The following is a 57,671-nucleotide window of genomic DNA, read 5'->3' as shown; positions in this document are numbered from 1 at the left end:
CAAGACCGTCGCCCCCCGTGACCTGGCATCTGCGGCACGGCGCCTGGCCTACGAAGCGCCAGCCCTGCGCGCCCTGTTGACCGGCGCCAAGCGTGAAGCCGCCAGCCTTGAAGGCACTCGCGAGCAGATGCAACTGCTGGACCCGCGCTGGCTGGACAACGCCACCTGGCAAACCTTCAAGCGCGCCTCGGGCCCGGCTGGCACTTATCACCTGCTGTCTGCCGTGGACATGAAACACGACTACCAGCAAGGCCTGGTCAACAAGGATGAAGCCGGCCTGTACCGCTCCATCCTCGGGCGCACGTTCAGCATCGCTGCGATCACCACACTGGTGTGCGTGCTGTTGGCGTTTCCACTGTGCACCTACCTTGACCGCCGCACACCGCGTACACGCAACGCGTTGCTGCTGCTGATCCTGCTGCCGTTCTGGACCTCGATCCTGGTGCGCACCACCGCCTGGATGGTGCTGCTGCAGGACAGCGGCATCGTCAACGCCACGCTGATGCAACTGGGGCTGATCAACAGTCCTTTGCACCTGCTGTACAACCGCTTCGGCGTGATCCTGGCGTTGGTGCATGTGATGCTGCCGTTCATGGTGTTCCCACTGCTGGCGGCGATGTCCAGCTGCAATTGCTTGCTGGTACAGGCCGCCTATTCCATGGGCGCGCGACCACTGCGGGTGTTCTTCCAGGTGTACCTGCCGCAAGTGCTGCCGGGTGTGGCTGCGGGTGCGTTGATGGTGTTTATCGTCACCTTGGGTTTCTACATCACCCCGGCATTGCTGGGCGGGCCGGCAGACCAGATGATCAGCTACTACATCGCCCAGTTCACCACCGGCACCCTCAACTGGGGGTTGGCCTCGGCACTGGGCCTGGTCCTGCTGGTGGCGACTACCCTGCTCTACCTCATCCAGGCCCATCTGGCCCGGCGCACCACAGGAGCGAAATAATGGTTCGTAACCCCAACAGCGGGCCGATGGCCTGGGTCGGTAACCTGGGCTTGTCGCTGAGCGGCTGGCTGGTCCTGGCATTCCTGTTGCTGCCGATCTTGATCGTGCTGCCCCTGTCGTTCAGCGACAACCGCTATATGTCGTTGCCGCTGGGGCAGTTCACCCTGCACTGGTATGAACAGTTCTTCGCCTCCAGCCAATGGCTGGGCGCGCTGTTCAACAGTTTTGCCATTGCCCTCACCAGCACCGTGCTGGCGGTGGTGCTCGGCGGGTTGGCGGCACTCGGGCTGCGCCACCCGGCAATGCCGGGCAAGCGGGTGATCGAGGTGCTGCTGATCGCACCGATGATCGTGCCGGCGGTGATCGTTGGCGTGGGCATGTACTTCGTGTTCTCCAATGCCGGGCTGACCCGCACGTACCTGGGCCTGGTCCTGGCGCACACCACCCTGGCGGTTCCTTTTGTGGTGGTCAATGTCGGCTCGGCCCTGGGCGGGCTCAACCAGCGCCTGTTGTGGGCCGCCGCGAGCATGGGGGCCACGCCCTGGATGACCCTGCGCAAGGTGACCCTGCCGTTGATATCCCCAGGGCTGATCTCTGGCGGGCTGTTTGCATTCGCCACCTCGCTGGATGAAGTGGTGGTGACCCTGTTCCTCGCCGGTCCCGACCAACGCACCCTGCCCCGGGAAATGTTCACCACCGCCCGCGAAGCCTTGAGCCCAGTGCTGCTGTCGGCTGCGACCATCATGGTGTTGTTCGCCACGTTGCTGTTGCTGTTGTCACGCTCGATGACGCGCCGCACCTAACCCTCGGCCTGCCTCGGCAGGCCCTGTTCTCCTGCCACTCGCGGGCTCTGCCTGCGGGCTCGCGCACGCCCCGTAAAACCTCGTTTCAACCCCTCGATTCGGTGCTTGACATGCCGGACAAGGCCTTACTAACATCGAAACACACAGAGAAATAATGTTTCCTTTAGAGAAACACAAAGCCTCAACTTTCTGCTCACTGCCAACAACAACCAAAAGCACAGAGAGCCTCCATGCACCTCATCTCACGCCGTACTTTCGACAATGACCAGGACTGCGCGCTGTACAACCGCATTGCCTGGCGCATTCTTCCGTTCCTGTTTGTGTTGTACGTGGTCGCTTTCCTGGACCGCGTCAACGTAGGTTTTGCCAAGCTGCAACTGGCCACCGACATCGGCTTGAGCGACATGGCCTTCGGCTTTGGCGCCGGGGTGTTTTTCCTTGGTTATTGCCTGTTCGAGATCCCCAGCAACCTGATGTTGAAACGCGTCGGCGCACGCCTGTGGATCACGCGCATCATGGTGGTGTGGGGGCTGATTTCCACCTCGATGATGTTTGTGAACAGCCCCACTTCGTTCTATATCCTGCGCTTTCTACTGGGGGTGGCCGAAGCCGGTTTCTATCCCGGCGTGGTGCTTTACCTGACCTTCTGGCTGCCCTCCTATGCCCAATCCCAGGGCCTGGCGTGCTTGAGCCTGGGCGTGGGGATTGCCGGGGTGTTGGGCGGGCCGCTGTCCGGCTGGATCATGCAGACCTTTGCCGGTTATGGCGGCATGGCCGGCTGGCAGTGGCTGTTCCTGCTTGAGGGCCTGCCTGCGGTGCTGCTGGGTATCGTGGTGTATTTCTACCTGGACGACCGCCCGGGCAAGGTGCACTGGCTAACCCCGGCGCAGAACGCCCGGGTGGTCGCCGACCTTGAGCAACAACGCCTGGCCCATGAACAGGCCGGTGCCACCCACTCGGTGCGCGGCGCCTTCATGCACCGTGGCCTGTGGTGCCTGGTGTTCGTGAATTTTGCGCTGCTGTGCGCCACCTACGGGGTGTCGTTCTGGATGCCGCAGATCATTCGCAGCCTGGGCGAACAATCGTTGTTCCAGACCGGGCTGATCTCGGCGATCCCGTTTGCCGTGGCCTCGGTGTGCATGTTGATTGTCGGCAAGCATTCGGACCGCACCCGCGAACGGCGCTGGCATGCGTCGCTGTCGATCCTGGCGGCCGCCATCGGCCTGGCCCTCAGCGCTGCGCTGCACACCTCCCCCTACCTGTGCCTGTTCAGCCTGTGCATCGCCATGGCCGGCAGCCTGTCTGCGTTCAACGTGTTGTGGGCGATCCCCGGCACCTTGCTCACCGGTACGGCTGCCGCGGCGGGCATTGCGCTGATGACCACCGTCGGCAATCTCGGCGGCTATGCCAGCCCCTTCATGATGGGCTGGATCAAGCAGGCCACCGGGCACCTGGAGTTTGGCTTGTACGCGCTGGCGACGCTGACCCTGGTGGCGGCCCTGGTGATGTCCAGCGTGCGCCCCCGCGACCGCGACCAGCAGACCCAAGCGGTCGCCGTGCCGGGCTGAATCTTTGGTTTCCCACCACACTTAAGGAATGACGATGCCGAGCACCGGTTTTTTCTTCGATGAACATTGTTTCTGGCACAGCGGCGGCCTGTTCGCCCTGACCTTGCCAGTGGGCCAATGGGTGGAGCCGCCCTCGGGCTCGGCCCACGCCGAATCCCCTGAATCCAAGCGCCGCCTCAAAAACCTCATGGACGTCAGTGGCCTGAGCCAGCACTTACACCTACAGGGCGGTCCGGCCGTGTCCCTGGAGCAGATGCTCAAGGTGCACACGCCGAACTACCTGGAACAGTTCCGGCAGATGAGCGAGCGTGGCGGCGGCATGCTCGCCCCCAGCGCGCCCGTAGGGCCCAGCACCTATGAAATCGCGCGGCTCTCCGCCGGGCTGGCAAGTGCGGCGGTCAACAAGGTGCTGCAAGGCGAACTGGACAACGCCTACGTACTGAGTCGGCCACCTGGCCATCACGCCCTGCCCGACCAGGCCATGGGGTTTTGCTACCTGAACAACATCGCCATTGCCATCGAGATCGCCCGCGAGCGTTTTGGCGTGCAGCGTATCGCCGTGCTGGACTGGGATGTTCACCATGGCAACGGCACCCAGGCGATTTTCTACGAACGCAGTGATGTGCTGACCCTGTCGATCCACCAGCAGCGCGCCTACCCACGCGGGTACACCGGCGAGGCCGATATCGGCAGCGGTGCCGGAGCCGGTTGCAACCTCAACATCGCGCTGCCCCCCGGCAGTGGGCATGACGCCTACCTGCACGCCATGCAGCGCCTTGTACTGCCGGCGCTGGAAAGCTATCGCCCCGAGCTGATCATCGTTGCTTGTGGTTTCGATGCCAATGGCGTCGACCCCCTGGGCCGCATGTTGCTGCACAGCGACAGTTACCGGGCATTGACCCAACTGGTCAAGGACGCCGCTGCGCGCCTGTGCGATGGGCGCCTGGTGCTGGTGCATGAGGGCGGCTACGCCGAAGCCTACGTGCCGTTCTGTGGCCTGGCCACCCTGGAGGCCTTGAGCGGCCGGCGCACTGCGGTCATCGACCCGATGCTGGACATGCTCCAGGCACAACAGCCCGACTCAGACGCCCTGGCCTTTCAGAAAAGTGTGATCGAGCGCACCGCCACCCTAATGCGCGAAACCACCAAGTGGGGCGCCACCTGCTTATAAACCACCCCAGCGAGGACACCCCGACACTGACGAAACGACAGCTGTTTCTTGCGTCACACGTTTAGGCCCTTCGCCGGGCATACCCGGCGATCCACAACAAGAAAAACTCCATAAGCCTTTAAACTGCCCCTGACAGGAAGACTGATGTCCACTACCGAAAACCATACAACCACGCCGCACGTCCCTCCCACGACCGATACCGGCCGCCGCCAGATTCTCAAAGGCATTGTCGGCGGCGTTATCGCCGGCTCCCTACCCGGCGCCGCCTGGTCGGCAACCGCGCATCCGGCACTGGCTAGCCGTAAAAAACCCCTAGGCGCCAAGGGCGAGATCGTCGACTGGAGCGCGGCGCAGCTGAGCCTGGCCATTCACGCACGGCAGGTGTCGTGCCGTGAGGTGATGCAGGCCTACCTGGCGCGGATCGAACAACTGAACCCGACCTACAACGCCCTGGTTGCCCTGCGTGATCCCGACAACTTGCTCAAGGACGCCTCGGCCCTGGATGCCAGGCTCAAGGCCGGCGCCTCGTTGGGCTGGCTGCATGGTATTCCGCAGGCGCCCAAAGACCTGGCGATGACCAAGGATATCGTCACCACCTTTGGCTCACCCTTGCTGCAAACGAACCAGCCCAAGGTGGACTCGATCCACGTGGCCCGGGCACGGGCCGCCGGCGCGCTGATGATCGGCAAAACCAATACCCCGGAGTTCGGCCTCGGCTCCCAGACGTACAACCCGGTCTACGGCGCCACCCGCAACCCCTACAACCGGCAAAAAACCGCCGGTGGCAGCAGTGGCGGCGCGGCCACGGCGCTGGCGTTGCGCATGCTGCCGGTGGCCGATGGCAGTGACTTCGGCGGTTCCCTGCGCAACCCGGCGGCCTTTTGCAATGTGTACGGTATGCGCCCAAGCCAGGGCCGGGTGCCTCGTAGTCCGGCCGATGAAGTGTTTATCTCGCAGTTGGGCTACAGCGGCCCGATGGCGCGCACGGTGCCAGACATGGCGTTGTTGCTCGCCACCCAGTCGGGCCTGGACCTGTCCGATGCGTTGTCCCTGGAAACCTCGGCGGAACTGGCGGCGCTCACCCCCCATAACGTCGAGCACGCCCTGCAATCGCACCAGCGCGGCAAGAAAATCGGCTGGCTGGGAGACTGGGACGGCTACCTGGCCATGGAGCCCGGCATCCTGGCACTCTGCGAAAAAGCCCTGGGCAACCTGGCCGGCCAAGGCATGCTCGTCGAACCCATCAAGCCGCCGTTTTCACCCCAAAGCCTTTGGGACATATGGTCGGTGCATCGCCATTTCGGCATTGGCAATGGCTTGCTCAAGTATTACGAAGACCCGGCCAAGCGCGCGTTACTCAAGCCCGAGGCGATCTGGGAAGTCGAAGGTTCGTTGAAGCTGTCCGCCGCAGACTTTTTCAACGCCAGCAAAGCTCGCAGTGCCTGGTACAAAACCCTGGTCACGCTGTTTGAAACCTACGACTACCTCGCGGTGCCCACCGCTCAAGTATTCCCGTTCGACGTTGATGAACATTGGCCTAAGCAGATCAACGGCCGCGCCATGGATACCTACCATCGGTGGATGGAAACCTGTTTCCCGTGGACCTTGTCTGGCAGCCCGATCATCAGCGTGCCGGTGGGTTTCAACGACCAGGGACTGCCCATGGGCATGCAACTGATCGGGCGCCCACGGGACGACTTGGGCTTGCTCAAGCTGGCCTATGCCTACGAGCAACATAACGACTGGGTCAACACTCGGCGCCCGACGCTGGCATAAAACCGACGACGCCAACACACCACTAAAAACGCTGCGCCGCCGAGCCCCTTGGCCGGCGCGCGCGCCCCTGCACCCGGGATATGAAGAATGAACAACAAACACATACTCCATGTGACGCTGGCCTGCGCCCTCCCCCTCAGCGCACTGGCCGATAACGGTGGCTTTGTGGAAGACGCGCACTTCTCCATCAAGGCGCGCAACTTCTACATGAACCGCAACTTCCTCGATGACCGCACCCAGCAGAACTATTCCGAGGAATGGGCCCAGGGCTTTATCGGGATCTTCGAGTCCGGGTTCACCACCGGCACCCTCGGGTTCGGCGTGGACGCCATCGGTCTGTTGGGAATCAAGCTGGACACCGGCAACGGTCGCAAAGGCGGCGGCACCCTGCTGCTGGAAGAGGACAGTGACGGCGCCAAGTCCCAGTACGCCAAAGGCGGCGTGGCGGTGAAGGCGCGGCTATCCAACACCGTGCTCAAGTACGGCGAACAGTTGATGAACCTGCCGGTGCTGGCCACCAGCGACAACCGCCTGCTGCCGGAAACCACCCAGGGCTGGCTCGTCACCAGCAAGGAAATCCCCGACCTGACCCTGCACGCCGGCCACTTCACCGCCCTGCGCAGCCGTGACCAGAGTGAGCATGACAGCGGCCACCTCAGCGCCCTGGACCTGATCGGCGGCAGCTACCAGATCAACCGCAACTTCAATGCCCGGGCCTACCATTCGGATGTCGAGGACTACTGGCGCAAATACTACGTGGGCGCCACCGCCAGCCTGCCCCTGGGCGAGGGCTACAGCACCAAGTTCGACTTCAACGGCTATGACACCAAAAGCCAGGGCCAACAGCGCGGCGGCGTGCTGGACAACCGTATCTGGAGCCTATCGGCATCCCTGGCAGCCGGGCCGCATACGTTTCTGGTCGCCCACCAGCGTGTCACCGGCCACGGCAATTACACCTACGGCGTGGATGGCAACAGCACGATATTCCTGGCCAACTCCGTGCAGTACTCGGACTTCAACTACGAGAATGAACGTTCCTGGCAGGCCCGCTACGACTTCGACTTTGCCGCCCTCGGCGTGCCGGGGCTGAGCTTTATGACCCGCTACCTAAAGGGCACGGGCTTCCACACCGCCCAGACCGATGATGGGCATGCGTGGGAGCGGGACATCGAAGCTAAATACGTGGTGCAGTCCGGATCGGCCAAAGACCTGTCGTTCCGGGTACGCCAGGCCAGCTTCCGCAGCCCCGACCGTGGCTTGAACTTCAATGAAGTGCGGTTGATCACCGAGTACCCGATCAACTTTTTCTAACCTGCCGTGGGAGGGGCAAACCCTCCCACACTGTGCGCGTTACAGGCGTCGGTAGGTACCGGCATGCAGTCGCTCGCTGATCTCCGCAGCGGCCGACTGCAACTCGCGCAACATCGCAGCCGGTGGTGGCGACGGGATCGCCGCACTTGGCCCGACAATACCGATGGTCCCCACAATCAAGTCATTCTCGCGAAAGATCGGGCAGCACAGTGCGTTGATGCCCAGGGTCACTTCACCGTCGGCGTCGTCGTACAGGCGCTGACGAATCAACTCCAAGCGCTGCACCAATGCATCCGGCTCATGCAGGGTGCGCTCGGTCAGGCGTGGCATCTTGCGGCGCAACACCCGTTGCTGGCTGGCAGCATCGGCAAACGCCAACACCGTGCGGCCCTGGGCGGAGCAGTACGGCAGCACGCGGTTACCCGGCTTGACCGAGATGCACACATTGGCCTTGGATTCGACGCACGACACCACCAGCGCGGTGTCATGGGTGGCGACCGCCAGCAAGGCCGTCTGCCCGGTGGCATCGCGGATGCGGGTCAGGTAGGGATCGGCAATAGCGCGCAGGTCGAACTGCTCGCCGGCAGCCTCGCCATAGGCTACCAGGCGTGCGCCCAGCAGGTATTTTTCGCTGACCGGATCTTGTTCGAGAATGCCCAGCTGGCGCATCGAGGCCAGGTGCCGATAGGTCCTGGGCTTGGCGGTTTGCAGTTGATGGGCCAGCTCGGTCACGCCCAGGGGGCGGCGCGCGGCGGTCAGTTCGTCGAGCAAGCGGAAGACCATTTCCACCGATTCCAGCAGCACGGGGCCGGTGCTGGGCTTTTCGTCATCCTGTACCAAGGGTCACCTCAAGCGATCACTGGGAAAGCCCCGATTGTATCGCTTGAAGAAACACTTGTGTTGGTCTGCGATATTAAATAACCGGGGCTTCGCGCATGGCAAGCCCTGCCCGAACGGCCGGTGGCTTGACCGAAAACATCACGAAGGCGCCCAGCAGTGTCATCACCGCCAACACATACAGGCCATATTCCAAGTGCCCGCTGCTCTGCTTGACCCAGCCCAGCATAAACGGGCTGGCATAGCCGCCCAGGTTGCCCACGGTGGCGATCAGCGCGATCCCCGCTGCGGCCGCCGTGCCGGTCAGCAACACCCCCGGCAGCGCCCACAGCACACAGAAACCGGCCAGCCCGCCGGACATCGCCAGGCTCAAACCGGCCAGCGACAACACCGGCTGGTCGTGGAAATACGCAGCGAACGCCAAGCCCAAGGCCGATGCCAGGTTGCACAAGGTGCCGTGCCAGCGCCGCTCACGGGTTTTATCCGAATGCCGGCTGACCAGCACCATCACCACCGATGCCACCGCAAAGGGAATCGCTGCGACCAACCCGGTGTGGAACAGGCTCTTGACCCCCAGCCCCTGCACAATCTGCGGCAACCAGAACGACACGCCATAGGTGCCGCACAACAAGGCAAAGTTCACGTAGATCAGGCACCACAGCCCCTTGTTCACAAAGGCCGCCCGGAAGTTATGACTGGCCCCCGCCGCCTCATGCTGCTGGCGCTGCGCCGCCAACTGTTGCACCACCCGGGCATTCTGTTCCGGGGTCAGCCAGTGCACCTTGCCCGGGCGGTCGTCCAGGTAGAAATACACGGCGATGCCCAGCAACACCGCAGGCAGGCCTTCAAGCAGAAACAGCCACTGCCAGCCGGCCATGCCGCCGTAGCCGGCAAAGGTTTGCATGATCCACCCAGACAACGGGCTGCCCAGAACCCCGGCCATGGCAATGCCCAGGTTGAACCACGCCATACCTTGGGAGCGCGCATAGGATGGGAACCAATAGGTCATGTACAGCACCACCCCCGGGTAGAAACCGGCTTCGGCCATACCGAGCAAAAAGCGCAGCACGTAAAAGGCGTTCGGGGTCTTGACGAACAACATGGCAATCGACAGCAGGCCCCACGTGATCATGATGCGGGTGATCCAGAACCGCGCACCCACGCGTTGCAGCACCATGTTGCTGGGGATTTCGCACAGGCAGTAACCGATAAAGAACACACCGGCGCCAAAGCCGAAGGCCATGTCGCTCAGGCCGATGTCGGCGGCCATTTGCAGCTTGGCAAAGCCGACATTGACCCGGTCTAGAAAGGCGACCACGTACAACACAAACAGGAATGGAAGAATGCGCCAGGCAATGCGGTTATAGAGCGCGCAGTCCTGCGCACTGTCGAAGGTGTTCCGGGAGATAAGGTTCATCGCTGTACTCTTGTAATTGTTGTAGTGGCGAAGAAAGTGTGGGGTCAGCAGCTCAGGCGGCACTCCCCAGGATGAAGTCGGCACAGCGCTCACCGATCATGATGCTCGGCGCATTGGTGTTGCCACTGACGATGGTGGGCATGATCGACGCATCGGCCACCCGCAGCCCCTGCACCCCATACACGCGCAAGTCCGGCCCCACCACGGCGGCGGCATCCGTGCCCATGCGACAGGTGCCCGCCGGGTGGAACACCGTCTTGGCCACACTGCGTACGTAGTCCTCCAGCACCGTGTCGGGCACCTCATCGTGGTCCGGCAGCAACAGCATGTTTTGCACCACGCCCGCCAGGGCCGGTGCCCGCAGGATGCGCCGCGCCAGCTTCACCCCGGCAACCAGGGTGTGCAGGTCGTGCGCATCGCTGAGGTAGTTGGCCTTGAGCGACACCTCCTGCATCGGGTCGGCGCTCTTGAGCCGCAGTTGGCCCCGGGAGCGCGGGCGTAATGCGCACGGGTTGATGGAAATGCCATGGCCACTGGGGGGCAGACGGTCCACATCGCCCACCAGCGCCGGCACCACATGGAACTGCACGTCGGGCCGACCGCAACCGGTGGCATCGACGAAGGCACCACTTTCCACCACGTTGGAACTGAGCAGGCCACTGCGATTGGCCAGGTACTTGAGGCCATGCCCCAGCGCGTGCAGGCCGCGGTCATGACCGAGCAGGCTCACCGGCTTGCGGGTCTGGGCGTAGACCGATGCACTGAGATGGTCCTGGAAGTTTTCACCCACACCCGGCGCATCGACACGGGTGGCAATACCCATCTCGTCCAGGTGTTGGCGGGGACCGATGCCCGACAGCATCAGCAACTTCGGCGAGGCAATCGCCCCAGCGCTGACGATCACCTCGGCTCGGGCACGGAATGTGTGCGCTACGCCATCACGCCCGGCGGCCCGCACACCGATCACGCGCACGCCATCGAACAGCAGTTGGCTCACGTGGGTCTCGGTGCGCACTTCCAGGTTGGGGTCATTACGCAACGGCCGCAGGTAGGCCACCGCCGAACTGGCACGCCGCCCGTGTGACGTGGTGGTCTGATAGAAACCCGCGCCCTCCTGGCGCACGCCGTTGAAATCCTCGGTGGCCGGCACGCCCGCCTCTACCGCTGCCTGCACGAAGGCACGACTCAACACATGGCGGTGGCTGGGGTCGCTGACGTGGAGCGGGCCATGCTGGCCGTGCAACTCCCCGCCCAGGCGTGTGTTGGACTCACAGCGGCGAAACACCGGCAGCACATCCTGCCAGCCCCAGCCAGGGCAACCGCTGGCTTGCCAATGGTCGTAGTCTTCGGCCTGGCCGCGAATGTAGATCATCGCGTTGACCGAACTGCCACCGCCCAGGGTACGGCCCTGGGGGATGTAGACCTGCCGCTGGTTGACGAAGGGCTCGGGCTCGGTGCGGTACATCCAGGTACGCCGCGAACCATGTACGCGGATGAATGTGCCGGGAATATGAATATAGGGATGATTGTCGGCAGGCCCAGCTTCCAGCAACAGCACCTGCTTGCCCGCGCTCGCCAGCCGTGCGCTTAGCGCACAGCCGGCAGAACCGGCACCGACGACAATATAGTCAACGGTCTTCATTGTTATTGTTCTCGATGGCTTGGGTGTTCGTCAGCCGACCTGGCTGACGAATTTGGTGGTGAAGTAAGCGTCCAGCCCTTCACTGCCGCCTTCACTGCCGTAGCCACTGTCCTTCACGCCGCCGAACGGTGTCTCGGGCGCGGCCAGGCCAAAGTGGTTGATGGAAACCATCCCCGACTCCAGCTCATCGGCCAGCAACGTGGCACGCTGGATCGAGCGGGTGAAGGCAAATGCCGCCAGCCCGAACGGCAGGCTATTGGCCTTCTCGATCACCTCTTCAACCGTGTCGAAACGCACGATTGAGGCAATTGGGCCGAAGGGTTCTTCATGCATGACCCGTGCGCTTTCAGGCACATCGGTCAGTACCGTGGCGGGGTAGAAGAAACCCGGTCCCTGCGTGCCCTTGCCGCCCAACGCCAACTGGGCGCCCAGGGCCAGGGCGTCATCGACGTATTCCTGCACCGCGCTCACGCGACGTGGGTTGGCCAATGGGCCCAATTGCGTGGAGGCATCGTGACCGTCGCCCAACTTGATGGCGGCACCGGCCTGGCAGAACGCTTCGACAAACTGCTCGTACACCGCGGCCTGCACATAGAAGCGGGTTGGCGATGCGCAAATCTGCCCGCCGTTACGGAACTTGAGGCCCGCGCCCAGAGCCGCCACGGCCTTTACGTCGACGTCATCGCACACGATGAAAGGAGCGTGCCCGCCCAGCTCCAGGGTGCAGCGCTTGAGGTGCTGCCCGGCCAGCGCGCCCAGTGCGCGCCCCACCGGCACCGAGCCGGTAAACGAGACCTTGCGGATCACCGGTGAGCGGATCAGGTAGTCCGACACGTCGGCCGGCACACCGAACACCAGGTTCAACACCCCGGCCGGTACGCCAGCATCCTGGAATGCACGGCACAACTCGATGCAGGACGACGGGGTTTCTTCCGGCCCCTTGGCAATGATCGAACACCCCGCCGCCAGGGCGCCGGCGATCTTGCGCACCAATTGGCTGACCGGGAAGTTCCACGGGCTGAAGGCCGCCACCGGACCAACGGGCTCACGCAGCACGGTCTGGCGAACACCACGGGCCCGTGGCGGGATCACCCGCCCGTAGGCGCGGCGACCTTCTTCGGCGTACCAGTCGATATGGTCACCGGCACCGAAGGCCTCCATCTTGGCTTCGGCCAGTGGCTTGCCCTGCTCCAGGGTGATCAAGGCGGCAATTTCATCGGAGCGCTGGCGCACCAGGTCGGCAGCCTTGCGCAAGATTTTCGAGCGGTCGTAGGCGCTGGTCTTGCGCCACACCTGGAAGCCACGCTGCGCAGCGGCCAGGGCGCGGTCCAGGTCAGCGGTAGAGGCCAGGCCGAGCTTGGCGATCAGTTCGCCACTGGCGGGATTGAACACATCGGCGTGTTGCGGGTGGGTGCCCGTGGACCATTGGCCGTCAATCAGCAGGGATTCGATAACTCGCATGTACCAGACCTTCCAAGTGTGAATATAAAGTTTCACTGAGAGAAACTGTATTTCTCTGAACGACTCAATCCTAGGTTTGCACAGGGCGCACTGTCAAGGCCGAAAAAGGCACTTGACCAGTGCTTTAATGGCGCGCTAGCTTTATCCCACAGAGAAACACTATTCCTACAAAAGAAACAAAAGGAACAACCGATGAGCCTAGTCAATGCACTGCTTCATAACTGGAACGACCTGCCCCGCGAAACCGTGCGCAAAGGCGTCGAGCGCGTGGCATTCCGTGGCGACGACACCCTCTGCGTGATGAACTGGCTGACCCCGGGCATGGACGTGTTTCCCCACAGCCATACCTTTGAACAACTGGTGATCATTGTTCAGGGCCGGGTGCGCTTTCACCTGGGCGACGAAGTGGTCGAAGGCGGCCCGGGCAGCATGATCCGCATCCCGCCCCATGTGGTGCACTACGCCGAACCTGTGGGCGATGAGGTGGTGATGAACCTCGACGTGTTTTCGCCGATCCGTGACGACTACCGCCACCTGATCCAATACCAGGCCGCCGAGTTCGCCGAAGCCGAGCGAGCACCGGCATGAGCCGCCTGGGGTTCGCAGCGCGGTTGCGCGCCGGGGAGTCGCTGATCAGCAGCTTTATCAAGACCCCCAGCCACGCCGTGGTCGAGATTGCTGGTGACTGCGGGCTGGATGCCGTGGTGCTGGACGCCGAGCACGCGCCCTTCGAGCCGGGCAGCCTGGACCGTGGGCTGCTGGCCTGCCGCGCCGCCAATATCGCCGGCCTGGTACGTGTTGCCGACGACCGCCCCGCCACCCTATTGCAGGCGCTGGACCTCGGTGCCGACGGGCTGGTATTGCCGCACATCGTCAATGCCGCCCAGGCGCGCCAGTTGCTGCAGGCCACGCGGTATCGCAACGGCAGCCGGGGCTTTTCCAATTCGCCCAGGGCCGGCGGATACGGTCGCGCCAACCTGGCCGAACACACGGCTGCCGAAGACGGCCGCCACGCCATCATCGCCCAGATCGAAGACCGCGAAGCCCTGGACAACCTGGCCGCCATCGCTGCCGTCGAACAGGTCGACTGCCTGTTGGTGGGGCGCGCCGACTTGGCGGTGTCGTTGGGCGCCAGCTCACTGGACGACCCGCGCGTGGAGTCCGCCGTGAACCGCGTGCTGGAAGCCGCACAACAAGCCGGCAAGGCCGCCGGGATTTTCGTCGCCAACAGCGAAGACCTGGCGCGGTTCAGCGCCAAGGGCATGCGCTTTTTTATTCTGGGCTCGGACCAGGCGGTGCTGCGCGCCGGCTGGCAGCAACAGGCCCGTCACTTTCATGGCTTGACCCACTGAGCCAGCCACAACAACAAGAGGTCACCCTTATGAACGCTATCGTCAATTCCCCCATCAGCGAAGAGCGCAAGGCGCACATCGACGACCTGATGCGCGGTGCCATCGACCTGCATTGCCACAGCGGCCCGTCGGTGATGCCGCGCTATTGCGACCACGTCGAGGCCATGCGCGAAGCCAGCGAAGCCGGGCTCAAGGCCGTGCTGCTCAAGGACCACTACTACAGCTGCACCCCGGTCACCAAGCTGCTCAACAAGCACTTCAGCGAACTCGACGTGCACATGCTCTCCGGCGTGCCGCTGAACAACGCCGTGGGCGGCCTCAACGTGCACGCCGTGGAGCATGGCTTGAAGCTGGGCGCCAACCTGGTGTGGATGCCCACCTTTTCTTCGGCCAACCACATCGCCCATCACCATCAGGACGCCAAGTTCACCGAAAAATTCCCCCAGACAACTCAACGCATGCTGCAACCGATTCCCTTGACCGTGCTGGACGATAACGGCCTGCTCAAGGACGAGGTCAAGGCCATCCTCGACCTGATCGCCGCCGAAGACGTGGTGCTGTCGGCCGGGCACTTGAACATCCGCGAAATCTGGCCGCTGTTTGAAGAGGCACGCACGCGCGGAGTCAAGCGCCTGCTGGTCAACCACCCCACCTATGTGGTGGACGCCAGCCTGGACGACATGCGCCAACTGGCCCGCGACGGCGTGTACATGGAACATTCAATGTGCATGTGGGTGCCCGGCTCCAAGTTCAAGTTCTACGATGACCAGTTCCTGCGCCAAGTGATCGAAGCCGGTACGGTGGACCTGACCATTTTGGGCTCCGACCTCGGCCAACAAGGCAATCCCAGCATTGCCGAGGGCTTTCGCAATGTGATCGGCCAGCTGCTCGACCTGCAATACAGCGACCAGGACATCCGCAAGATGACCTCCGGTAACGCTGCACGCCTGATGAACCTGTGAGTGCCTCCGACATGACGCGACTGACCACCCAGGTAGGCTCCGTAGTGCTGAAGAACCCGGTCATCTGTGGGGCCGGCGAACAAACCATGACCCGCGAGGCCATCCGCGCTGCCCTGGCCACCGGGGCCGGGGCGGTGGTGGCCAAATCCACCAACGAATCCCAGGCCGCCAAGCAGCAGTTGGACAAGACCGACTATGTGCTGCTGGACGCCAATTGGAACCGTCTGCCGTGGGACTTCTCGCCACCGCCCGACGCCAGCCTGTTCGGCCGCTCGGGCCTGGTACAGCGCGGCTTCGACGAATGGCTGGACGAACTGGCAGGCCTGGATCTCGAGGCACGGGCACAAGACGCCTACGTGGTGCCCAGCCTGATCCTCAGCGACCTGGAACAGTGCGCCGACTACGCGCGGCAGATCGAGCAGGCAGGCTTGCGAGTGCTGGAGCTGAATATCGGTGCGCCCCACGGCGAGGAGGCCGCCAAGGGCGCGATTGTGCTTGAGCGTGGCGCGCAGCGGATCGAAGCCATCGTGTCGCGCATGCGCCAGGCTACCCGGCTGCCGCTGTGGATCAAGCTCACCGGGCAAAGCGAAGATGTGGTGGGCCTGGCACAAGCCGCCCGCCGTGGCGGTGCCGACAGCGTGGTGATGATGGGACGCTTCATGGGCTTCCTGCCCGACCTGGAAACCGGCCTTCCCTTGTTGGGCACCAGTGCCGCCATCGGTGGCGCCTGGGCCCTGCCCTTGACCGCCCGCTGGTTGATGATGACCCGCAGGGCCATGGGCGACGATTACCCGCTGATCGCCACCAACGGCGCGCGTAACGGCCTGGATGTGGCCCGCTTCCTGTTGGCCGGTGCCTGCGCCACGGAAATGACCTCGGCCGTGTTCACTGGCGGCTACGACGTATTGTCCCGGGCGATACACGAGTTGGATGACTATGTGGCCAAACGCGGCATGCGTGTTGACCAACTGCTGGGCAGTGCGGCCGACCAAGTGCAGACCTACCAGCAACAACCTGACCGCCCCGACTGGTGGAAAGGCTTCGCCCCGAAGTGCCCAGGGTCTCCCGCCTGAAACGACTGGGCCGGGAGATCACTGACAGTTGGCGGTTACTGCTGCCTTAGCAACAGGGCCTGCTGGGCCCTCATTGCGCTGGATCGGTTGGAGATGTCTGTGACGGCAGGAAGTCTCCCTCACGCCAAACGGGGGGCAGGCCTCCAGAAAAAATCATTCTAACGACCTGTCCCAATGATTTTTCAACGTTCCAACTAAAAGCTCATGAAACCACGAAATTCACTGCCATCGCTTGCATAAAACACCCAGAAACCAGGCACCCAGAGGCAATAACAGAACAGGATACTTTTAGGGATAGAAACGGCAGAAACTATGAGGAAATCCTTGAAATTTCAGAATCATACGATCTTGTTCGATTCCGGGTTCGGCACCATATATATCAAGGGCTTGCGTGATTAACTTCATGCATGCCCTTAGTGTTTCTGCTCCGAAATTTTAGATATTGGACCGCGATTTACATCCCCTTGCGTCCTGACGACGAATACCCAACCCAAATCCGTTACAGCTCGTCGCCTCAAATCGCACTACGCTCCAACCTCGATTACTGCATGTACCTCTCGGTGGTTCAAGTGAAGTCGTCAGCCGCCTGGTCGTGCGTCTGGCCAACGCGCGGGCTCCACTGAAAACCTGACCGCGCCACAACGCCAGGTTTCAAGCGTTGATCGTCGCCGTAGTCTTCACGGGGATGAAAGAACAACGGTGCCACCTTATCGATACCCTTCAACACCGCAGCGTAGTCCTCAAGATAGCTTTTACGCTCATCCTCGCACACATTACCCGGCATCCAGGCCAGGTACGGCGGCAATACGTCAAACCCCAAGTAACGGAATATCCCGTTATGAATCGGCCATAGAATGTGGTGGATGCTCCCGTCGATGCCATCCGGCTGATACAGGCTCTCGGCAGTCCCGGTCGTGACGCAGACCATGGCCCTGCGCCCCTTGAATTTACCGTTGTCGTATTTCTCGCCAGAAGCGTAGGCAAAGCCACGGGTCATGGTGCGATCGACCCAACCCTTGAGAATGGCCGGCATCGAAAACCACCAGATCGGGAACTGGAAGATCAGCACATCGCACCACAGGACTTTCGCCTGCTCCTGCTCCACATCAAGCGTGGAGCGGCCATGGACGAACATGTTTTCTTGCTCGGCCGCGAGGTTCAGGAAGCCGGCGTCTACACGTGGGGTGGTGATGTCATCAGCGTCCAGGCTCGGCTTCCAGTCGAGCGCATACAAATCACTGACTCGAACCTCGTGCCCTTGCGCGGTCAACACCTCGACCGCACGGTCTTTGAGCGCGCCATTGAAGGATCGAGGCTCGGGGTGTGCGTAAACAATCAGGACATTCATCGGTGGCTCCTCACGATCACTTTCCCGGCTCGAACAGCTCCCCGGCCACCGCCCAGTTACGCGCCGGCACGTCCTCAAACACAACGTGGACCCACTTGGGGTCTACACCGGTGTGCTTGATCAATGTTTGGGTAATCTCCGCAGCCACCTGCACTTTGGCCACTTGAGGTTTGTCGTCGAACCAGGTTACGCGTACAACAGGCGTGTTCAGTCCTCTCATCAGGGTTAATAGCCATTGATTTTCCGGGCACGCCCCACCCGTGACAAACCATCGTTTTTCGTTGTTTGGAAGAGAAAAACTGCGTCATGAAACCTGATATCCCCCTTAAAGCCATCGCCTGTTTCGACGCGGTCATGCGCACCGGCAGTGCGCTGCTGGCTGCCGAGCAGATGTGCGTAACGCCTGGTGCCGTGGGGCAACAGGTGCGCAAGCTGGAAGCGTGGCTGGGTGTGGCGTTGTTCACGCGCAGTGTGCGCAAGTTGCACCCCACCCAGGCCGCACTGACTTATTGGGACCAGGTACAACCCGCGCTGATACAGCTGGAGAACGCCAGCCTCGCCCTGCGCAATCGTCAGGACCAAAGCGTGCGGCTGAGCCTGCCGCCCGCCTTCGCCAACTCATGGTTCGCCAGACGCATACCGACCCTCATCGGCCAGGACACGCAACTCAAGTTGCACCTGAGCGCCAGCACCGAGCTGGTCGACGTCACGCACGATGGCTTTGACCTTACGGTGCGCCATTGCGATGGGCAGGTTCTGGGGCTGGTCGCCGAGTTGCTGCTGCACGATGAAGTGCGGGTGTATGGCAGCCCGAGCTATCGCGAACGCTTGCAGCTACACACGTTGGTCGACCTTAAACGCGTGACGCTGCTCTACACCACATCGCACGCGCATTGGCCCAACTGGCTGACCCAGGTTGGCCTGGGCAATACCGAAGTGGGCAACGGCATTCGCTTCGACCAGCCGGAACTGGCCATCGATGCCGCCCGCCGGGGACAAGGCTTGGTGCTGACCAGCCCGTGGCTGGTGGAAGACGCGCTCGAACAAGGCCATTTAGTGCAAGTGTTCGAAGCCGCTCTGAAGGTCGGTAAAGGTTACTACCTGGTGCACAGCGACCAATCGCCGTTACGCGCCCCGGTCGAGCGACTCAGGCAGTGGTTGTTGGCGTCGGCGCTTGAGTGCTCGTCTCACGTGCAGCCCTGACCCATCATGCCAAGCACTCTGCTCTATTTCAGATCGAAGTCCCGTATAGCTACCGCGATCTTTTCAACATCACTGTCCGAAAGGTGCGGGTGACATGGAAGCGTCAATATTTCTTTCGCCAGGCGTTCCGTCACAGGAAGGGATACAGCCGACCTGGAAGCTAGCCAGGCTCGCTGGCAATGAATGGGCGTCGGATAGTGAACTGCGGTCTGGATACCCTTATGTGCGAGGTACTGCTGCAGTTCGTTACGCCGGTGTGATCTGACTACATAGTGGTAATAAGCACTACCCGCCTTGCCTCGGCCAAGGTCTGATCCTGTGGTTGTGTCGGCCAGTACAGCATCATAGTAGGTGGCGATCGCCCGACGCCGCTGCAACCACAGATCCAAGTAGTGGGTCTTGATGTTGAGCGCGGCCGCCTGCAAAGCGTCCAGCCGTGTGTTGAGCCCAAAGCCGAAGGCTTCGTCACGGGATCTCAACCCGTGATTGCGCAGACCCCGCACGTATTCAGCAATCTTCGTGCTGGTGGTAACAAGCGCCCCCCCGTCCCCCAAGCCGCCAAGGGTCTTCAAGGGATGAAACGAGAAGGCCGCAGCGTCCCCAAACGTACCCACCTGACGACCCTCTATCAGAGTGCCAATCGCTTGGGCGCAGTCTTCAATCACCGCGATGTCGCGTGCACGGCACGCAGCGGTGATCGGGACCATATCCACTGGCCTTCCCCGCAGGTGCACCGTCACAACCGCTTTAGTTCGGTCACTCAGTACCGGTTCTATCGTCTGGAGACTGATGAGTTCATCCTCTTCCACATCCGCCAGCACCGGATACGCCCCCACGGCCACTATCGCACCCACCGTTGCGATGAAGGTGTTAGCGCACGTGATGACCTCATCTCCCGCCCTTACCCCTACCGCACGCATTGCCAGAATCAGTGCATCGGTGCCAGAGTTCATCGATACAATCTGAGCCCCGTTACAGCGTCCTGATAGCCATGTTTCGAACCGCGTTACTTCTTCGCCCAAGATGAAATCTCCGGTCGAGAGTACGTTACGCCACTGTTCAAAGAAGGCCTCAGTCAGATCCTGAGCCTGTTCCTGGACGTCGTTGCACCTGATCATTTCACCCTCCCACTACGTGATACCTGGAGAACTGAAGCTAAAGCCACGCCAGCCGTGCCCATTGCGCAGATAATAGCCACGATGATCAGTGTCTCCGGGTAGCCGACCACCCCAGCAACCAGCCCACTACCAAGATAGATAAATGGGTAAGCACCATTGGTGATAAAGGTGTCCATAGCAACCACCTTGCCCAAATCATTCTCCGGGGAAAGTATCTGCATTGATGTGGCCCACCCCGTTAGCCATGACGCCTCGACGAAACCCACCAATACAGCGCCTAAAACAATAATCCAGGCTGCCCCCCCTATACCTAGCAGCACCATTGCAGCGCTCAATATCAGACCACTGATCACCGCCAACCCTTTTAAACGCTGATGACCTGCGGCCAGTACCGTGACCATCGACCCAATGCAGGCGCCAGCCCCCGATGCAGCCAAACAAATGGCCCACATGGCATCGCCAAAGCGACTACTCACGGCATAGGGAGCCACTACCAGAAACACCGGAAAGCACAACACGTTAACCACCAAGGTCGCCGCAAAACCAAGCGTTAACGTCGGGTGGCGACAGATGACTGCCATGCCGTTGAAAGCCGCACGCAGAGTCAACGTCTCATCGGTGTCGTGGGCCTCCATATCGGGTAGCGACGCAGTAAAAATGGCCGCACAAAAGAAGGTGATGCCGTCGATCAATATCCCCCAAACGGGATCCCAGAGAATGATCAGCACGCCGACAGTCGCTGGCAGGATCACCGCTGCCAGATTGTCGATAAAACTCATTGCACCGTTGCCGGCCACCAGGGCTTCTTTGGGCAGTAAATTGACCAGCAAGACCTGCGCGCAGGGACGGGATGCACCGATCCCGACGCCAAACATCAGGTAGACCAGAACCAGCCACCACCAGGCCGCTCCAGCAACAATGATCAAAGTAGCCCCGACTTGCATCGCCCCCCGGAGGAGGTCCGTACCCATCAAGATGCGCTTCGGTGAACGTCTGTCAGCCAGCACCCCACCTAAACATGCACCGAAAACGGTACCGACGCCTACCGACGCCATGACAAAACCGAACACTTCTACGCCAAAACCTGTTCGGATCAGTGCTACAGGAAGAGCTGCCAAACATACCGCATCACCCGCCATGGACAGGCTCTGCCCAATCAGCAACTTGCGAAATGGCGATACGCGCAATGCATCACGGTAGGGCTGCGTACGCTCTATCAGCGATGTCATTTCCCCCCTCCGATGTGGAGTCGCCCATTCGCGTCTAAAGTAGTGGCCTGTTCTTTTCCATCAACGGTGATGAGGGCTGTGCCTTGCGCCCTGACATCGATGCAAAAGCGCTTCCCACGAAAACAGAGCACGAACCGATAACCTTGCCAACCAGAAGGCAGCTTCGGGTTTAGAGAGAGCCATCCATCATCGACACGAAGCCCAGCCACCCCCTGTACAAGCCCCTGCCAGGCACCTGCATAGGCAGATAGATGCAGGCCGTTGGCATAGTCATCCGTGGGGGTGAAGTCTAAGTTGTATCGGCTTGCCTTAGTGATGAAGTCAGCGCACTTGTCCACGGCGTCGATATCGGCGGCAACGCGTGCGTGAGGCCCGTAACTGAGTGAGGACTCGTGAACGGTCCGAGGCTCGTAGAAGTTGAAGGCTGCACGCTTCACCTCAACAGAGAAATCGTCCGCGAACATGGACATCAAAAGAATGACATCCGCCTGCTTCACCACGTTGGAATCAAAGTTCATTAGCTGTTGCGCCGCGACTCGTTCGAGCTCATCGGCGAACCGCGGGCCCCGCCCCTTGCAGGTTCGTGGCTCAGCCTCGGGAAGATCGGCGTACCCCTCAAACTCTTCAGGAATCGAGATCCCATCCACTGTCATCCATGGCAAATACACCTGCTCACTGACGTTACGCCACTGGCTTAGTTCATCGTCATGAACGGTGGGAAGAAAACCCCGATCAGCCCAAGAGAGTGCATAGGTAATGCACCACCGAAGCAGGTAATTGGTGAAAAAGCTGTTATTGACATGGTAGTGATACTCGTCAGGCCCCATCACAGGCCCGATGACATAGGCACTCTTCTGATCGGACCATTTGAACGCTGACACGGCAAATCGTGCGCAGTCCGAGATAAGTGCGTACCCTGCCGCTTCCATATACGCCTGATCACCAGTCGCTGCCCAATATCGCGCCACGGCATAGGCCACGTCTGCGGAGATGTGCAGCACCTCATCGACACTCCATTCCCGTGCGACCTCGCCACCCGGGTATGACAGGACATAACGAGGCCCATTCTCCAGCCCAAGATCGTTGGACGCCTCCGGAAACCGTGCACCCGCAAAGCCCGTGGCTCGGGCAAAATCCCACGCCCCCTGCAGCGTGCGGTGGCGAAAGTCGATCAGCGCCCGCGCCACGTCCGGCGCATTCCACAACCAGAACTCGAATTTATGCAACTCAGTGTCAAAAAACGTAGCCCCTGAGTGATAAGTACTGGAAAGACCCCGGGCAGGCGATATCAAGCCAGATTTAAGCTCCGGGGCCCCGAGCCCCTGCTGTAACAATTGAAACACGGCATATCTGATGCCGAGTTCAACCGGATGACCGTGCGCCTCAATAGTCACATCGTGTTCTTGCCAAATCTTGGTCCAGCTATTGCTGTGATCATCTTCAGCCATGACGAAACCGAGTGCAGGATGCTGAGCACGCTGCACAGCCAATGCGGGCGCTGAGCTTATTTGCCAGTGGGTGAACAGAAGTTGCCGATCTACCTTAGCGAAGTCAAAGGTCACGGACCCAACGCAGCAGGCGTTTTCAATCCCCCATACAGCAAGTGAGCTGAAGCGCGCCGACGCCGATTGCATTTGGATGCCATAGCGAAGTGTTCTTTCCCCACTTTGCAGTGTGACGTCGAACCCATCGCCCCGGCGACGGCAAGCACCCAATTCATAGTGCCGCGCCGTTAACCAGGGTGACGCCCCCAAGTACTCGTTTAACGCGCAGGCATCAACGCCGTAGTCGATACGTACACGTCGCAACCCTCCTCTACCTCCGACCTTTCGTAGGCTGATAACAGTAGAGATCGCTGGCTGACCGGGCCGATCAATAAACTGCCGAACCATTAGCTCAAGCACGCAGTCACTGATTCGAAATTGCTGCGTGCTGCTAACGGACGCGCTATCCATAGATAACGTTATCCTCGGTGGATCTTCGTCAGCATCGGCAGCAAGCACACCAGTATCCACGTCATACAGCCTAAGGATTCGAGGCGCGGGCAGCGCCACGATCTCGCGCGCCACCCCGACACCTGGGGCATACAGCCCAGCCATCAATAGCTGCATCCTTACGGCTCGTTCAGATGCGCCAGGCACATGTGGACGAAGCCCCAGCAGCCCATTACCCAACGTTGCCAGGCACGACACGTAGGCGGACGAGTGTGAGTTGAGCTCACACACACGCTCCTGTTGCAGGCCATAGGAAACGATCAGCACGACCGCCGCTCGACCGCAGAGAAAGACCAATCGGTGCACTGCATATTGCGAACGTTGTGATAGCGCGGGTCCGTCAAAATGCCCGTGCTGTCGCCAAACCAGCCAGATTGGTAACGCTCACAGATCTCAAGAACCGCATCGCGTACCGTATAAACAAACTTAAAGCCCAACGCCCTCTGCACCAATGCTGAGTCGAGCCGATAGGAGCGCACATCATCGGAGGCCGTGGTCCTTATCGGAATGCATACACCAAAGTAGCATTCCACGATGTGCTTCACCTCAACGGCGATATCGCAGATCGTACGGTTATCGGCCCCCGCATTCACTGCACACCCGCAAAGCTGACCGAGCGAGTCACACTGTACGAGCATCGTGTAGAGCCTGCAGAGATCGTCGATATGAATATTGGGCCTGTACTGCGCGCCACCGAAGACCGTGATTTCCTGTCGGGCTAATGCGCTGGCGGTCAATATATTCACCGTTAGGTCCAACCGCTGCCTCGGTGACCAACCACAAACGGTTGCAGCTCTGACCGCAACTGTTTCAAACGACGCGTCAGTCAGGCCAAACAAAATTGACTCGCCCTCGGCTTTGTAGCGGTTGTAGTCGGTGATCGGAACGCACGGCTGATGTTCGTCGACATTGGGCTCATCGCTGATCCCGTAGACGCTGGCTGAAGAAGCGTAAATAAAGCGTTTACACCCACTGTGCTTGGCGCTGCGTATCAAATGGGGAAGGCAATCGATATTGATCGATCGGCTCACCTCAGGATCGCAGGCAAAGCTCGGATCGTTGGCAACGGCAGCGAGGTGAACGACCGTGGTAACCCCGCTTAATGCCGCGTCAATGGCGACTCGGTCGCGGATATCGCCCCTGATGAACTCAAAGCGCGGATGGGCGACCCACGGCACCAGTGCGTTAATGAAGTACTCGGCATCCAGCACCCTCACCCTATAGCCGGCCGCCAACAACTTGGGTACCAGGCGTGATCCGATGTACCCCGCCCCGCCCGTGACAAGTACAATCGATTGATTTGTCATATCGCCACCTCCCGGGGAGCAGCGAGTGGAATGCTGAGCTCATCCAGCGAGGCAAGAATCGTGCAACGCGGATTGCTCGCGAGAGGATGTAGCTCATTGCGCCGCACCTGACAGGCTCTGATACCCATGGAACTGGCCAAGTCGACGGAGTACGGCGAGTCGTCAATCAGGGTTACCCCATCCGGCTCAAAGTCGCCCAGCAAAAAATTGAATAATGCCTCTCGACTCTGATCGGGTTGCTGGCGCACGACCTCAATCTGCGGATCACACAACACACCTGACTTACGTAATGCCGCAGCAAACAGGCGGGGCGCGTTCTGCGAAGCGGTATAGAACCTTACGCGCTGGTCTGCCACTTGGATCCGCAACAACAGCCGCCACGCGTCCTCAAACAAATCGGCCTGCTCCGATAGCCGCAAGAATTCACGTTGTTTGGACTTTGCCAATGCGCAGACCAAACTTGACCTGCGCTGCGCCTCGCTAGGGGCGGTCTTTTGCAAGGCCAACAAACGCGATGCACCTTCCAGTCGAGGCCGTCCTGCGATGCAGGCAATGTATTGCCCGTAACTCAGTTCCTGCCCTTCAATCCGACGTGCAACGTTGCGCCATGCCTCGTAGTGAGGGGTGTCGAGTATTGTTCCGTCGAGGTCGAGCAAAAGCAGCGTTTGCATATAACACCTACCAACTTCACATCCCCATGGATGAAATGATCAGGGCAAGTCGACTTGTTGAGTCCAGCACCGTGCTGTCCGTCAACACCACGTGGCCACCACTGCTTTCCACGACCGCCGCCTCTGACTGCAACCTTGGATCAGCACTGACACAGTAATCGGCGCCCTTGAAGAACAAGTCGGGCGATAGCACTTCGATCAAGGACTGCGCCGTCGCCGCGTGATTGATAATTGCGTGATCGCAGTAGCGGATTGCCGCCAAGAACTCGACACGACACTGATCAGAAAAGATTGGTCTCTGCGGCCCCTTGTTGACAAACGCGTCTGCGGTGACCGACACGAAGAGACGATCCACCATTGCTTTTGCCTGTTTCAGGTGGTGGATATGCCCCGCATGAACGATGTCGAAGCAGCCGTGACACAACCCAATAACAAGACCTCTGGTTCGATAGTCATGAGCAATGGCTAGCAGCTCACTGACGTTGTTCAGCACCGTAGACATCGCAATCTAGGCCCCTGCCCTAAGATATTTAGCCATGATGTGCAGGTGCTCCGACGCCCCCCAGTAGTCGGGGATCTGACCGACAACTTGAAACCCGTTGCGCTGGTGAAAAAGATAGGCTGCACGTTCCCTATCAATATTCCCGATGTCCAGGCACAGGTACGCCTTCCCCTGACGCAACGCGTGTGCCTCGATTTGCGCGTATAGCAACGTGGCAATCCCGCGCTGCCGGTAGTCTGCATCCACGACCAACCAATCCGCCCAAAGCGTCTTCGATGATGGCCAAGGACCGGGACCTGCCCCCATTGTCCCTACGACTGTCCCTTTGAATGTAGCGACCAAGCGAACTTGCCCTTCGTGGGGCCTGCCAAGCTCAGTTGAAAACTGTGCATGTGCCGATTGCATCAGGTCATCCTGCGACCTTATCTGCGCAACCAGTTCAAGAGCTTGCGTCATATCGCTGGCGGCAAACGGACGGATTAGAACATCACCAAAACGGACATCCGACATGGTATTCAACCCTCTTCAGAGCTGCATCCAGGCGATCACATGCTACATCGAGCATGTCGGGGGTATGAGCCGCGGAGAGTGTCACCGGCTCGGGGCAGTAGGCCTGGGGCAGCAAAAAGCCATACATTCCATACTCGTTCGACAACAGGCCAAATAGCTCTCGGGCGAACGCTACCGGGTAGGTCTGCGCAATGTCCCTCATCGTGCGCGGACGATCAGTACGTCCGATATGCACGCCAATCCTGCCGCCATAGCTGTCGAGGTGGCACGGTATGCCATGACGGGCAAAGACTTCACCAAGGCCTTGCTTCAACTGGCTATCCAATTGCGCGACATACTCATACACCGCACCGTCCTTCATATGTTGCAGAACGGCCAAGGCAGCTGCCACCGAGAGATAGCGACCTGTATTGGTACCACTGATCTGGACAGGGCCACGCGGTGCAATGACGTCCATGTACTCAGCTTTGCCCGCGAGACCGGCGATAGATACACCGCAACCGAAGGCTTTGCCGAAGGCCGCAATATCGGGCACTACGCCATAGTCCAGTTGCGCGCCACCGATGTTCGCGCGAAAACCAGTCAACACCTCATCAAAGATCAGCAAGGCGCCGTGTTCTGTCGCTAGAGTGCGCAGACTTTCAAGAAACCCATGGTCCGGTTTGATGCAGCCAATGTTCAAGGCGATGGGTTCAAGAATGATCCCGGCGATATCACCTGAGTAGGTTACAAACGCCTTTCTTACCGCGCCCAGGTCGTTCCAGGGCAACGGCACCGTCAACTCTCCAAACTCCAAAGGAATCCCGACGGTGCCTTCTATTCGCTCAAGCTCTCCCGACTCCAGCCCGGCCCCGCATCGAACAGAGGAGTCAATGTTCCAAGTTAGACCATCGTTCAGACCATGGAAGTGACCTTCGAATTTCAGGATCAATCGTCGGCCCGTAACCGCACGAGCTACGCGTACTGCGTACATCGTGGCTTCCAGGCCCGAGTTAACCAGGCGCAGTTTCTCCGCGCAGGGGACGGCATCGCAAAAGAGCTCGCTCAACCGGTGATGCTCTTCAGTTTCGTACTGCTGCAAAAAACCACGAGACAGCGCACGCTGAAGAGCATCACGGACAACAATACTGTCGTGCCCCAGAAAGCAGGATCCCCAGCCCATGATGTAGTCATCGCACCACTCACCCGAAGCAAGCTGTATACGTGCACCAGATGCATTACGAATCTGCACGGGGCCCGTCACCGCCAGATGATTCCAGCCAGCTAGGACACCTCCAACTCGTGTTTCGCCGCTCGTATTCATATCGGTCCACCCTTGTATTCCGAGAAGTCACGGACAGGTAGCAACCCGCCCGATACTAGTGCTCACCAATACCAACGTGAATAATTTGAGACACCAGGCAGACAATTCAGAACGCACCTACAGAGATGAATCAATCTTCCTTACAGCATTGTTAACTCGACTGTGTTTTAGACAATACCTTCAATTAACCAAGGGCCGAGGGGGGCGTGAGCGGCATCAGTACCAAAGTGTTCGCCTAACGCGCAGCCCTGACCAACCCATCCAACCAATCCTGATGCCCATTGATCATCGGGTTTGGCCGCGCCATCGCCAGGTCCGCAGCCGGCTTACCCTTCTGGGTTTCCTGGGTAAGGATGCGCACACGACCTTGGGATAGATCCTCAATCAGCCACGCATGGTGCACATCCAGACGTGTCTCGCCCTCACCCGCCCAACCGTGCCAAGCGATTCGCCCCGGCTGACCAGCAACGGGCGGAACACATTCATTGCACTGTGCTTCCACCGGAAAACCGAAGGTTTCAAAGTAGAAGCGCGTTCCGTCCTGCAACTCAGGGCCTGGCCCATCATGCAAACGTACATTTGCAGAGTTGGCGTAGTACGTCGGCCACCTTGCTGCATGGCTCAGCAACGGCCACACATCGGCAGCATTGAGGCCAGCGACGATAATTTCATTGGAGACGAAGTTTTCGGTGAAGCCAGGCAGGTAGCCTTCTGGCCAGATAATCTCATGCATGATCAGCACTCTGAGGTAATGGACGGGCGCCATGGTCGGTGCTAGCGTGAAATAACGCCAATCGCAATCTTTTATCCAGAGCATCATGAATCCTGATATCAGACACCTCGACTTCAACTTGCTCAAAACCCTCAATGCCCTGCTCGACGAACGCAGCGTCACCCGCGCCGCCGAGCGCCTGTCGCTGACCCAGCCGGCCGTGAGCGGCATGCTCACGCGCCTGCGGGAAAGTTTTGATGATCCGCTGTTCGTGCGCGCCCAACGCGGCATGGTGCCAACCCTGCGTGCGGAACAATTGGCCGCGCCGGTCAAGCAACTGCTTGGCGATATTGAACACCTGCTACGACCGCACGCCTTCAGCCCGACGACGGCGGACATGACGATTTCGATTGCCTCGACCGACTACGCATTGCGCGCTGTGGTCGTGCCTTTCCTAACCGCCCTGCGCGTCCAGGCGCCGAATATCCGCGTGGCCGTGCAATCGCTGGATACGCAGCTACTCCCCAGCCAACTGGAGCGCGGTGAAATCGACTTGGCCCTCATCACCCCGGACAGCACTGCGCCGGGCCTGCATGCAGCGGCGTTGTTTGAGGAGCGCTATGTTTGCGTGATGCGTGCGGATCATCCAGATGCAGCGGGCAAACCCCTGACGCTGGAGCGCTTCTGCGCCCTCGACCATGCGCTGGTTTCGCCCTCCGGTGGCGCGTTCCACGGGGTGACCGACCAGGCACTGGCCCGCACCGGCAAGTCACGACGGGTGACGGTCTCGGTAAACAGCTTCCTGGTGCTGCCCGACATTTTGCGCAGCAGTGACCTGATCGCCGTCGTGCCACGGCGCCTGGCATTGCAAGCTGAAGGTCTGGCAGTGTTTGAGCCCCCACTTGAAATCCCTGGGTTTAGTAAGACAGTGGCCTGGCATGAGCGCACGCAACACGATCCAGGCCAGCAATGGGTGCGTGCGCTGCTGATCGATTCGGTGAACTGGAACAATCAGACTGGCAGCGCTCGATCCTGAGACACGTTACCCACGCCGATCCAGGTCCCGGCGAATGACCAGCACGCGGTACGCCACTCCCAACAGCACAAACCACCCCGGCGCCAGGTACAACGCCTGGCGCGTGTCCTCCTTGAGCGTGAGCAACACCAGCACACCGGCAAAAAAAGCCAGGGTGACCCAGCACATCAACCTGCCACCCGGCATCTTATAGCCCGATGCCAGGTGCAAGGTTGGGCGCGACTTTCGATAAGCCAGGTAAGACAACAGGATGATCGACCAGACAAACATGAACAGCAGCGCGGACAGCGTAGTGATCAAGGTGAATGCCTGCATCAGATTAGGAATCAGGTAAATCAGCATGGCCCCCAGCAGCAGGCAGGCGCAAGAAAACAACAAGCCATTGGACGGCACCGCCCGCTTGGACAAACGCTGAAAGGCACGCGGCGCGTCACCCTCCAGCGCCAGCCCGAAAAGCATACGGCTGGTGGAAAACACACCACTGTTGGCCGATGAAGCCGCCGAGGACAGCACCACAAAGTTGATCCAGGCCGCCGCAGCCGGCAGACCAGCAATCAAAAACAACTCAACAAACGGGCTCTTGTCCGCCACCACATCGCGCCAGGGTGTCACCACCATGATGGTCGCCAGCGCGAGCACATAGAAAATGATGATGCGCACCGGAATCGAGTTAATTGCGCGCGGTAGCGTCACTCGGGGATTATGGGTTTCGGCCGCCGCAGTGCCGACCAGTTCGATGCCGACAAAAGCAAAGATCGATATCTGGAACCCCGCAAAAAAGCCCATCCAGCCATGGGGAAACATCCCACCATCGTTCCACAAGTTATCCAGCCGCGCCTGGCTGCCACTGAACGTAGCTGGACTCATCAGCAAATACACACCCACACCCACCAAGCCAGCAATGGCTACCAGCTTGATCATGGCAAACCAAAACTCGATTTCGCCAAACAGTTTGACGGTGATCAGGTTGAGCGACAGCAGCAGCCCGACGCATAACAACGCCGGCAGCCACTGCGGTACATTTGGGAACCAGAATTGCGCGTAGGCTGATACCGCAATCACATCGGCAATGCCGGTTACTACCCAGCACAGCCAGTAGGTCCAGCCGGTGAAAAAGCCGGCCCAGGGTCCCAGCAAGTCCGTCGCGAAGTCGATGAACGACTTGTACTCAAGGTTGGACAGCAGCAACTCGCCCATCGCCCGCATGACGAAAAACAGCATGACGCCAATGATCATGTACACAAACAGAATCGAAGGCCCCGCCAAGCTGATGCTTTTGCCAGAGCCCATGAACAGGCCGGTGCCAATGGCGCCGCCCAGGGCGATCAGTTGGATATGGCGGTTCGACAAGCTGCGCTTGAGGTCGCCGTGGCCTTGCTCTGCTGCATCATTCATGCGGTTTTCCTGGGCATCGGTGAGTCGGGTATTGCGTACAGGCTAGTGGTAGCCGTCTTCGGCGCGCACCTTACCGCGGAACACGTAGTAGCTCCAGAACGTATAGCCAAGGATAAACGGCAGGATGAACAACGCCCCCACCAACATGAAACCCTGACTCTGTGGCGGTGAGGATGCCTCAATGATCGAGATTGACGGCGGGATAATGTTGGGCCACAAGCTGATACCCAATCCGCTGTAACCAAGGAATACCAAGGCCAGCGTCAGCAGGAACGGTGCGTAATGCGCGCCGTTCGCCACGGTGCGCAGTAGGTAGAACAGCACCACTGCGACCAATACAGGCACGGGCAAAAACCACACCATATTCGGCAGGCTGAACCAGCGCGCCGCGATGTCGCTGTGGGCCAGTGGCGTCCAGATACTCACCACCACCAACACCGCCAACAGCACCAGCGCCAAGGGCCGGGCCAAGCGGTGCATTTGATCCTGCAACCGGCCCTCGGTCTTCATGATCAGCCAGGTGCAGCCCAGCAATGCATAGGCCACCACCAGACCCACGCCGCAGAACAGGCTGAATGCTGTCAGCCAATCGAACGCACCACCGGCATAGGCACGATCAACCACGCGGAAGCCGTCGATAAATGCCCCCAGAGCGACGCCCTGAAAGAAGGTCGCCACCAGCGAGCCACCGATAAACGCCCTGTCCCAAAGATGCTGTTTAGCCTTGCTCGCCTTGAAGCGAAACTCGAACGCCACACCTCGGAAGATCAAGCCGACCAGCATCAGCACCAGTGGCAGGTACAGCGCTGAGAGCACCACCGCATAGGCCAACGGAAACGCCCCAAACAACGCGGCGCCACCCAATACCAACCAGGTTTCATTGCCATCCCATACAGGCGCAACGGTGTTCATCATCACGTCACGGTCGCGCTCGGCGGGTACAAATGGGAAAAGAATCCCGATGCCCAGGTCGAAGCCGTCCATGACCACATACATCATCACCCCAAAAATAATGATGATTGCCCAAATCAGCGGCAGGTCGATACCCATCAGTCAATTCTCCTCGTCAGCAGCCGAAAGCGGCCGCGCCGGTGTACGGGTTTGGCCTGGGCCACCCGCTAGCGAATGTACCGCGTGAGGCTGCGGCCCCTTGCGCACCAGGCGCATCATGTAGCCGATGCCCGTGCCAAACAGCGCGAAGTACACCACCACGAACATCACCAGGGTGAACGTCAGTTGTTCCACCGAATGTCGCGAGGCTGCGTCAGCCGTGCGCATCACCCCATACACAACCCAGGGCTGGCGGCCGACTTCGGTGGTGATCCAGCCCGCGAGCATCGCGATCAGCCCCGAGGGCCCCATAAACAGCGCTAGGTACAGGAACGGCCGGCACTGGTACAGCGTGCCGCGCTTGCGCAGGCACACGCTCCACAACCCCAGCGCGATCATCAGCATGCCCAGCCCCGCCATGATGCGGAACGACCAGAACACGATGGTCGAATTGGGCCTGTCTTCGGGCGCAAACGACTTGAGTGCGGGTATCTGACGGTCAAGGCTGTGGGTCAGGATCAAGCTACCCAGGTAGGGAACCTCAACACTGAAGCGGGTTTTCTCCGCCGCCATATCCGGCCAGCCAAACAGGATCAACGGGGTCGGTTCGTCATTGGTGTTTTCCCAATGGCCTTCGATGGCGGCCAGTTTCGCCGGCTGGTACTCCAGCGTATTCAGCCCGTGCATATCGCCAATCAGCGCCTGCAAAGGCGCGACGACCAGCGCCATCCACATGGCCATCGAAAGCATGCGACGCACCGCCGGGGTATCGCGTTTCTTCAGCAAATGCCACGCGCCCGAGGCCCCGACAAAGAACGCGGTGGCAACAAACGCCGCCGTCGCCATATGTGCCAAGCGGTAGGGGAACGAAGGGTTGAAAATCACCGCCAGCCAGTCGGTGGGCACCACTTGGCCATTGACGATCTCGTAGCCTTGCGGTGTCTGCATCCAACTGTTGGATGCCAAAATCCAGAACGTAGAAATTATCGTGCCCAACGCCACCATACAGGTAGAGAAAAAGTGCAGACCCCGCCCCACTCGGTTCCAGCCAAACAGCATGACGCCCAGAAAGCCGGCCTCAAGGAAGAACGCCGTCAACACTTCATAGGTCAACAACGGCCCGGTAATCGAGCCGGCAAACTGCGAGAAACCACTCCAATTGGTGCCGAACTCGTAAGCCATGACCAGGCCTGAGACGACGCCCATACCGAAGTTCACCGCGAATATTTTTGACCAGAAGTGGTAAAGATCACGGTACGTATCATCGCGGCTCTTGAGCCACAGCCCTTCCAGCACCGCCAGGAAACTGGCCAGGCCAATGGTGATCGCCGGAAAGATGATGTGAAACGATACAGTGAATGCAAATTGCAGTCGGGCGAGGTCAATCGCCGATAGCGTGGACATGGGCAACCTCGAATAGAAAGTGACTCAGCGCCGGCGAAACAACGGCCGCGGCTCGATAACGGAACGTCCATACAGCACGCTCATGCCGCTCAGTCCCTTGAGAGCATCTACAGCGGATTTGTCTTCGCGTATGGCAAAGCTGGTGAAGCCGCATTGGCGCATATGGCTGAGCTGGTCGCGCAGTACGTCGCCAATCGCGCGCAGCTCGCCCTCCCAGCCCATGCGGGTGCGCAACAGGTAGGCCTGGCTGTAGGCGCGGCCATCGCGAAAGCTCGGAAAATCCAAAGCGATCATCGGCACCAGGTAGAGCCAGGGGGCAAAGTCGTCCAACTCGTCGTCCGGGCCCAACCACACGCCGTGCAGGCTCATCCGGTGCAGCGGTTGTGTGGCCTGATGCGCCAGCCAGCGAACCAGCGGCAGGATCACCGGGCCCGGCGGCAACTCGGCGTCCGGTTCACGGATTAACGTCCAAGCATCATCGGGGGCCAGGCAGGCAGCATCGTTCTCCCATGCGAGCAGGTTATTCATGCTGCCGGCTCCTGTCGTGTCGGGTACACGCGCTCTTTGAACGGTTCAATACCAATGCGCGTAAAGGTGTCGATGAAGTTCTCGTCGATCTCGCGGTAGTCCGCAAAGGTGTGCACCACGGTTTCGATCACGCCTGGAATCTGTTCGGCACTGAATGACGGTCCGATCACTTTGCCCAGCGCAGCGGCCTTGCCTTACGGGTGCGGCAAGCGTCAGGAACGCCGTGATGATCTCGCCCAAGAAGAATAATCCAGCCGCCTGCGTGCTAACCGGCTGACCAAGCCCCAAGCTCTGGCTCTGGCTCTGGCTCTGGCTCTGGCTCTGGCTCTGGCTTTTGATTTGGCTTTTGATCTTGATCTCAGGCGCCCCGTCAACCACGCTGGCCGAACGCAGGCTTGAATCCGTGGGTAACCCGGCAGGACGCCGGGTTAGCCGCCCCGCGCCATGGATGGCGCGTGGCGGCGGCCCACGGATTCAAGCCTGCGTTCGGGCATGCCGAGCCTAGGCGAGGCACCGAGTGGTGGGGCAAGAGCCCTTTGGTTACTTTGGGCTGGGCCGGCATTCCGGCTCTTTTCCAAAGTGACCCGCCGTAAGGGCGGAACCTATATCAGCCTTCACCTAAATAACGGATATGTACTCCGACCAAAACCCCTGTAGCGCCTGAAAAATAGCTATCGCAGGCAAGCCAGCTCCCACATTTGAACGGCGTAAATCCGATAGAACTCAGTCGTTTGATAGGCCGCCTTCGCGAGCAAGCCCGCTCCCACAGTTTGAACCGGTTTACACCCAGTAAATCTCGCTCGACCGCCAGGCTGCCATAGGCCCAGCGCGACGCCCAAAATTGTGTAGATACCTATGGCCATGCAGCGCAGCCAAGGCAACTACACAGTGGCCGCGCAAATGCTGGGGATGACCCGGGCGCAATTGAGCTATCGGGTCAAGGGGCGCTAGATCGCTCAATACCCGCGTTTTAATAACAGATTTGTATTTGCTTATTGCATACAGATCAGATTAGTTGCTGCATAAATAGCATCGCGGCTTATCTGATCTGCTTTTTTATCAATGACGTGAATCTGTTTCAGTGCATGGCATCGGAGGATAGTGCCCGGCATCGAATCTGCCCCGTAAAGAGGGCAGGCGCTGATGAGGCCTATGACGATGTACCAATACGACGAATATGACCGTGCCGTCGTGCATGAGCGGGTCGCGCAGTTTCGTGATCAAGTGGAACGCTTTCAAGCAGGCGAACTGGCCGAGGAGGAATTCCTGCCGTTGCGCCTGCAAAACGGCCTGTACATGCAAAAGCATGCCTACATGCTGCGGGTCGCGATTCCCTACGGCACGCTCGCGTCCCATCAATTGCGCACCCTGGCCCATATTGCCCGCGACTTTGATCGCGGCTACGGCCACTTCACCACGCGCCAGAATTTGCAGTACAACTGGATTGAGTTGCACCAGGTGCCGGAAATTCTCCAGCGCCTCGCCGACGTGGATATGCACGCGATTCAGACCTCGGGCAACTGCGTACGCAACATCACCACCGAAGCCTTTGCCGGTGTCGCCGATGACGAGCTGATTGACCCGCGACCCTTGGCTGAGATCCTGCGGCAGTGGTCGACCATCAACCCCGAGTTCTTGTACTTGCCGCGCAAATTCAAGATCGCCATTTGCTCCGCCGAAAAAGACCGCGCAGCGATCATGATGCATGACATCGGCCTGTACCTGTATGCCAACGCCGTCGGCGAAAAACGCTTGCGTGTAATGGTCGGTGGTAGGCTCGGGCGCACACCGATTCTGTCGCAGCAGATCCGCGAAGACTTGCCGTGGGAGCATTTGTTGTCCTACGTCGAGGCGGTGTTGCGGGTCTATAACCGTCACGGTCGGCGAGATAACAAGTACAAGGCGCGCATCAAGATCCTGGTCAAGGCCTTGGGCATCGACGCTTTTGCCGCGGAAGTCGAGCAGGAATGGCAGCATCTCAGGGATGGCCCGGCGCAATTGACCGACGCCGAATACCAGCGTGTCGCTGATGCGTTTGTTCGCCCGGACTATGCAGTATTGCCCGATGACTCCCTGAGTTTCGGCACGCAGTTAATGGCCTCGGCCGACTTTGCCCGCTGGGTCGCACGTAATACCCAGGGGCATAAAGTGCCTGGCTATGTCAGCGTCGTGCTGTCGACCAAACCCGGTGCCGAAACACCGCCTGGCGACCTCAGCGCCGCGCAGATGGAAGCCGTCGCGGACTGGGCCGATAGGTTTGGCTTTGGCGAGATCCGCATTGCCCATGAGCAAAACCTGATCCTGCCCGATGTGCGCAAGACTGATCTGCTCGCCCTCTGGACACTCGCCAATGACCAGGGTCTTGGCGTCGCGAATGCCGGTTTGTTGACCGATATCATCGCCTGCCCAGGCGGTGATTTCTGCGCCTTGGCCAACGCCCGTTCGCTGCCGATCACGGCGGCTATCCAAGCGCGTTTCGCTGACCTGGATTATCTGTACGACCTCGGCGATTTCAGCCTGAACATTTCAGGCTGCATGAACGCCTGCGGTCACCACCATATTGGCAACATCGGCATTCTCGGCGTCGATAAGAACGGGCAGGAGTGGTACCAGATCACCTTGGGTGGTGCCCAACGGGAGCGACAAACAGTGAAGATGGATGGGCGCAATGGTCCCATCCGCCGCCGCAACTGCCTAGGCGACAGCGCCTTGAGTGTTCGGTAATCGAACAGCCAAGACGCTGCTTTTTGCGTTACAAGCCGTGGGCAGAAGCGAGGATATGCGAGTGCATACCGCCGTCCACGGCCAGGTTGGTGCCGCGCATCCAGCGCGAGCCGTCGCTAAGCAAAAACGCCACTACGGGCGCGATGTCCGTGGCCCGGCCTGGACGATCCATGGTCTTCATGTCTTCCTCGGCACGGGCACCGAGGGTCTCGATGAAGTCCTTGAGAATCGGTGTGTCCACCAGGCCTGGGCTGACCGCGTTCACGCGGATCCCACGCTCGCGCCAGGTCCAACGGTTTTGCAGGGTCCAGGCGATCAGGGCTTCCTTGGAGAAGAAATAGCTGCGCGGGCCAATAATCTCGTGCTGTTCACAGAAAGCCGCTGTATCGGCAAAGCTCAGGCTTTCAACGGCCTTGATGCTCGCCACGGCGTCCGGCCAGCCTGCGCCGGCCAGGGAGGCCAGGTTGACGATAGAGGCGTTATCCGCAAGTTTGGGCAGCAGGTTCAGGGTCAGGTACTTAAGGCCCACCAGGTTGACCTTGATCACCCGCTCGGCGTTTTGGGTTGGCGGCAGACCGGCGATATTTGCCAGGCCGTCGATACCCCGAGGCAGTTGCGCGAGCAAGGCATCGATCGACTCCTGAGAGGAAAGGTCCGCCTGGATAAACTGATCGACCTCCACCTTGGGTGGGTTGATGTCCACCCCAATCACCTGTGCACCTTGCTCACGGGCAATGCGTGCGGTTTCTTCACCAATACCGGAAGACACCCCGGTAATAACCAGCGTTTTATTGTTCAACATGCAAGATTCTCCGGCGCAAAGCTTAAAAAGAGCACCGCGCCGCAAGAACAGTGCGTAAATACCGAGCACTCCACCCAGCGCGAAGCCTATCCTCCAGCCGTAGTCGCCCATGGCCTGCGCGCCCAGCAGCCAGGTGAGCGTCGCCGCCACGGCCGTCGCCGCCATCACCCCGAGCGTCACCCCCACATAGACCGAACTCGACCATAAGCCACGGTGTTTGCTGGGGGCGATCTCGGCGACGTAGGTGTAGGAAACCCCTGTCTCGCCGCCATGGGCGAGCCCCTGCATCAGCCGGAAAAACAGCAGCGCGGCCGACGCATACAGGCCGATGCTTTGGTAGTCAGGAATAAGCGCGATGCCCAGGCTGCTGATCGCAAGCATCAGCATGGTAAGTACCATGATGGTCCGACGCCCCAGCCGGTCGCTCAGACGGCCAAACAACCATCCGCCGATAGGGCGTGCGACAAAGCCACCCGCAAACACAGCCAGGGTCGCGAGCATCGCCGAGCGCGCATCGGTCTTGTCGAACAGGTTGCTTGCCAGGTACACCGAAAAGGTTGCGTACAGGGTCCAGTCAAACCATTCGAGCGCATTACCGATACCTGCCGCGCGCAACGATTTGAGGCGTCCTTGGTGAGACGTCGTATTGTTCATGGTTAGTTCCTGATGACGGATGGGATCGAAACGAACCGAAGTCTAGGCGCCGGACCGTGGATGATCTATGATTGAAAATCTCTAGTTTTTGACCAAAACACCTGAACGATGCCTGCTGATCAGTTTGCTCTCTCCTCCGACCTCATCAACGAGCTATTGCGCGGCATGCGCCTGCGAGGTGTCGAATACCGGCGTATCCAGGCCGGCCCTGCGTTTGGTTTGGGCTTCACGGAAAAACCTGGGCACGCCTGGTTCCACTTCATTGCCGTCGGCAATGCGGTGCTGCGAATGGAGGATGGCACCACCTACGCGCTGTCTGCCGGCAACGCCGTATTCATCTCCCATGGCGCGGCCCACCAACTGCTTTCACATCCAGACGCGCCTGTCCTGGACATCAACCGATTAGACGGCGCCCCGCTCGGTGAGACCGTTAGCGCAGTGGCGACCGGAGCCGATGCGAGCCCCACGCCGAGCACTATTTTGTTCAGTGGTTGTATGGAGTTTGAACTGGGCAGTATCCATGGCCTTGGCAGGCTGATGCCGGGCCTGATGCTGATTGATGCCGGCGGCCAGCGTTACCCCGGTCTGGTACCGATCCTGACCACCATGGAGCGTGAGGTTAGCGCCGCACGTGTCGGCTTCGCCGGTATCCTCGCGCGTTTGGCCGACGTGGTGGCTGCCATGGTCGTTCGCGGCTGGGTAGAGTGCGCCTGCGGCAATGCCTCAGGCCTGGTCGCCGCCTTGCGCGATCCACGCCTGGCCGGCGCACTGCTGGCGCTCCATCAGCAACCGGGCCGTGACTGGACCGTTGCGCAGTTGGCAGAGCACTGCAATACCTCACGCTCGGTCTTCGCGGACCGCTTCCAGGTAACGATTGGCATGGCCCCGCTGCGCTATGTCACCGAACTGCGGATGCGGCTTGCGAGCCAGTGGCTGACCCTGGAAAGGCTACCGATTGAAGAGGTAGCGCAGCGTTTGGGCTATACGTCGCAAGCTGCGTTCAGTCGTGCATTCAAGCGCATTACGGGGAAAACACCTGGATTAAGTCGTAAGGTGAGGTAGCTCTAAAACTTCAACACTTTGCTAGCGCAAAGCCTGTGCTGTTGCTGGGTCATGGATTCATGAATCGAATGATCGCCAAGCAACTGAAGGCGGCCGGGGGGACACGCCAGAAACGCAGCGGGAATGGGTACTGGAGCGAAATGGTCTATCAGAGAGTTCAAAGCTGATGCAGTACGCGCGAACAGTAAATAGCCATCCGACTGATTAGTTGGAAGAAACGCGCTCATCCACCCGATCACCCGTACTCGTGTCGACAATGATGATGTCCCACCAAGTGTTACTGGGGGCGGTTGTAAGTTTGTAGGTGCGGCCAGCGACAAGATTAACGTCGCGCAATTTGCGCTCCAAAGAGCCGGTGGTACCCACCCAATACCTGAGCTCCAGTCGATGTCTACCGGCAGTTAGTCGATATCGCGTTTGGGTGGCGATCGCGAAGTTGGTTTTCTGGCCATCAACGGTGGCAATGAACAGTGACTTGTCGGTTAGGCCGATACGCGCAACGTCAGAATCCGGTAGTCCTTGCGCTGCTTTTTCGGTGTAAGAGACACAACCACTGTTGGCAGAGATCACTAGAGCTAACCCTAATACTCGCCATACTCGCCCTTTCCACATGCCATCCTCCAGATCCGTATGGATAAGCGTAGCATTCAAGCCCAACCTCACCCCAATCGCCACCACCCGATACGGACGGTAGCGCTGTGCTCGATCCTATCGCAACCCTACGCGTCTTTTTCGCCAGTATTCAGGCTGGTCAGTCCATATATGGCTCGGAAAAGATTTTTTTTTGAATGACGAGGCACTCGGTATTTTATCTCGTCAACTGAAAACCCCTCGTAGTCATCGCTCAATGTATTAAATGTAAAACTGGCGCTGAAGTAGGGCCTCACGATAGCCCTCAGGGTTGCTATGTTTGCCGAGATACTTACGTCAAATACCGCGCTACTGGCCGAAATGTGATCCTCATATATTTTGTAGTCACTAAATGGAATATCCACTGCAAGCTCAACAATCCGCAAGTTGTAGGTACACGTAACATATATATTGTCGTGATCCAGCTTTATAGTTGAATCCAGAAACAAGTCCTCCATCCCCTCAATAAGGGTTGCGGAGATAGGTGAAGCATTAGACAAAACACCAGACGTACGAAAGAGACGGTCCTCCAAGTCTATTATTTGTGTTTCCGTCAAATTCTCCATCACATTGACACTTTCATCTTCGAGGTATCTTTCGACCAAGTCTTCGACCTTGGATTCGTCAATCAGATGCGCCTCAGAATCCACCCTGTTTTGCAGAAAGTTTGCCAAGGAATCGAAGTAAACCAGCTCGCAGGATAGGCCTTCTCTTTGGATGTCTTCTAAAAGATCAGGGTGAAAACCCTTCTTGTCCGGCGCCATGAAGTCTGTGGTGTTGGTACTGATAAAAGCGACCTCTCCAACGATGTTATTTTCTTTCAAGTAGTTGAGCAAGGAAAGCCAAATAAGTGTATCTCGATAGCCTTTTTCGTTTTCTCTAAAGGGGCGCCGAGCCGAAATCGCTCTCTTTACTACGGTTGATTGAGGGATGCTTTCATATTCAACAGCTAACAGCCAATCTACTTTTTTTTCCAGTAGAGGCTTAAGCCTGTATTCCGCCAACCCATCAAAGTCTGGTACAGAAGGTTTGAAGTCCGGAAATAACCCGTTAAGAATGTGGGATTTTTTTTGAAGCGCCACGCCAGCTTCCTGTGCAGTTCGCCGGTGCAGATTTTCTGTTTCCTCTACCACTAAATCGGAAAGCAAGAGATGATATGCTTCATTATTTAAGTAATGGAACAATAGCCGAGTGGATGACAATTTTAAATGCCAGTCGTTGTGAAAAATGTTTGTGTCGAGGAAGACATGCATTCGATTCAGTCCATTAATGTCCAGCATGGTTTAGAGCGCTTTTTTTAATCGCCCACCTTGGTGGTGCGGTGTTCTCTGACTGGAAATCAACTTGCGAGAACGCAGCGGGCTAGCTCCGCTGCGCCGTACAGAATGCCCAGTGACTGTAAGGATGATTGGCTCTCGACCTGTAAGTCAAGGTCCCACAGATGGCGCTATTTGTTTTTTTGACAGGGGGCAGACATCTGGTCACCGGAAACCGTTACATTCGCACCAATTGCTTGATAGGGCAGTTTACAAGCCAGATATTTAACGGACGTGTCTGAGCCTTCCGAGATATTGGTGCCGCCAGGCTTCAGTTGAAAACTACCAAAAATCCGACTTGCACAATTGTCGCGACCGTTTTTTAAAACACTGCAATACGTCACACTGACACTATAAGGGCAAGTATTTTTATATTGGGCATAAGCTTTAAGTGTCGGGTGTCGTCCATAGGTCACACACTGGGAATGGCTAACATCATAATCAAATGATGCATTCCCCCGATTGCTATTGGCGCTCGTTAACTGTGCAGTTCCGGAAGCCTGATTTGATGCCAACGCCTGCTGTCGCGCCAAGGCCTGCGATGAAGAAAAAGCACGATTATCTTGTTGAGTTGACGGCACAGCCACTCGATTGTTTTTACCGATTTTTTGGGATGCCTGAATATTGGAATAGGTAGTAGCAATCGCCCCAAGGGCTCCTGCCATACCAATGTCTTCATCCCCGCTTTCTTCTTCGTTCTCATTGGATCGTTCAATACCAGTGTTTGAACCTGCGTACCGTGCTTCTATTTCTGCCAGCCTTTGTTGTTGCTGTCGCTCATACTCAATTTTTTGCCTAGCCTCACGCTCTTCATTTGTTTTATTGTCCAGTGCTAAATTTGGAGCGCCCTTCGGCCTATCAATATACACGGCCATTTGTGGATACTGCGTATTGCACCACCGGATCGTTCCTGTTGAAGCTTTAGCGCCACTGGGCCAAGTTGCAGTGTAGCCCGTAAGCAAAAAGCACCCATTTGCCATGTTTTTTTCTAGATTGGACGAGCGATATAACGCTTCAAGGTAACTAACTTTAGGTGGTACGCTGCCTTCCCCATCTTCACGGATAGTCGCCCCTGCGGGCACAGAAAAGACTTGTAGCTTTCGAAATTCCGGCCCTGTGCAGCCTGTGATTACACTCACAACAACCGCACTCGCGAGCCCTATGTTTATATGCGTAGTTTTATACATTCGCCTATCCACCCCTAGCACATTTCAGGTTTTGGGCCTGAGTCGTGTATGAGCCATTCATCGATCGATGGCAATACGACTTTCACAAGCTCAGGGTAGCCGCGGACAACTGCGTCCTTGGTCAGCGGTTCTGAGCAAAACACTACGCGTTCTACATTGAAATCTGCAATGGCTCGAAGATACTTTCCCGCCAGACGGCGTGAGTTGGGATTAATGTCGGGGCTAATCCTTAAATGACGAACGTTATCGTGCAATACCCGCGATCAAAAATGTAATGCTCCAGAACTTCAGAAAATCTAGCGAACTCAACCCCGCCACCCCAAGCCCAACGCCTTGTGCAGCGAAGCAAAGTCCTTAAGCAACTCACTGTCACCGCTCACGCGATTCTGTTCGGCGTCGAAGCGTGTGCGTTCGGCGGTCAGCCAGTCCAGGGTGCTGGCGGTGCCTGCATCGTAGCGTTCGCGGGTCAGGCTAGCGGCGCGGGCCGAGGAGGCTTCGATGTCGCGCAGTAGCACTACGTTTTCACGCTGGTGGCCGTAACGTGCCAGGGCCACGTCGGCATCGCGCAACGCGCCGAGCACTACGCTGCGGTAGTGTGCGCGGGCTTCGTCGACGGCGCCTTCGGCACTGTCCACGTCGGCGGCGACGCGGCCGAAGTCGAGGGCGTTCCACGTCAGGCGTGGTACCAGCAACCAGGTGGCGTTGTCCTTGCGCACCAGGTGCGAAGGCTCGGCGGCGCTGAAGCTCAGGTCGCCGATCAACGACAGTTTGGGGAACCAGTCAGCGGTCTTTTCACCGACCAGGGCGTTGTTCGAGGCCAACTGCCGTTCCGCCATGCGGATGTCGGGGCGCGCCTTGATCAGTATCGCCGGGTTGGCCACTGGCACGCTCGCCGGCACACTCGGCAACCCAGTAGGTTGGCCCAGTTGCGCGTCCAAGGCGCCGGGCTCGCGGCCGCACAGCACGGCCAATTGGTCGAGGGATTCAATCACCTGCGCCTGCAACGGCAAACGTTGGGCACGGGTGGTTTGCCATTGGGTGGTGACTTGCTCCAGCTGCAACTGCGAGGCCACGCCCTGGCTGCGACGTTGCTCGGTCAGGTCGACCACTTGCCGCTCCAGCTCGGTGGACGCGTCCACCAACGCCAGGCGCGTTTGCTGGTCCCGCAGGTTGACGTAGGCCTGCACCACTTCAGCGGCGAGTTGCACTTGGGCATCGGCCAGGCTTGCGGCGGAGGCATCCGCGCTGGACGACGCCGCCTCGATGGCGCGCCGGGTGCCGCCAAACAGGTCGACTTCCCAACTCGCATCAAAGTCGCTCAGGTACAACGACAGCGGCCCTCGCCCTCCTGCGCTGTCACTGCCGGTGAATTGTGATAGGTCCGGTGAGCGCATGCGTATCGCGGTTGCATTCGCTGTGAGCTTGGGCTGGCTGCTTGCCTGTTCGCTGTGCAGGCCGGCACGTGCCTGGCGCAAGCGGGCTTGGGCGGCCAGCAGGTCCGGGCTGTCGTGCAACGCACTCTCCACCAATTGGTTGAGCTGCACATCACCGAGGCTTTTCCACCACTGCGCCACTGCCGGGCTGCTGGCCAAGCGTGGGTCGGCATGGGCAAAACGCCCGGCGGCGATGCTGGCTTGTGCCACCGGCGGTGCGCCGTGGTAGTCCGGGCCAACGGTGCAGCCGGCGAGCACGCCCAGGGTCATGAGATAAAGGCAGGTTTTATCGATCATCATGCGGGGCTCGGCGGTAGGGGTGGTTTTTTCAGCAGCAGCGCCAACGGGATACACAGCGCCAGGGCAATGCCCAGCACATAAAAGCAGTCACTGAAGGTCATCACCTGGGCTTGCAGGGCGATGCTGCGGGTCAGCTCAGCCACCGACTGTAACTGCGCCAGGGCCTGGTCGCCGGTCTGGCTCATGAAGGAGGCATTTTGCGCCGCCATATGCGCCTGGCCTTGCAGGCTGTTGGCGGTCAGCGATTCACGAATCATCGCGTCGTGGTAGCTGTTGCGGCGGTCAATCAACACCCCGGTCAACGCCAGGCCCATGGACCCGCCAATGTTGCGCGCCATGTTGTACAACCCCGCCGCCTCGCCTTTTTCATGGGGTTGCACGGCGGCCATGGTGATCTGGTTGAGCGGCATCATCGCTAGGATCTGCGCAAATCCCCGCACGATCTGGGAGTTGTCGAAATCATGCCCAACGCTGTCGATGGTCAGGTTCAGGCTCAGCATGCAACTGAGCACAAACAGCACCAGGCCGATGCCCACCACCCAGCGACTGTCATAACGCTGCAGCAGGCGCGGTAGGATCGGCATCAACAAAAAGGCCGGGATGCCCGACAGCAGCATGATGGAACCGGCCTGCTGGGCGTTGTAGCCGGAAATCGTGCCGAGGAACTGCGGCAGTAAGTACGACACGCCATAAATGGCGGCGCCGACGGTAGACACGATGAGGATCACACTGGCGTAGCGCGGGTTGCGCATCAGGCTCAGCTTGACGATGGGCCGTTGCGCCGTGAATTGCCCGTAGGCCACCAGGCACAACCCCAGCACGCAGAGCAGGCTGAGGCCGACGATCATGCTCGACTCGAACCAATGTTCGCGCTGGCCTTCTTCAAGCACCACGGTCAGCGCACTCAGGCCCAGGGTCAGGCCGAGGATGCCCACCCAATCGGCCTTGATGAATTGGTGCAGGTCGGGCTTTTCTGGACGAATGCCGGTCCAGAGCAAAGTCACCAGTGCCAGGCTGATGGGCAAGTTGATAAAGAAGCACCAGCGCCAGCTGATGTTTTCGGTCAACCAGCCGCCGAGCACCGGGCCGAGCAGCGGACCGAGCAGCACGGTGAGGCCAAACATCGACATGCCGATAGCCATCTGATGCTTGGGCAAGCGTGTGCCGATGATGGTTTGTGCGGTGGGGATCATCGCGCCGCCGGCAAAGCCTTGGCCGATGCGGCTAATGATCATGCCGATCAGGCTGGTGGACATGCCACACGCAAACGAAAACAGCGTGAACATGATCGCCACGCCCATCAGGAACCGCCGCAGCCCGAATACCCGGGTCAACCACGCGGCGAGGGGGATCATGACGATTTCCGACATCAGGTAGCCGGTGGAAATCCACGTGCCTTCCGTGCCGGAGGCGCCGATCTGGCCTTGGATCTGCGGCAACGCCGAGTTGGTGATGGAGATGTCCAGGGTCGCCAGCAACGCCCCCAAGGCACCGGCCGCCACCGCGATCCAGTCGGTGACGGAGGCATTTGCTTCGCGCGGTGCTGAATCGGTCGTTGCCAGCGCCTCAGCCACGGTGGGTGTCTACGTCAACGGTCACCGACAGCCCCGGCATCAGGGTGGCGCCGGCCGCCGTGGTGTCGTCGAGCACGATGCGCACCGGCACCCGTTGCACGATCTTGGTGAAGTTGCCCGTGGCGTTCTGCGCGGGCAGCAAGGCAAATTGCGCACCGGTGCCGGGCGACAGACTTTCGATATGGCCCCGCAGGGGTTGGCCGGACAAGGCGTCGACGTGCACAGTGACCGGTTGCCCAGCGCGCATGTCGCGAATCTGGGTTTCCTTGAAGTTGGCCATCAAGTACAGGGCCTGCACCGGCACCACCGTCAGCAGACGAGTGCCGGGCTGAGTGAACTGGCCGACCCGCACACTGCGGTCGGCAACGCGACCGTCCAAGGTGCTGATCACGGTGGTGTCATCCAGATCAAGCTGTGCCTGGCGCGCACTGGCCTGGGCCACGGCCAGCTGGGCCTGGGTTTGCTGCAATTGCGCCTGCAACGTGCCGACTTTGGTTTGCGCCGCACGCAGCGCCGCTTGGTGCGCCGCCAGGCCGGTGCTGGCCTGGGCCAATTGGTTATTCAACTCGGCCAGGCGTTCCTCGGTTTCCGCCCCGGAACGCGCCAACGGGCCATAGCGCTTGACCTGCAACTGAGCGTGACGCAGGTCGGCATTCGCGCCGTCGAGTTGCGCTTGCACCTGGGCGATGCTGGCGCCCTGCTCCACCAGTTCGGCAGCCGCCCGGGCCACATCGGCTTGGCGCGAATTCACGGTAGCCAAGGCTTCGTCCAGCGCCGCCTGGTATTTGCGGCTGTCGAGGCGCACCAGCGGTTGGCCGACGGTGACGGTCTGGTTGTCACCCACCAGCACTTGCGCGACATAGCCGCCGACCTTGGGGGCGACGGTCATGCTGTCGGCCTGCAAGTAGGCGTCATCAGTGCTTTGGATAAAGCGCCCATACAGCCACCAATGCACGCCCCAGGCGATGACGGCCAGCACCGCGACCAGGCCCAGGATGATCAATGCTCGTGGCGGTTTGCGCCTGGCCACTGCTGGGGTTTGGGCCACGGGTTCAAGGCGCCCGTGTTGATCGATAGGGGTGTCGACGGACATGCCGCGCTCCAATAATGTTTCAAAATATTCCAGTCGGTAAAAAATGCGGGGATGGTCAATTTATGTCAAGTGATATATTTTCCAACCCTATTCGATTTTTCAGGGTTCCCATGGCACGGCATCGACCAGCAAAGGAAGGCGGCTATCAACGCGGTGAAGAGACGCGCCTGCGGATCATCGAGGCGGCCGTGGAACAGTTTGCCCAGCAGGGCTACGACAGCACCTCGACGCGCCAGATCGCCAGTGCAGCGGGGGTCAATGCGCCGGCCCTGCAGTACTATTTCGACAACAAGGAAGGGGTTTACCTGGCGTGTATCAACCACATCCTCAGCAAACTTTGGGAGCACCTGGGGGACGTGGTATCGGCGGCTGAAACCGCACTGGCCAACCCGCAGTGCGATGACCAGACCCTGATCGAACGGTATCTGGCGATCCTGGGTCGGTTCATTTCCTTCATCCTGGATGAGCCCGACACCGACAACTGGCGCCGCTTCATCGCCATCGAGCAGTCCGGCATGGGCCCACCCGCCGCCGCACCGTTGATGGACCAGGGCCTCAACGTGCGCCTGGCGCTGGTGACCCGCACCCTCGTTGGGCGCCTGACCGGGCTGCCAGCCGATCACGAAACCACCATCATCCGCACGCTGGCCCTCAACAGCCAAAGCATGGTGTTCCGCGCCAAGCGCACGCCCATCCTGCGTGCGTTGAATTGGGACAGCATTGATCAAGCACGCATGGAGACCGTGCGCAAGGTGCTGATCGAACAGAATCGCCTGACGTTACAAGCCATGGCCACTGCACGCAGCGAGCACTAATATTTTTTAATGCGAATAGTTACTATTTAAAAGCTGACGGAAAGGCTTACTCTAAAGGCCTTACGCGTCAGGCCTGGCCTGATTCATCTGGTTATACGCATTTGGGAGATACCTGTGTCGACCCCCGCCTTTAATCACACGAGCGCGCCTGCCACCCTGCCCGATGACAGCATCGCCAACTATTCGCGCTTTGAACTCGCCCCTGGTTTCGGCCAGGGTTGGACCGATATCTACCGCATCGGTCATGGCATCACCCTCGCCCGCGGCCGCTACGATTTCGCCCAGACCTACGAAGACAGCTACACCCAACAACCCGGCTGCCTGACCATCAAGATCATGACCGCTGGCGAGCTGCACCTGCAGATTCCCGAACAACGCAAGCCGACCATCTATCGCGGTAACGGCGTCATGCTGCGCCACGCGCGCGATCCCCAGGTGCTCAAGCGTGAAATGGTCGGGCATTTCAGCGGCGTGTCCATCGACGTGCCAGAGAGCCTGCTGGAGCAACTGTTCGAGGACCAATCCCGGCGCATCGAAGATTCCAGCGAAGCCGAGATCCTGCTCAACACCGACCACGCCTGCCACGCCATGGGCCTGGTGACCGCCGCCACCCTGCTGACAGCACCGGTGCACACCACCGTGGGGCGCTTGCAGATCGAAGCGGCCGCCCTGCAAATGGTCGCCTCGCTGGTCGGTCACGAGCCGTGGCGCACGCCACAGGTGATGCCTAACCGTCATCGCGTGGCGGTGGCCGACGCCTGCGACATCTTGCAGGAGGAGTTTTCCAGCAACCATTCGATTGCCTCCCTGGCACGCCGGGTCGGTCTCAATGAGTGCTACTTGAAATCGGCGTTCAAGGTGGTCACCGGCCAAACCATCGCCAGCTACCTGCGCCAAGTACGCATGCAACGCGCGCGCACGTTGATCGAAAGCGGCCACAGCAGCGTGCTGCAAGCCTGTCAATTTGTCGGCTACTCCAACCCCGGGCAGTTTGCTGCTGCGTTTCGCCGTAGCCATGGCGTGGCGCCCGCTAGCCTCAAAGCCAGCAAAATCAAGGACAGCTTGCGCTGAACGCAGAGTTATTCCCGCACAGGGTCGTAATTTCCCGTTTGGGGTAGTCGTCATATTCGGCAATGGTAATAATTCTTATTACTAAAAATGTCCGGCGACTACTCCCATGACCCACTCTTGCTCTCCTCGTTTGCGCAACACATTGCCAACCTGCGCTTGGCGTCCTGTCAGCGATACCGCGTTGCTCTCGGTATTGGCCTTTGCCCTGGCAAGTCCGGCCTTCGCGGCAGACGCACCGGAGCAGGAACTCAACCTGCCGGCCATCACGGTCTCGGCCACCAAGCGCGACCAGACAATCAACGAGATTGCCGGCGCTGTGGATGTCGCCACCCCCGAAGACCTCACGCCACGCGGCTTGCGTCGTGTCGATCAACTCGACCGCGTGTTTACCGACGTGAACATCCGCCAGCGTTCCAGCCGGGCTTTTTCCAACTTCACCATCCGTGGCCAGTCGTCGCCGGACTTTTACAACCCCGCCGCGCAGCTGTATGTCGACGGCCTGCCCCAGGACCAGGCGCTGCTCTCGCAGATGCTGCCCCAAGACTTGCAACAAGTAGAGATTCTCTACGGCCCCCAAGGCACGCTCTATGGCCGTGGCACCATCGGCGGCGTGATCAATGTGGTCACTCGCAAGCCCGATGAGCAAACCCACCTGGAAGCCAGCACCGACATCAATAGCCGTGGCCGTGGCCTGCAACTGTTGGCCAGCGGGCCGTTGGTGGATGACGCGCTATTCGGCGATGTGGCCGTCGGCACCGTCAACAACCGCGGCGACTTCGAAGACATGTACACCGGCAAGCGCCTGGGCGACAACGAAGACAACAATGCGCGCATCCGCCTGCGCTACGCCCCCGGCGACAGCCCGCTGGACGTGATGGTCACGGCGGCCCACGACAATGAAAACTCCGACGCCGAATACTTCTCGGTCGAGGCCGACAAAAGCAAACGCAAAGTGCTGCCGGTGGAATCCCACTACAAGCTGACCACCGACAGCTACGGCCTGCACATCAATTACGACCTGGGCAACCTGCTGCTGACGTCGTTAACCGGCTACCAGGACCGCGACAACGACCGCACCGTATTCGGCAGCTATACCCCGGAAACCCAGCGCACCCTGACCCAGGAACTGCGCCTGGCATCCAAACGCGAAGACGGCAAGGCGTTCGACTTCGTCACCGGCCTGTATGCCGAAGATTTGCAGTTCCACCGTGAAATCCCGCTGTACGACCTCATGTCGCACCAAAACATCCGCTCCTACGCCGCCTACGGTGAAGTGACCTGGCACGCCACCGACCGCCTCGACATCACGCCCGGCCTGCGTTTCGAACAGCAACGCACCGACGTCGATACGCGCTTCGGCGCCATCGACGGCAGTAACGACAAGCGCGACAGCTCCACCTCGCCAAAACTGGGGATCAACTACCGTTTTACCGATGACCTGTCGGCGTATGCCCTGTACAGCACCGGCTTCAAGGCCGGTGGTTTCACCCGCGCCGTTACGCCGCAGAACATCGACTTCAACTATTCGCCGCAAAAAGCCCAGAACTTTGAGGTCGGTTTCAAAGCCGCCCTGTTCGACAACACCCTGGAACTGGCCGGTTCTGCCTACTTGCTGAAGATCAAGGACTACCAGCTCTCGGTCGGTCCGGTGCAGGGCCAATACCTGCAAAACGTCGGCGATGCACGAACCAAAGGCGCCAGCCTCAACGCCAAGTGGATGCCGACCGATCACCTGCAAGTCAAAGCCGGTGTGGCCGTCAACAACTCCGAATTCCGCCACTACAAAGACCCCACCGGTTCCAGCGCCGACCTGAGTGGCAACACCCTGCCCTACGCCCCCAACCGCACCGCCAACCTGAATGCGCAGTACAGCTTCGACCTGCCCAACGGCGGCCAACTGATCCCGCATATGGGTGTGACCTACGTCGGCAAGACCTACTTCGACGAAGGCAACAGCCTGAGCCAGGGCGGTTATTCCCTGCTGGACCTGGGCCTGTCGTGGCAAGTGAATAAAAACTTCTCCGCCGACCTCTACGCCGACAACCTCGCGAACAAGGCGTACTCGGTCTACGCCTTCAACGCCGGCGCGCCGTTTGGCACCGCCTATCAACTGGGTGACAGTCGCCTGGTGGGGCTGCGCCTGAACCTCAGCTACTGATGGAGGCGAGCATGACCACTGCATCCCCCACTGCCACACAGCGCCCGGTGCAACTGGCGGGCATGCTCACCACCCTGGGCGGGCTCTACGCCACCCAGGGCCTGGTCAGCGGCCTGGCCCATGAAGGCTTGCCCGTGTTGCTGCGGGCCCAAGGCATTGGCCTGGACAAGATCGGCTTGCTGTCGCTGCTGTTCTTGCCGACCACTATCAAGTTCCTGTGGGCCGCACGCACCGACCGCATCACCGGCAGCGGCCCGTCCACGCGCTTGCTCTGGGCCGGGCGCCTGCAACTGAGCCTGGTTGCCGGCATGCTTGCACTGATCCTCCTGCCGCCCCAAGACGCCCTGGCGGCGATCTTCACCCTGCTGTTGGTGATGATGCTAGTCACGGTGACCCAAGACACCATCACCGACGGCATGGCCGTGCAAACCCTCAGCCGCGACCAACGCGGCCTGGGCAATACCATGCAAATCGGCGGCAGCTACCTGGGCTACATTTTGGGCGGCGGGTTGTGGGTCATGGTGGTCAATCAGTGCGGCTGGATGGCCGGCATGGGCTACATGGCCAGCCTGTTGCTGCTCTGTGCGATCCCCGCGTTGTGGCTGCGCAAGCGAGCGCTGCCATCGACCCCGGCGGCGGCTTTGGCCGACACCCGTCATCCCAGCGTACGCACAGCCTGGCGCCGCCCGACAGTACGTTGGGGCATGGCCACGGTGGTGGCGTTCCAGGCGTCGGTGCGCTGGTTCACGGCAATCATGCTCACCTACCTGATCGACCATGGCTTCGATGTGATGCAGGTAGGCCTGCTGTCCAGCAGTGGCGTGGCCCTGGCGGGAATCGCCGGAGCGTTCCTCGGCGGCAGCCTGCTCAATCGCGTGGGGCGCGGCACCCTGCTCAAGGCCAGCCTGGTTTGCTATCTGCTGCTGCAACTGGCCTACCTTGCCGTCGAGACCCAGGGTTGGTACGCCAAGCCCTTGCTGATCGGCGTGTTCCTGGCGTTCTGCTTGTGCATGTCCATGGGCTTTGTGGTGCTCTATACGCTGATGATGGATTGGTCGTCGCCCGCCCAGGCCGGTACCGATTACTCCGTGTTCCAATGCACCGACGCGCTCTGCGCGGTGGTGTTCGGCCTGAGTGCCGGGGTGGTGACGCACCATGTCGGCTACGGCGTGACCTTTGCGATCACCAGCGTGTTGGCCTTGGCCGGGCTGATCCTCGCGCCGCGCTTCTACCGCCATGCGCAGGCCCACGCATGAGCAGTACCGCATTGACCCGACTGGTCTACGCGCGGCTGGATGAGCTCAGCACCGCCGCAGACCTGGATGCGCGCCTTGAATTCCTCTGTCACGGCCTGCTGCCCAACAGTGGCAAGCCGCAAGCCGCGCTGCTGTGGGCGGTGCTCGATGGCATCGCGCTGGACGGCAAGCACATCCTCGACGCCGGTTGCGGTCGCGGCGGTGCCCTGGCGGCCATCGCACAGCGCTGGCGCCCGGCCGGGCTCATCGGGCTGGATGTGAGCCATGAACAGATTGCAGCCTGCCGTCGGCGCTTTGCCGCTATCAAGGCACGCTGGCAAGTGGCAGACATGTGCAGCCTGCCACAGCCGCCCAATTCCCAGGATGTGCTGCTGGCCGTTGAAGTACTGGAAGGCCTGCATACGCCGTCGGACTTTCTCAAGGGCGCGGCGCGCGTGCTCAAACCCGGTGGCCTGTTGGTGATGGCGGACTTGATGAGCCCCGCCACGGCTGAGCTATTGATTCAACACGGCGCCGATGCAGGCTTCAGCCTCCAGCAACAGCTGGACCTGAGCCCAGGAGTCGGCGCTGCGATGGCTGAACGCTCACGACCAATAGGCGAAGCACACTTCCTGCGCGCCGTGTTCAGCGACGAAACCCAGGCGATTGAACGCGCGCTGGCCAACGGTGAACTGCGGTACCTGGCCCTGCACCTGCAACGCACCACAGCCCCTGGCCAGACCCGCGCTTGGAGCGCACCGCCACTGCGCCCGGCCGTCGCTCGCTTGAACCATCGCGCCAGTATCGACCCGCCCAGCGCGGTCTTCCCCTATGGCATCCCGAGCGCCAGCGGCCCACTGCCGGTGTTCGCCTTCCCATTTGGCGGCGGTGGCGCTTCGGTGTTTCGCGGCTGGTCCCAGGACCTGGCCACAGACCTGCAATTTTGCCCGGTGCAATTGCCCGGCCGGGAAGGTTTTCGCAGCGACAGCCCGTTGCGCTCCATGGATGAATGGGTGCACTGGGGCCTGGCGCAATTGGTCCCGCATCTTAGCGGCCCCTATGCGCTCTACGGTCACTGCCTGGGCGGCCAATTGGCCTATGAACTGGCCCTGGCCCTCACCCGGCAGGGACGCCCACCGGCAGCCCTGTGGCTCACCGCGACAACCCCGCCCGACCTGCCGCTGACCGCGCGTTTGAGCCGGGTACTGCGGGTTGCCGACCTTGATGCCGCCGACTTGCCCGCCGTGCTCGCGCTGCTCGGTGGCACCCCCGGTGAAGTCATGCAGGCCGAGGCCTTGCTACAGGGCATCAAAGGTACGTTGCTGGCGGATTTCAGCGTCGCTACCGGCTACCAGCGCAGTGCTTGCGAGCCGCTGCCCTGCCCCATCCATGGCCTTGCCGGCCTGCGCGACAAGTTGGTGCCCGCGCCGCTCATGCGCGGCTGGCAAGCCTATACCCAGCACGGTTTCGAACTGGAACTGCTGGATGCCGAACACTTTTTCCTGCGCGAGCAACGTGACCGCGTGCAAGCCTCGCTACGCCAGCAGGCGCGCCGCCTCACGCGCTGATCTCAAGCCCAAGGAGTTTCCATGACCGAACACACCGCCTCAGAAGACAGCACGGCACCACCCGCCCCCAAAGGCCTCGGCGGCGTGCTGGCGTTGGCCGGCCGCCATCGCGCGCGTTTAACCGTTGCCAGCCTGTGCGCCGGCCTGAGCAGCGTGCTGTCGATCACCCCGTTGCTGGTGATCTACTGGGTGCTGATGCTATTCGCCCAAGGCCCTGGCGCGTCCCTCGAACAACTGTGGCCGATCCTCGCCTGGGGCGCGGCGGCCATGCTGTTGCGCTGGGTGCTGTTGATTGCCGGTGGCGTGCTCGCCCACCTGGCGGCGTTCGACATCCTCTTCGACCTGCGCCTGGCACTCGCCAACCAACTGAGCCTGCTGCCGCTGGGCTGGATCACCGCACGCACCAGTGCGATCGCCAACCAAGTGCTGCGCGAAGACATCGACCGCCTCGAACAGTTTATCGCCCACCACCTCACCGACAGCGTGGCCGCCGCAGCCCTGCCGTTGGCCAGTGCCGTGGCGCTGTTCTGGTTTGACTGGCGCATGGCGCTGGTGACGCTGATCACCGTGCCGCTGGCGGTGGCCGTGCAACTGCTGTTGTGGAAGCGCATCCCGCAGATCATGGCCGACTACGCCGAGACCAACGCCAACCTGTCGGCGACCATCGTGGACTACGTTGAGGGCATTGCCGTGCTCAAGACCTACCACCAGGGCGCGACGGTTTCCAGCCGACTGACCCAGGCCATCAACGCCTACCGCTCGGTGATCGGCCGCATGGTGCAAACCACCGTACCGGGCTGGTCGGCGTTTACCGTGGTGATCGCAGCCAACACCCTGTTTATTTTGCCGGCCGGGGGTTACTTCTACCTGCACGGCACGCTGTCGCTGCAACTGTTCGCCCTGTGCCTGCTATTGGGCTTGGGCATTACACGGCCGCTGTTCCAATTGGCGTTCTTCGGCAACCTGCTGCGCCTGGTGGAAGCGGCAAACAACCGCATCCAGGCGCTGATGCAGGCCCCACAACTGGTGCAACTGCAACAGGCGCCACCGGCCGATCCATACGACTGCCCGGCGCTGAGCTTTGAAAACGTCAGTTTTGCCTACGACCAGAACGAGGTGCTGCACAACGTCAGCTTCAGCCTGCCACGCGGCAGCCTCACCGCCATCGTCGGTCCCAGCGGCGCCGGCAAATCCACCGTGGCGCAATTGATGGTGCGTTTCTGGGACGCCAGCAGCGGCACCATCCGCCTCAATGGCCAGGACGTTCGCGCCATGAGCCTGGGCGACGTGCACCAACAAATCGCCTACGTGATGCAGGACGTGTTCCTGTTCAACCACAGCGTGCTGGAAAACATCCGCCTGGGCCGCACCGACCTCGATGAGGCGCAAGTGATCGAAGCCGCCAAGGCCGCCCAGGCCCACGAATTTATCCAGCGCTTGCCCCAGGGCTATCACACCGTACTGGGCGAGCGCGGCGCACGCCTGTCCGGCGGGGAAAAACAGCGCCTGTCGATTGCCCGCGCGCTGATCAAGGACGCGCCGATCATCGTGCTCGATGAAGCCACGGCGTTTGCCGACCCGCTCAACGAGGCGCAGATCCTCGAAGCCATCGCCACGCTGACCCGCACCCGCACGGTGATCGTCATTGCACACCGCTTGAGCACCATCGTTGAAGCTGACCAGATCCTGCTGTTTGACCAGGGCCGCTTGCAGGCCAACGCACGCCATGCCGAGTTGCTGCAACACAGCGAGCTGTACGCGCACCTCTGGCAGTTGCAGCAAACCCACAGTGAGTGGCGCATCAGCAGCCACCCCACGCCTACTCACCCGGCCCGCCAACCGCTGGAGGACATCACCCCATGAACCTGTTGCTCGCGGTGTTCCGCATCACCCACAGCGTCGATAACCGCAAGGTCTGGCAGGCGATTGCCTGGCGCATGGCCGAAGCGCTGTTCGCCACCGTGCCCTATGGCGTGCTGTATGTCGCGCTGCAACGCATGTTCAGCGCCACCTTTGACCTGCATCTGCTGCTGTGGCTAAGCCTGATTCTGCTGGTGAGCCTGGGCCTGCAACTGGTGTGCAACGTGGCCTCGAACGTCGGTGGTTTTATCGGCGGCACCGGCATGCTCTGCGACCTGCGCCTGCAAGTGGCCGAACACCTGCGCAAGCTACCGCTGGGCTTCTACACCCGGCGCCAGACCGGTGACCTCACCGCCGTGCTCGGCGAAAACGCCACCCATGTCGAAGAAGCCTTCACCCACCTGACCGGCGAACTGTTCGGGCGCCTGGGCATTGCTGCGCTGACGGCGGCGTTGATGATGCTGATCGATTGGCGCCTGGGCCTGTTGACCCTGGCCTGCGCCGCCCTCGGTGGCGGTTTGATTCGCCTGCTGAAGAAACGCTTCCAGGCTCTGGGCCGCGCCAAGCTCGCACAAAAAGCCGAAGTCGGCAGCCGCTTGCTGGAGTTCGTGCAGGGCATCAAGGTGATCCGCGCGTTTGGCCTGTCGATCGAACGATTCGGCGATATCCAGGCCGCCATGCACACCTTGCGAAGCCTGTCGATTCGCATCGAAATCATCGCGGGCCTGCTGGCCATCGGCTTCTCGGTGTTGCTGGAGTTCGGGTTCCTCGCGCTGCTGGCGTGCTCGGTGTACCTGGCAGTGCAAGGCGAATTGTCCCAGGCGCTGCTGATCATGATGTTGATCATGGGCCACCGGTTTTTCAGCATGATGAGTGAGTCGGCGACCCTGCTGGCGCAACTGGCGTTCTACGAAAAGAGCTTCGAACGCATCCAGGCCCTGCTCAATGAGCCGTGCCTGCCAGAGCCTGCCCAACCGCAAGTGCCGCAACGCTACGACATCGAAGTGCGCAACCTGTCGTTCAGCCACGAACCGGGCCTGGCGACCCTTACCGACATCTCCTTCAAGGCCGCCGCCGGCACGGTCACCGCGTTGGTCGGCGAAAGCGGCTCAGGCAAAACCACCCTCGCACAGCTGCTGGCGCGTTTTCACGACGCCGACAGCGGCCAGGTGCTGGTGGGTGGCGTGGATGTGCGCGACATGCGCCAGGACGACCTGCTGGCCTGCATCGCGTTTGTGTTCCAGGACACCCATTTGTTCAACGACAGCATCGCCAACAACCTACGCATCGGCCGGCCCCAGGCCAGCGACGACGAGTTGATCGCCGCCGCCCGCGCCGCCTGCTGCCACGACTTCATCATGGCCCTGCCCGAGGGCTACGACACCCAACTGACCACGGCCCAGGCGCTTTCCGGTGGTGAACGCCAGCGGCTGTCCATCGCCCGCGCCTTGCTCAAGGACGCGCCCATCGTGATCCTCGACGAAGCCACCGCCTCGCTTGATGCCGAGAATGAAAGCGCAATCCGCCAGGCACTGTCGGCGCTGATGCGCGGCAAGACCGTGATCGTTATCGCCCATCGCCTTTACACCCTGACTGACGTTGACCAGATTCTGGTCCTGGAGCACACCCGCGTGAAGGAACACGGCACCCACTCACAACTGCTCGACCGTGCGGGGCTCTACGCGCACTTCTGGGCCCAGCAACACAGCACTCGCCAATGGCGCTTGCGTGCGGCGGCACCGCCGTTGGGCTAAGCACCCCGTAACACCCCCGCGCTGCACCCCTGAGTTTATTCAGTTTGAGTGAACGGCCGCCCCGTATCCGGCCGTTGACGAAAGGATCGATCGCCTACCCCGAAATGGGGCGGCGCAACAGGCAGGCATTCAAAGGAAACCACCATGACTATCCGTACGGTTGAAACCCTGGCCCACTACGCGACCCTGGTTGATTGCATCGAACACCACGCCCAGCACCAACCTCATCACGAGGCCCTGTGCTTTGTCGGCAAACCCGGCGGGCCGGACCTGCGCCTAAGTTACAGCGAGCTGTCGCGCCAGGTGCGTGCCTGCGCCGCGCAGTTGCAGCAGCAGGGCCTTGGCGGCCAGACCGCACTGATCCTGTTCCCCTCCGGTATCGACTACGTGATCGCCCTGCTCGGCTGCCTGTATGCCGGGGTGATCGGCGTGCCGGTCAACCTGCCGGGTGTCAGCCGCGTGCGGCGCGTATTGCCTAAAGTCGCGGACATCACCCGCGATTGCCGGGCGACGGCAGTGATCACCAGCCGTGGCATTCACCAGAGCTGTAGCGATGACCTGCACGCCTTTGCGGCGCAGCATCAGTTGCAGATCCTGCACACCGATGAGTTGGCCAGTGATCCGGGCGCCTGGGTCCACCCGCCGCTGAGTGGCGAGTCCACTGCATTCCTGCAATACACCTCGGGCTCCACCGGCGAACCCAAGGGCGTGGTCAACCTGCATGGCGCGCTGCTGCGCAACCTGCAATTTCTCGCTCAGCTCACCCGCCCCCAGGACCGCGCCCCCCAAGACACCGCCGTGGT

47 protein-coding genes and 4 pseudogenes (2 of these 51 cut by a window edge) are annotated in these 57,671 nt (G+C 60.3%); 24 read left to right on the top strand and 27 right to left on the bottom strand.

Going from position 1 to position 57,671, the window contains the following annotated elements:
* From ACLD1Y_RS03570 to ACLD1Y_RS03545, 6 genes are all read left to right on the top strand, one after another.
* Positions 1–949, top strand: the 3' portion of a protein-coding gene (locus ACLD1Y_RS03570) for an ABC transporter permease (protein WP_429475521.1). Its footprint begins 263 nt before the window's first position; 949 of the gene's 1,212 nt are visible here — the last part of the coding sequence; its start codon lies off the left edge, out of view; its stop codon occupies positions 947–949.
* Positions 949–1,752: an ABC transporter permease gene (locus ACLD1Y_RS03565; RefSeq protein ID WP_429475519.1), complete on the top strand. Its 804-nt coding sequence runs from the start codon at positions 949–951 to the stop codon at positions 1,750–1,752. Before ACLD1Y_RS03570 ends, ACLD1Y_RS03565 begins: the two co-directional genes overlap by 1 nt.
* Before the next feature lie 230 nt (positions 1,753–1,982).
* Entirely contained in the window at positions 1,983–3,320 is a 1,338-nt protein-coding gene (locus ACLD1Y_RS03560) for an MFS transporter (RefSeq protein ID WP_429475517.1), read from the top strand.
* Between the two features lie 34 nt (positions 3,321–3,354).
* On the top strand, positions 3,355–4,491 hold the full coding sequence (locus tag ACLD1Y_RS03555) for a class II histone deacetylase (protein ID WP_429475515.1): 1,137 nt from the start codon (positions 3,355–3,357) through the stop codon (positions 4,489–4,491).
* Between the two features lie 144 nt (positions 4,492–4,635).
* Positions 4,636–6,267, top strand: coding sequence for an amidase (locus tag ACLD1Y_RS03550; RefSeq protein ID WP_429475513.1), 1,632 nt, complete (start codon positions 4,636–4,638; stop codon positions 6,265–6,267).
* Positions 6,268–6,354: 87 nt separating this feature from the next.
* A complete protein-coding gene (locus ACLD1Y_RS03545; protein ID WP_429475511.1) occupies positions 6,355–7,578 on the top strand; it encodes an OprD family porin in 1,224 nt (407 codons plus the stop codon).
* Positions 7,579–7,617: 39 nt separating this feature from the next.
* Here the strand turns inward: ACLD1Y_RS03545 and ACLD1Y_RS03540 are convergent, their stop codons facing one another.
* From ACLD1Y_RS03540 to ACLD1Y_RS03525, 4 genes are all read right to left on the bottom strand, one after another.
* A complete protein-coding gene (locus ACLD1Y_RS03540) occupies positions 7,618–8,418 on the bottom strand; it encodes an IclR family transcriptional regulator (protein ID WP_248482829.1) in 801 nt (266 codons plus the stop codon).
* Positions 8,419–8,491: 73 nt separating this feature from the next.
* On the bottom strand, positions 8,492–9,832 hold the full coding sequence (locus tag ACLD1Y_RS03535; RefSeq protein WP_429475509.1) for an MFS transporter: 1,341 nt from the start codon (positions 9,830–9,832) through the stop codon (positions 8,492–8,494).
* Between the two features lie 52 nt (positions 9,833–9,884).
* Entirely contained in the window at positions 9,885–11,474 is a 1,590-nt protein-coding gene (locus tag ACLD1Y_RS03530) for a GMC family oxidoreductase (protein WP_429475507.1), read from the bottom strand.
* Between the two features lie 30 nt (positions 11,475–11,504).
* Positions 11,505–12,935 (bottom strand): NAD-dependent succinate-semialdehyde dehydrogenase, encoded by a 1,431-nt coding sequence (locus ACLD1Y_RS03525; protein ID WP_429475505.1) that lies wholly within the window; start codon positions 12,933–12,935, stop codon positions 11,505–11,507.
* 192 nt (positions 12,936–13,127) lie between these two features.
* On the opposite strand from ACLD1Y_RS03525, the gene ACLD1Y_RS03520 reads away from it, so the two are divergent.
* From ACLD1Y_RS03520 to ACLD1Y_RS03505, 4 genes are read left to right on the top strand one after another with little or no spacing between them, the layout of a single operon-like run.
* Complete coding sequence (locus ACLD1Y_RS03520) at positions 13,128–13,523, top strand: cupin domain-containing protein (protein ID WP_248482836.1); 396 nt, start codon at positions 13,128–13,130, stop codon at positions 13,521–13,523.
* Complete coding sequence (locus ACLD1Y_RS03515; protein ID WP_429475502.1) at positions 13,520–14,287, top strand: HpcH/HpaI aldolase family protein; 768 nt, start codon at positions 13,520–13,522, stop codon at positions 14,285–14,287. Before ACLD1Y_RS03520 ends, ACLD1Y_RS03515 begins: the two co-directional genes overlap by 4 nt.
* A gap of 29 nt (positions 14,288–14,316) precedes the next feature.
* Positions 14,317–15,249 carry a DUF6282 family protein gene (locus ACLD1Y_RS03510; RefSeq protein ID WP_248482840.1) on the top strand — a complete coding sequence of 311 codons (933 nt, stop codon included), beginning with the start codon at positions 14,317–14,319 and terminating at the stop codon, positions 15,247–15,249.
* 11 nt (positions 15,250–15,260) lie between these two features.
* Positions 15,261–16,322, top strand: a complete 1,062-nt coding sequence (locus ACLD1Y_RS03505; RefSeq protein WP_429475500.1) for a dihydroorotate dehydrogenase — start codon at positions 15,261–15,263, stop codon at positions 16,320–16,322.
* Positions 16,323–16,887: 565 nt separating this feature from the next.
* On the opposite strand, the gene ACLD1Y_RS03500 is transcribed toward ACLD1Y_RS03505, so the two are convergent.
* Positions 16,888–17,670, bottom strand: a complete 783-nt coding sequence (locus ACLD1Y_RS03500; RefSeq protein WP_429475498.1) for an NAD(P)H-dependent oxidoreductase — start codon at positions 17,668–17,670, stop codon at positions 16,888–16,890.
* Positions 17,671–17,686: 16 nt separating this feature from the next.
* Positions 17,687–17,890 carry a tautomerase family protein gene (locus ACLD1Y_RS03495; RefSeq protein WP_429475497.1) on the bottom strand — a complete coding sequence of 68 codons (204 nt, stop codon included), beginning with the start codon at positions 17,888–17,890 and terminating at the stop codon, positions 17,687–17,689.
* A gap of 86 nt (positions 17,891–17,976) precedes the next feature.
* Between ACLD1Y_RS03495 and ACLD1Y_RS03490 the strand changes: the two genes are divergently transcribed.
* Complete coding sequence (locus ACLD1Y_RS03490) at positions 17,977–18,873, top strand: LysR substrate-binding domain-containing protein (RefSeq protein ID WP_429475495.1); 897 nt, start codon at positions 17,977–17,979, stop codon at positions 18,871–18,873.
* A gap of 23 nt (positions 18,874–18,896) precedes the next feature.
* On the opposite strand, the gene ACLD1Y_RS03485 is transcribed toward ACLD1Y_RS03490, so the two are convergent.
* The 9 genes from ACLD1Y_RS03485 to ACLD1Y_RS03445 form a co-directional block, all read right to left on the bottom strand.
* Entirely contained in the window at positions 18,897–19,991 is a 1,095-nt protein-coding gene (locus ACLD1Y_RS03485; protein ID WP_429475493.1) for a DegT/DnrJ/EryC1/StrS family aminotransferase, read from the bottom strand.
* Complete coding sequence (locus tag ACLD1Y_RS03480) at positions 19,988–21,220, bottom strand: MFS transporter (protein WP_429475491.1); 1,233 nt, start codon at positions 21,218–21,220, stop codon at positions 19,988–19,990. The genes ACLD1Y_RS03485 and ACLD1Y_RS03480 overlap by 4 nt, the downstream gene beginning before the upstream one ends.
* Positions 21,217–23,481 carry a glycosyl hydrolase family 65 protein gene (locus tag ACLD1Y_RS03475; RefSeq protein ID WP_429475489.1) on the bottom strand — a complete coding sequence of 755 codons (2,265 nt, stop codon included), beginning with the start codon at positions 23,479–23,481 and terminating at the stop codon, positions 21,217–21,219. Before ACLD1Y_RS03475 ends, ACLD1Y_RS03480 begins: the two co-directional genes overlap by 4 nt.
* Positions 23,475–24,521, bottom strand: a complete 1,047-nt coding sequence (locus ACLD1Y_RS03470; protein WP_429475487.1) for an NAD-dependent epimerase/dehydratase family protein — start codon at positions 24,519–24,521, stop codon at positions 23,475–23,477. Before ACLD1Y_RS03470 ends, ACLD1Y_RS03475 begins: the two co-directional genes overlap by 7 nt.
* Positions 24,518–25,192, bottom strand: coding sequence for a hypothetical protein (locus tag ACLD1Y_RS03465; protein ID WP_429475485.1), 675 nt, complete (start codon positions 25,190–25,192; stop codon positions 24,518–24,520). Before ACLD1Y_RS03465 ends, ACLD1Y_RS03470 begins: the two co-directional genes overlap by 4 nt.
* 16 nt (positions 25,193–25,208) lie before the next feature.
* Positions 25,209–25,694 (bottom strand): adenylyltransferase/cytidyltransferase family protein, encoded by a 486-nt coding sequence (locus tag ACLD1Y_RS03460; RefSeq protein WP_429475483.1) that lies wholly within the window; start codon positions 25,692–25,694, stop codon positions 25,209–25,211.
* Positions 25,695–25,700: 6 nt separating this feature from the next.
* A complete protein-coding gene (locus tag ACLD1Y_RS03455; RefSeq protein WP_429475481.1) occupies positions 25,701–26,204 on the bottom strand; it encodes a GNAT family N-acetyltransferase in 504 nt (167 codons plus the stop codon).
* On the bottom strand, positions 26,182–27,507 hold the full coding sequence (locus ACLD1Y_RS03450; protein WP_429475480.1) for an aspartate aminotransferase family protein: 1,326 nt from the start codon (positions 27,505–27,507) through the stop codon (positions 26,182–26,184). Before ACLD1Y_RS03450 ends, ACLD1Y_RS03455 begins: the two co-directional genes overlap by 23 nt.
* A 235-nt stretch (positions 27,508–27,742) precedes the next feature.
* Positions 27,743–28,324 (bottom strand): SRPBCC domain-containing protein, encoded by a 582-nt coding sequence (locus tag ACLD1Y_RS03445; protein ID WP_429475478.1) that lies wholly within the window; start codon positions 28,322–28,324, stop codon positions 27,743–27,745.
* A gap of 1 nt (position 28,325) precedes the next feature.
* On the opposite strand from ACLD1Y_RS03445, the gene ACLD1Y_RS03440 reads away from it, so the two are divergent.
* Positions 28,326–29,255 carry a LysR family transcriptional regulator gene (locus ACLD1Y_RS03440; protein ID WP_429475475.1) on the top strand — a complete coding sequence of 310 codons (930 nt, stop codon included), beginning with the start codon at positions 28,326–28,328 and terminating at the stop codon, positions 29,253–29,255.
* Between the two features lie 6 nt (positions 29,256–29,261).
* On the opposite strand, the gene cycA is transcribed toward ACLD1Y_RS03440, so the two are convergent.
* The 5 genes and pseudogenes from cycA to ACLD1Y_RS03415 form a co-directional block, all read right to left on the bottom strand.
* Complete coding sequence (gene cycA, locus ACLD1Y_RS03435) at positions 29,262–30,650, bottom strand: D-serine/D-alanine/glycine transporter (RefSeq protein WP_429475473.1); 1,389 nt, start codon at positions 30,648–30,650, stop codon at positions 29,262–29,264.
* 42 nt (positions 30,651–30,692) lie between these two features.
* Positions 30,693–31,700: a cytochrome d ubiquinol oxidase subunit II gene (cydB, locus tag ACLD1Y_RS03430; RefSeq protein ID WP_429475472.1), complete on the bottom strand. Its 1,008-nt coding sequence runs from the start codon at positions 31,698–31,700 to the stop codon at positions 30,693–30,695.
* Between the two features lie 3 nt (positions 31,701–31,703).
* Complete coding sequence (locus tag ACLD1Y_RS03425) at positions 31,704–33,104, bottom strand: cytochrome ubiquinol oxidase subunit I (RefSeq protein WP_429475470.1); 1,401 nt, start codon at positions 33,102–33,104, stop codon at positions 31,704–31,706.
* Between the two features lie 24 nt (positions 33,105–33,128).
* Positions 33,129–33,632, bottom strand: a complete 504-nt coding sequence (locus ACLD1Y_RS03420; protein ID WP_429475468.1) for a DUF934 domain-containing protein — start codon at positions 33,630–33,632, stop codon at positions 33,129–33,131.
* Positions 33,629–33,826, bottom strand: a pseudogene (locus tag ACLD1Y_RS03415) (nitrite/sulfite reductase); the annotation flags it as partial. The pseudogene ACLD1Y_RS03415 and the gene ACLD1Y_RS03420, both read right to left, overlap by 4 nt.
* A 655-nt stretch (positions 33,827–34,481) precedes the next feature.
* Here ACLD1Y_RS03415 and ACLD1Y_RS03410 point away from each other — a divergent pair.
* Together ACLD1Y_RS03410 and ACLD1Y_RS03405 are read left to right on the top strand one after the other, a co-directional pair.
* Positions 34,482–34,583 (top strand): annotated as a pseudogene (locus ACLD1Y_RS03410) (helix-turn-helix domain-containing protein); the annotation flags it as partial.
* Positions 34,584–34,790: 207 nt separating this feature from the next.
* A pseudogene (locus ACLD1Y_RS03405) lies at positions 34,791–36,266 on the top strand (nitrite/sulfite reductase); the annotation flags it as partial.
* Between the two features lie 118 nt (positions 36,267–36,384).
* Here ACLD1Y_RS03405 and ACLD1Y_RS03400 read toward each other — a convergent pair.
* Positions 36,385–37,812 carry a coniferyl-alcohol dehydrogenase gene (locus ACLD1Y_RS03400; protein ID WP_429475466.1) on the bottom strand — a complete coding sequence of 476 codons (1,428 nt, stop codon included), beginning with the start codon at positions 37,810–37,812 and terminating at the stop codon, positions 36,385–36,387.
* A 108-nt stretch (positions 37,813–37,920) separates the two neighbouring features.
* On the opposite strand from ACLD1Y_RS03400, the gene ACLD1Y_RS03395 reads away from it, so the two are divergent.
* Positions 37,921–38,874, top strand: a complete 954-nt coding sequence (locus tag ACLD1Y_RS03395) for an AraC family transcriptional regulator (RefSeq protein WP_429475464.1) — start codon at positions 37,921–37,923, stop codon at positions 38,872–38,874.
* Positions 38,874–39,041, top strand: a pseudogene (locus tag ACLD1Y_RS03390) (histidine phosphatase family protein); the annotation flags it as partial. The gene ACLD1Y_RS03395 and the pseudogene ACLD1Y_RS03390, both read left to right, overlap by 1 nt.
* A gap of 37 nt (positions 39,042–39,078) precedes the next feature.
* Here ACLD1Y_RS03390 and ACLD1Y_RS03385 read toward each other — a convergent pair.
* From ACLD1Y_RS03385 to ACLD1Y_RS03360, 6 genes are all read right to left on the bottom strand, one after another.
* Complete coding sequence (locus tag ACLD1Y_RS03385) at positions 39,079–39,486, bottom strand: hypothetical protein (RefSeq protein WP_429475462.1); 408 nt, start codon at positions 39,484–39,486, stop codon at positions 39,079–39,081.
* 107 nt (positions 39,487–39,593) lie between these two features.
* Entirely contained in the window at positions 39,594–40,784 is a 1,191-nt protein-coding gene (locus tag ACLD1Y_RS03380) for a PIN domain-containing protein (RefSeq protein WP_429475460.1), read from the bottom strand.
* Between the two features lie 167 nt (positions 40,785–40,951).
* Positions 40,952–42,007, bottom strand: a complete 1,056-nt coding sequence (locus ACLD1Y_RS03375; protein WP_429475458.1) for a hypothetical protein — start codon at positions 42,005–42,007, stop codon at positions 40,952–40,954.
* A 305-nt stretch (positions 42,008–42,312) separates the two neighbouring features.
* The gene (locus tag ACLD1Y_RS03370; RefSeq protein WP_429475996.1) at positions 42,313–43,737 is read right to left on the bottom strand and encodes an efflux transporter outer membrane subunit; all 1,425 of its coding nucleotides are present in this window, start codon (positions 43,735–43,737) and stop codon (positions 42,313–42,315) included.
* Positions 43,737–45,314, bottom strand: coding sequence for a DHA2 family efflux MFS transporter permease subunit (locus ACLD1Y_RS03365; protein ID WP_429475457.1), 1,578 nt, complete (start codon positions 45,312–45,314; stop codon positions 43,737–43,739). Before ACLD1Y_RS03365 ends, ACLD1Y_RS03370 begins: the two co-directional genes overlap by 1 nt.
* Complete coding sequence (locus tag ACLD1Y_RS03360) at positions 45,307–46,407, bottom strand: HlyD family secretion protein (protein WP_429475455.1); 1,101 nt, start codon at positions 46,405–46,407, stop codon at positions 45,307–45,309. Before ACLD1Y_RS03360 ends, ACLD1Y_RS03365 begins: the two co-directional genes overlap by 8 nt.
* 110 nt (positions 46,408–46,517) lie before the next feature.
* On the opposite strand from ACLD1Y_RS03360, the gene ACLD1Y_RS03355 reads away from it, so the two are divergent.
* From ACLD1Y_RS03355 to ACLD1Y_RS03320, 8 genes are all read left to right on the top strand, one after another.
* Positions 46,518–47,222 carry a CerR family C-terminal domain-containing protein gene (locus ACLD1Y_RS03355; RefSeq protein ID WP_429475453.1) on the top strand — a complete coding sequence of 235 codons (705 nt, stop codon included), beginning with the start codon at positions 46,518–46,520 and terminating at the stop codon, positions 47,220–47,222.
* Between the two features lie 114 nt (positions 47,223–47,336).
* Entirely contained in the window at positions 47,337–48,293 is a 957-nt protein-coding gene (locus tag ACLD1Y_RS03350; protein WP_429475451.1) for a helix-turn-helix transcriptional regulator, read from the top strand.
* A gap of 106 nt (positions 48,294–48,399) precedes the next feature.
* Entirely contained in the window at positions 48,400–50,451 is a 2,052-nt protein-coding gene (locus ACLD1Y_RS03345; protein WP_429475450.1) for a TonB-dependent receptor, read from the top strand.
* Positions 50,452–50,462: 11 nt separating this feature from the next.
* On the top strand, positions 50,463–51,707 hold the full coding sequence (locus ACLD1Y_RS03340; RefSeq protein ID WP_429475448.1) for an MFS transporter: 1,245 nt from the start codon (positions 50,463–50,465) through the stop codon (positions 51,705–51,707).
* Complete coding sequence (locus ACLD1Y_RS03335; RefSeq protein WP_429475446.1) at positions 51,704–53,254, top strand: thioesterase domain-containing protein; 1,551 nt, start codon at positions 51,704–51,706, stop codon at positions 53,252–53,254. Before ACLD1Y_RS03340 ends, ACLD1Y_RS03335 begins: the two co-directional genes overlap by 4 nt.
* 21 nt (positions 53,255–53,275) lie before the next feature.
* Complete coding sequence (locus ACLD1Y_RS03330) at positions 53,276–55,117, top strand: ABC transporter ATP-binding protein (protein WP_429475444.1); 1,842 nt, start codon at positions 53,276–53,278, stop codon at positions 55,115–55,117.
* On the top strand, positions 55,114–56,868 hold the full coding sequence (locus ACLD1Y_RS03325; protein ID WP_429475442.1) for an ABC transporter ATP-binding protein: 1,755 nt from the start codon (positions 55,114–55,116) through the stop codon (positions 56,866–56,868). The genes ACLD1Y_RS03330 and ACLD1Y_RS03325 overlap by 4 nt, the downstream gene beginning before the upstream one ends.
* A 144-nt stretch (positions 56,869–57,012) precedes the next feature.
* Positions 57,013–57,671, top strand: partial view of an amino acid adenylation domain-containing protein gene (locus tag ACLD1Y_RS03320; RefSeq protein WP_429475440.1) — the start only. 11,947 nt of this gene lie beyond the right edge of the window; the window shows 659 of its 12,606 coding nt (coding positions 1–659); its start codon is at positions 57,013–57,015; its stop codon lies off the right edge, out of view.

Source organism: Pseudomonas sp. 18175 (assembly GCF_050432925.1).
Taxonomy (GTDB): Bacteria; Pseudomonadota; Gammaproteobacteria; order Pseudomonadales; family Pseudomonadaceae; genus Aquipseudomonas.
The sequence above is the reverse complement of the archived record's forward strand: the minus strand, read 5'-3'. Positions and strand labels throughout refer to the sequence as shown.

Coding starts and splice junctions, on each gene's coding strand:
- ACLD1Y_RS03565 (WP_429475519.1), top strand. CDS start 949: ATGGTTCGTAACCCCAACAGCGGGCCGATGGCCTGGGTCGGTAACCTG.
- ACLD1Y_RS03560 (WP_429475517.1), top strand. CDS start 1,983: ATGCACCTCATCTCACGCCGTACTTTCGACAATGACCAGGACTGCGCG.
- ACLD1Y_RS03555 (WP_429475515.1), top strand. CDS start 3,355: ATGCCGAGCACCGGTTTTTTCTTCGATGAACATTGTTTCTGGCACAGC.
- ACLD1Y_RS03550 (WP_429475513.1), top strand. CDS start 4,636: ATGTCCACTACCGAAAACCATACAACCACGCCGCACGTCCCTCCCACG.
- ACLD1Y_RS03545 (WP_429475511.1), top strand. CDS start 6,355: ATGAACAACAAACACATACTCCATGTGACGCTGGCCTGCGCCCTCCCC.
- ACLD1Y_RS03535 (WP_429475509.1), bottom strand. CDS start 9,832: ATGAACCTTATCTCCCGGAACACCTTCGACAGTGCGCAGGACTGCGCG.
- ACLD1Y_RS03530 (WP_429475507.1), bottom strand. CDS start 11,474: ATGAAGACCGTTGACTATATTGTCGTCGGTGCCGGTTCTGCCGGCTGT.
- ACLD1Y_RS03525 (WP_429475505.1), bottom strand. CDS start 12,935: ATGCGAGTTATCGAATCCCTGCTGATTGACGGCCAATGGTCCACGGGC.
- ACLD1Y_RS03520 (WP_248482836.1), top strand. CDS start 13,128: ATGAGCCTAGTCAATGCACTGCTTCATAACTGGAACGACCTGCCCCGC.
- ACLD1Y_RS03515 (WP_429475502.1), top strand. CDS start 13,520: ATGAGCCGCCTGGGGTTCGCAGCGCGGTTGCGCGCCGGGGAGTCGCTG.
- ACLD1Y_RS03510 (WP_248482840.1), top strand. CDS start 14,317: ATGAACGCTATCGTCAATTCCCCCATCAGCGAAGAGCGCAAGGCGCAC.
- ACLD1Y_RS03505 (WP_429475500.1), top strand. CDS start 15,261: ATGACGCGACTGACCACCCAGGTAGGCTCCGTAGTGCTGAAGAACCCG.
- ACLD1Y_RS03500 (WP_429475498.1), bottom strand. CDS start 17,670: ATGAATGTCCTGATTGTTTACGCACACCCCGAGCCTCGATCCTTCAAT.
- ACLD1Y_RS03495 (WP_429475497.1), bottom strand. CDS start 17,890: ATGAGAGGACTGAACACGCCTGTTGTACGCGTAACCTGGTTCGACGAC.
- ACLD1Y_RS03490 (WP_429475495.1), top strand. CDS start 17,977: ATGAAACCTGATATCCCCCTTAAAGCCATCGCCTGTTTCGACGCGGTC.
- ACLD1Y_RS03485 (WP_429475493.1), bottom strand. CDS start 19,991: ATGATCAGGTGCAACGACGTCCAGGAACAGGCTCAGGATCTGACTGAG.
- ACLD1Y_RS03480 (WP_429475491.1), bottom strand. CDS start 21,220: ATGACATCGCTGATAGAGCGTACGCAGCCCTACCGTGATGCATTGCGC.
- ACLD1Y_RS03470 (WP_429475487.1), bottom strand. CDS start 24,521: ATGACAAATCAATCGATTGTACTTGTCACGGGCGGGGCGGGGTACATC.
- ACLD1Y_RS03465 (WP_429475485.1), bottom strand. CDS start 25,192: ATGCAAACGCTGCTTTTGCTCGACCTCGACGGAACAATACTCGACACC.
- ACLD1Y_RS03460 (WP_429475483.1), bottom strand. CDS start 25,694: ATGTCTACGGTGCTGAACAACGTCAGTGAGCTGCTAGCCATTGCTCAT.
- ACLD1Y_RS03455 (WP_429475481.1), bottom strand. CDS start 26,204: ATGTCGGATGTCCGTTTTGGTGATGTTCTAATCCGTCCGTTTGCCGCC.
- ACLD1Y_RS03450 (WP_429475480.1), bottom strand. CDS start 27,507: ATGAATACGAGCGGCGAAACACGAGTTGGAGGTGTCCTAGCTGGCTGG.
- ACLD1Y_RS03445 (WP_429475478.1), bottom strand. CDS start 28,324: ATGCTCTGGATAAAAGATTGCGATTGGCGTTATTTCACGCTAGCACCG.
- ACLD1Y_RS03440 (WP_429475475.1), top strand. CDS start 28,326: ATGAATCCTGATATCAGACACCTCGACTTCAACTTGCTCAAAACCCTC.
- cycA (WP_429475473.1), bottom strand. CDS start 30,650: ATGAATGATGCAGCAGAGCAAGGCCACGGCGACCTCAAGCGCAGCTTG.
- cydB (WP_429475472.1), bottom strand. CDS start 31,700: ATGGGTATCGACCTGCCGCTGATTTGGGCAATCATCATTATTTTTGGG.
- ACLD1Y_RS03425 (WP_429475470.1), bottom strand. CDS start 33,104: ATGTCCACGCTATCGGCGATTGACCTCGCCCGACTGCAATTTGCATTC.
- ACLD1Y_RS03420 (WP_429475468.1), bottom strand. CDS start 33,632: ATGAATAACCTGCTCGCATGGGAGAACGATGCTGCCTGCCTGGCCCCC.
- ACLD1Y_RS03400 (WP_429475466.1), bottom strand. CDS start 37,812: ATGAACAATACGACGTCTCACCAAGGACGCCTCAAATCGTTGCGCGCG.
- ACLD1Y_RS03395 (WP_429475464.1), top strand. CDS start 37,921: ATGCCTGCTGATCAGTTTGCTCTCTCCTCCGACCTCATCAACGAGCTA.
- ACLD1Y_RS03385 (WP_429475462.1), bottom strand. CDS start 39,486: ATGTGGAAAGGGCGAGTATGGCGAGTATTAGGGTTAGCTCTAGTGATC.
- ACLD1Y_RS03380 (WP_429475460.1), bottom strand. CDS start 40,784: ATGCTGGACATTAATGGACTGAATCGAATGCATGTCTTCCTCGACACA.
- ACLD1Y_RS03375 (WP_429475458.1), bottom strand. CDS start 42,007: ATGTATAAAACTACGCATATAAACATAGGGCTCGCGAGTGCGGTTGTT.
- ACLD1Y_RS03370 (WP_429475996.1), bottom strand. CDS start 43,737: ATGATCGATAAAACCTGCCTTTATCTCATGACCCTGGGCGTGCTCGCC.
- ACLD1Y_RS03360 (WP_429475455.1), bottom strand. CDS start 46,407: ATGTCCGTCGACACCCCTATCGATCAACACGGGCGCCTTGAACCCGTG.
- ACLD1Y_RS03355 (WP_429475453.1), top strand. CDS start 46,518: ATGGCACGGCATCGACCAGCAAAGGAAGGCGGCTATCAACGCGGTGAA.
- ACLD1Y_RS03345 (WP_429475450.1), top strand. CDS start 48,400: ATGACCCACTCTTGCTCTCCTCGTTTGCGCAACACATTGCCAACCTGC.
- ACLD1Y_RS03340 (WP_429475448.1), top strand. CDS start 50,463: ATGACCACTGCATCCCCCACTGCCACACAGCGCCCGGTGCAACTGGCG.
- ACLD1Y_RS03335 (WP_429475446.1), top strand. CDS start 51,704: ATGAGCAGTACCGCATTGACCCGACTGGTCTACGCGCGGCTGGATGAG.
- ACLD1Y_RS03330 (WP_429475444.1), top strand. CDS start 53,276: ATGACCGAACACACCGCCTCAGAAGACAGCACGGCACCACCCGCCCCC.
- ACLD1Y_RS03325 (WP_429475442.1), top strand. CDS start 55,114: ATGAACCTGTTGCTCGCGGTGTTCCGCATCACCCACAGCGTCGATAAC.